At 69.7% G+C, this 57,671-nt stretch carries 36 protein-coding genes (1 of these 36 running past the window's edge); 2 read left to right on the forward strand and 34 right to left on the reverse strand.

Features of this window, described 5'->3' with window-relative positions:
* The 25 genes from KDM41_01720 to KDM41_01840 all read right to left on the reverse strand — a co-directional run.
* On the reverse strand, window positions 1-1,495 hold a 1,495-nt coding region (locus tag KDM41_01720; GenBank protein MCB1182120.1), incomplete at its 3' end, for a lamin tail domain-containing protein.
* A gap of 50 nt (window positions 1,496-1,545) precedes the next feature.
* A complete protein-coding gene (locus KDM41_01725) occupies window positions 1,546-3,882 on the reverse strand; it encodes a VWA domain-containing protein (protein MCB1182121.1) in 2,337 nt (778 codons plus the stop codon).
* Between the two features lie 6 nt (window positions 3,883-3,888).
* A complete protein-coding gene (locus tag KDM41_01730; protein ID MCB1182122.1) occupies window positions 3,889-6,582 on the reverse strand; it encodes a pyruvate, phosphate dikinase in 2,694 nt (897 codons plus the stop codon).
* Window positions 6,583-6,783: 201 nt separating this feature from the next.
* Complete coding sequence (locus KDM41_01735) at window positions 6,784-9,114, reverse strand: hypothetical protein (protein MCB1182123.1); 2,331 nt, start codon at window positions 9,112-9,114, stop codon at window positions 6,784-6,786.
* A 95-nt stretch (window positions 9,115-9,209) separates the two neighbouring features.
* Entirely contained in the window at window positions 9,210-11,690 is a 2,481-nt protein-coding gene (locus KDM41_01740) for a hypothetical protein (protein ID MCB1182124.1), read from the reverse strand.
* A gap of 41 nt (window positions 11,691-11,731) precedes the next feature.
* Window positions 11,732-14,059 (reverse strand): hypothetical protein, encoded by a 2,328-nt coding sequence (locus KDM41_01745; protein ID MCB1182125.1) that lies wholly within the window; start codon window positions 14,057-14,059, stop codon window positions 11,732-11,734.
* A gap of 352 nt (window positions 14,060-14,411) precedes the next feature.
* Window positions 14,412-17,522, reverse strand: coding sequence for a T9SS type A sorting domain-containing protein (locus tag KDM41_01750; protein ID MCB1182126.1), 3,111 nt, complete (start codon window positions 17,520-17,522; stop codon window positions 14,412-14,414).
* A 403-nt stretch (window positions 17,523-17,925) separates the two neighbouring features.
* Window positions 17,926-20,115 (reverse strand): glycine--tRNA ligase subunit beta, encoded by a 2,190-nt coding sequence (locus tag KDM41_01755; GenBank protein MCB1182127.1) that lies wholly within the window; start codon window positions 20,113-20,115, stop codon window positions 17,926-17,928.
* Entirely contained in the window at window positions 20,112-20,993 is an 882-nt protein-coding gene (gene glyQ, locus KDM41_01760) for a glycine--tRNA ligase subunit alpha (GenBank protein MCB1182128.1), read from the reverse strand. The genes KDM41_01755 and glyQ overlap by 4 nt, the downstream gene beginning before the upstream one ends.
* Window positions 20,993-21,820 carry a recombination protein O N-terminal domain-containing protein gene (locus KDM41_01765; protein ID MCB1182129.1) on the reverse strand — a complete coding sequence of 276 codons (828 nt, stop codon included), beginning with the start codon at window positions 21,818-21,820 and terminating at the stop codon, window positions 20,993-20,995. The genes glyQ and KDM41_01765 overlap by 1 nt, the downstream gene beginning before the upstream one ends.
* Window positions 21,821-21,827: 7 nt before the next feature.
* The gene (gene mgtE, locus KDM41_01770; GenBank protein MCB1182130.1) at window positions 21,828-23,276 is read right to left on the reverse strand and encodes a magnesium transporter; all 1,449 of its coding nucleotides are present in this window, start codon (window positions 23,274-23,276) and stop codon (window positions 21,828-21,830) included.
* Entirely contained in the window at window positions 23,273-23,980 is a 708-nt protein-coding gene (locus tag KDM41_01775; protein ID MCB1182131.1) for a DUF502 domain-containing protein, read from the reverse strand. The genes mgtE and KDM41_01775 overlap by 4 nt, the downstream gene beginning before the upstream one ends.
* A 4-nt stretch (window positions 23,981-23,984) precedes the next feature.
* Window positions 23,985-25,328: an HlyC/CorC family transporter gene (locus KDM41_01780; GenBank protein MCB1182132.1), complete on the reverse strand. Its 1,344-nt coding sequence runs from the start codon at window positions 25,326-25,328 to the stop codon at window positions 23,985-23,987.
* 7 nt (window positions 25,329-25,335) lie between these two features.
* Window positions 25,336-25,866, reverse strand: coding sequence for an rRNA maturation RNase YbeY (ybeY, locus tag KDM41_01785; protein MCB1182133.1), 531 nt, complete (start codon window positions 25,864-25,866; stop codon window positions 25,336-25,338).
* On the reverse strand, window positions 25,863-28,169 hold the full coding sequence (locus KDM41_01790) for an HDIG domain-containing protein (protein MCB1182134.1): 2,307 nt from the start codon (window positions 28,167-28,169) through the stop codon (window positions 25,863-25,865). Before KDM41_01790 ends, ybeY begins: the two co-directional genes overlap by 4 nt.
* Window positions 28,170-28,215: 46 nt before the next feature.
* Entirely contained in the window at window positions 28,216-29,187 is a 972-nt protein-coding gene (locus KDM41_01795; protein ID MCB1182135.1) for a PhoH family protein, read from the reverse strand.
* A gap of 53 nt (window positions 29,188-29,240) precedes the next feature.
* Window positions 29,241-31,013 carry an aspartate--tRNA ligase gene (gene aspS / locus KDM41_01800; protein ID MCB1182136.1) on the reverse strand — a complete coding sequence of 591 codons (1,773 nt, stop codon included), beginning with the start codon at window positions 31,011-31,013 and terminating at the stop codon, window positions 29,241-29,243.
* Between the two features lie 20 nt (window positions 31,014-31,033).
* Window positions 31,034-32,308 (reverse strand): histidine--tRNA ligase, encoded by a 1,275-nt coding sequence (locus KDM41_01805; protein ID MCB1182137.1) that lies wholly within the window; start codon window positions 32,306-32,308, stop codon window positions 31,034-31,036.
* A gap of 94 nt (window positions 32,309-32,402) precedes the next feature.
* Entirely contained in the window at window positions 32,403-33,338 is a 936-nt protein-coding gene (locus tag KDM41_01810) for a hypothetical protein (GenBank protein ID MCB1182138.1), read from the reverse strand.
* Entirely contained in the window at window positions 33,331-34,290 is a 960-nt protein-coding gene (locus tag KDM41_01815; GenBank protein ID MCB1182139.1) for a hypothetical protein, read from the reverse strand. Before KDM41_01815 ends, KDM41_01810 begins: the two co-directional genes overlap by 8 nt.
* Window positions 34,287-35,600, reverse strand: coding sequence for an N-acetylmuramoyl-L-alanine amidase (locus KDM41_01820; protein ID MCB1182140.1), 1,314 nt, complete (start codon window positions 35,598-35,600; stop codon window positions 34,287-34,289). Before KDM41_01820 ends, KDM41_01815 begins: the two co-directional genes overlap by 4 nt.
* A gap of 296 nt (window positions 35,601-35,896) precedes the next feature.
* Window positions 35,897-36,829, reverse strand: a complete 933-nt coding sequence (locus KDM41_01825) for a M23 family metallopeptidase (protein ID MCB1182141.1) — start codon at window positions 36,827-36,829, stop codon at window positions 35,897-35,899.
* Window positions 36,830-37,145: 316 nt separating this feature from the next.
* Window positions 37,146-38,000: an RNA polymerase sigma factor RpoD/SigA gene (locus KDM41_01830; GenBank protein MCB1182142.1), complete on the reverse strand. Its 855-nt coding sequence runs from the start codon at window positions 37,998-38,000 to the stop codon at window positions 37,146-37,148.
* A gap of 29 nt (window positions 38,001-38,029) precedes the next feature.
* Window positions 38,030-39,469 (reverse strand): trypsin-like peptidase domain-containing protein, encoded by a 1,440-nt coding sequence (locus KDM41_01835; GenBank protein ID MCB1182143.1) that lies wholly within the window; start codon window positions 39,467-39,469, stop codon window positions 38,030-38,032.
* Window positions 39,470-39,717: 248 nt separating this feature from the next.
* The gene (locus KDM41_01840; protein ID MCB1182144.1) at window positions 39,718-40,200 is read right to left on the reverse strand and encodes a hypothetical protein; all 483 of its coding nucleotides are present in this window, start codon (window positions 40,198-40,200) and stop codon (window positions 39,718-39,720) included.
* Window positions 40,201-40,301: 101 nt separating this feature from the next.
* Between KDM41_01840 and KDM41_01845 the strand changes: the two genes are divergently transcribed.
* Entirely contained in the window at window positions 40,302-41,102 is an 801-nt protein-coding gene (locus KDM41_01845; GenBank protein ID MCB1182145.1) for a UDP-2,3-diacylglucosamine diphosphatase, read from the forward strand.
* A gap of 69 nt (window positions 41,103-41,171) precedes the next feature.
* Here KDM41_01845 and KDM41_01850 read toward each other — a convergent pair whose 3' ends face one another.
* The 7 genes from KDM41_01850 to KDM41_01880 all read right to left on the reverse strand — a co-directional run bounded on the left by KDM41_01850 (window position 41,172) and on the right by KDM41_01880 (window position 55,115).
* A complete protein-coding gene (locus KDM41_01850; GenBank protein MCB1182146.1) occupies window positions 41,172-42,107 on the reverse strand; it encodes a PorV/PorQ family protein in 936 nt (311 codons plus the stop codon).
* A 68-nt stretch (window positions 42,108-42,175) separates the two neighbouring features.
* Entirely contained in the window at window positions 42,176-45,607 is a 3,432-nt protein-coding gene (locus KDM41_01855; GenBank protein ID MCB1182147.1) for a hypothetical protein, read from the reverse strand.
* Window positions 45,608-45,978: 371 nt separating this feature from the next.
* Window positions 45,979-47,865 (reverse strand): DUF4384 domain-containing protein, encoded by a 1,887-nt coding sequence (locus KDM41_01860; GenBank protein MCB1182148.1) that lies wholly within the window; start codon window positions 47,863-47,865, stop codon window positions 45,979-45,981.
* A 24-nt stretch (window positions 47,866-47,889) separates the two neighbouring features.
* Window positions 47,890-48,954: a hypothetical protein gene (locus KDM41_01865; GenBank protein ID MCB1182149.1), complete on the reverse strand. Its 1,065-nt coding sequence runs from the start codon at window positions 48,952-48,954 to the stop codon at window positions 47,890-47,892.
* Window positions 48,955-49,951: 997 nt separating this feature from the next.
* Entirely contained in the window at window positions 49,952-53,065 is a 3,114-nt protein-coding gene (locus KDM41_01870; GenBank protein ID MCB1182150.1) for a sigma 54-interacting transcriptional regulator, read from the reverse strand.
* An 85-nt stretch (window positions 53,066-53,150) separates the two neighbouring features.
* Window positions 53,151-53,456 carry a hypothetical protein gene (locus KDM41_01875; GenBank protein ID MCB1182151.1) on the reverse strand — a complete coding sequence of 102 codons (306 nt, stop codon included), beginning with the start codon at window positions 53,454-53,456 and terminating at the stop codon, window positions 53,151-53,153.
* A 198-nt stretch (window positions 53,457-53,654) separates the two neighbouring features.
* Window positions 53,655-55,115: a sigma-54-dependent Fis family transcriptional regulator gene (locus tag KDM41_01880; protein MCB1182152.1), complete on the reverse strand. Its 1,461-nt coding sequence runs from the start codon at window positions 55,113-55,115 to the stop codon at window positions 53,655-53,657.
* 79 nt (window positions 55,116-55,194) lie between these two features.
* On the opposite strand from KDM41_01880, the gene rlmN reads away from it, so the two are divergent.
* Window positions 55,195-56,259, forward strand: a complete 1,065-nt coding sequence (rlmN, locus tag KDM41_01885; protein MCB1182153.1) for a 23S rRNA (adenine(2503)-C(2))-methyltransferase RlmN — start codon at window positions 55,195-55,197, stop codon at window positions 56,257-56,259.
* A gap of 93 nt (window positions 56,260-56,352) precedes the next feature.
* On the opposite strand, the gene KDM41_01890 is transcribed toward rlmN, so the two are convergent.
* A complete protein-coding gene (locus KDM41_01890; protein ID MCB1182154.1) occupies window positions 56,353-56,751 on the reverse strand; it encodes an Rrf2 family transcriptional regulator in 399 nt (132 codons plus the stop codon).
* A gap of 92 nt (window positions 56,752-56,843) precedes the next feature.
* Window positions 56,844-57,671 carry the 3' portion of an A/G-specific adenine glycosylase gene (locus KDM41_01895; GenBank protein ID MCB1182155.1) on the reverse strand. 390 nt of this gene lie beyond the right edge of the window, so the window shows 828 of its 1,218 coding nt (coding positions 391-1,218); its start codon lies off the right edge, out of view; its stop codon occupies window positions 56,844-56,846.

A 57,671-nucleotide genomic window follows, 5' to 3' on the forward strand; every position in this document is an offset into this window, starting at 1 on the left:
CGGCGCGATCGAGCAGCGGCGGCTCCACCGCGAGGCCGCCGGCGTCGGGCCGCCCAGCGGCCGCACCGCTGTTGGGACAGCCGGGGGTGGCGCCCGCGGCGGCGGTGCAGGGCGCCCAGGCCTCCGCGCCGGGATTGACCGGCTCCGGCGAGGTCCGCTCGAGGCTGCGGCCGGTCTCCGTCTCCGGGAATCCGCCACCGCCCCAGGTCACGGCGTCCAGCACGACCCCCCGGGGATCGCACAGCAGCAGACGGTCGGCGTAGGGGCGGCCCGCCGGCGGCGTGTTGTTCAACGACGGCCAGCCGGACACGGCCACCACCACCGCCGCGGGCGCCCCGGCCGCGCACCCCGCCGCGCCGCTCGCGGCGTTTTCCCGCCACCAGCGCCGCAGACCGGTCGAATCCGCGGCCAGCACCGCCAGCCCGCCGGGTGCCAGGGGACGCGGCGGCAGCTCCGCCCGTCCCCCGTCGGCATCGGCCAGGACGTAGCCGGCCAGGTCGAGGGGGTCCGGCCCGTCCCAGAGCACCTCGACCCACTCGCCCTGCCCCGCCCCCGGCGCCGGCAGGACTTCGTTCAACCGCAGGGCGGCCGCCCCCACCTGCACGGTGCCCACGTCGACCCGCACGGTGTCGCCGCCCGCGGCCGGCACCGCCAGCACGAGAGGCAGCGCCCCCCGCAGACGGGGACGCAGGACGAAGGCCAGTTGCCGCTCGTCCCCGGGACGGGCCCCGTCCCACCAGGCGGTCGCCCGCCCCTCCGGCCAGGCCAGGACGCACGGTCCCGCGGGCCACATCTCCGTGCCGCCGTGGACCACGCGCACCGCCACGCGCAGCACGTCGCCGGGCCGGGCGAGGACCGGCGGCTCGTGCTCGGCCGCCGTCAGGGTGAGGGTGAAGGGATGGAAGTTCGGCCGCCCGGGCGTGGGCACGGCGAGGACCAGGTCGGCGGCGTTGTCGTCGGTGTCGCGCCCGTCCGGACGGCGGGCCAGGGCCAGGCCGGCCCCGGTGCCCGCGGGATGCCCCTCGAAGAGCGCAGGATCGTCCAGGGGCCCGTAGCCGAGCAGATCCAGGGTGAGGTCGCCCCGCACGAGACGGACCGCGTCCGGGCCGTTCTGGAGCCCCAGATCGACCTCCGCGTCGACCGGTTCGGACCCCGCCCAGGGGCGGTCGCCCAGCAGGAAGCGCCCCCCGGCCGGCACCACCAGGCCGTCCGGGGCGGTCCAGCGCACCAGCCACACCGGCCCGTCGGCGCCGTTGGCGAACTCGAGCCGCACGCCGTCGAGGGCGAGGGGATCGGGCCCCGGGTTGAGCAGTTCGACGAACTCCCGGCCGTCGTCGGCACCGGACGGATCCGGCAGGACCTCGTTGAGGACGAAGTCCCGGGCCGTCGCCCGCGGGGACGCGGACGCGGTCAGCACGCCGACGACGAACGGCAGCAGCAGGCGGGTGAGAAGGCGCGTCTCCGCGCGCCCGGGGCATCCCGGCACAGGGCCCATGGCGGGCCTGCCTTTCCGGGAGGAATCAGCGGGTCGGTCGCGAACGAGAGCTAGAGCAGGCCGTGGCGGCGGCGCAGGAACCACTCGCAGCCGAGCAGCACCGTGACGAGGACGAGCAGGGGCCAGCCGAGCCGGATGTCCAGCCGCCGTCGCTGGACGACCTCGTCTCCGGTCCAGGCCACCGCGGCGAGGTCGTCGATCAGGCGCCGCACCTCGGCCGGATCGCCGGCGTCGTAGAAGGCGCCGTCGCCCCGGGCCGCCAGCTGCACGAGCCGCCGCCGGTCCATGCGCACCTGCGTCTCCTCGACGCTGTGGGCGGCCACGATCAGGTCTTCCTCCGGGCCCAGCACGGGCGGGTCGCCGGCGCCCTGCAGCTGCACCGCGTAGCGGCCCGGCGCCAGGGGCGGCAGCTCCACCTCGGACAGCCCGGGCCGCTCGGCCGACGGCCGCATGGCGAAGCTCTGCTCGCCGGTCGTGTCGGCCCCGGCACCGGACGGCCCGCCCGCAGCGCCGTCGGATGCATCCCCACGCGTCCTGAGGATGACGTTCAGGGCGCGGTCCCGCACGGGCTGCCCCCGCATGTCCCGCCACTGGGCGCCGAGCCGGATCGGCTCGCCCGCCTGGAAGAAGCTCTGGCGCCCGGTGAACACCAGGCCGGACTCGTCGAGGCCGGACGCGCTCCACACGAGCAGGTTGCGCAGCAGGCGGCGGCCCGCGTGCCGGGCGTCGTCGCCGTCGGTCCGGCGGGCGCTCTCCCAGAAGGCCAGCTCCCACAGGTGCCGGCCACCGAACCACCCCACGCGGCCCTGGCCGCGCGCGGCCACCACCAGGACCGGCTGCCGCCGCTGCTCGCCGCCGACCGCCCCGCGCGGACCGCTGCTCAGCAGCACCTCCGCCCCCGCCCGCGGCGCGACCAGCCCCACCTCGGCCAGGGGCGGCAGCTCGCGCAGCCCGACGCCCCCTTCGGCGTCGCTGCGCAGTTCGACCCCGGCCAGCAGCGGATGCCCCGCCCCGCCGGCGGCCACGTCCAGGAACTGCGGCCCCGGTGCCCAGCGCCAGGTGGCCACGTCCACCGGCAGGATCTCGGCGAGGGTCGCCGGCGGCGGGAAACCCTGGGGCGCACCGCCGGGACCGGACTCGCCGCCGGCCAGGACCAGCAGCCCGAGTCCCGCCTCCACCGCCTCGCCCAGCTCGGTCCAGTCGACGGCCGCCACCAGGCCGGTCCAGCCCATGAGCACCACCGCGTCCCAGTCCCGCCAGCCGGCCGCGTCCACGGGGGGCACCCAGGCCGTCAGGCTGTCGGCAAGAACCAGGCCGCGCGGCGAAGGACGCACCACCGTCAGGGCCAGGCGCTGCTCGGCGGCGGCAGCCTGGGCCAGGAAGCGCACGTCCCACGAGGGTCGCCCCGTCAGCAGCAGCACCCGCGCCCGCTCCTGCCGCACGTTGATGGCGAGCGACGCCCGGTTGTTGGCGGGGAAACGCTCGTTGTCCAGGACGTCGACTTCCAGATCGTAGGCCTGCAGTCCCGGTCGGTCCGGCCGGAAGGCCAGCTCGAGATTCACCAGTTTCTGGTCGATGGTCAGCGTCGTGTCGGCCACGACCCCGTCCGGGCCCACCAGCCGCGCGCTCAGGCGCCGGGCCGCCTTGGCGGCGTTCCCGTCCAGATAGCGGTGGTCGACCACGAACTCCACCACCACCTCGTCCCCGGCGTAGGCGGTGTCGGGATAGCGCAGTTCCTTGAGGATGCGGTCCGGCGGACCCGCCGCATCGCCGACGCCGACGACGAACAGCGCGCCCGGCGCCGCCCGCCCCGCCGCCTTGCCCTGGGCCGCGGCCACCGTCTCCTGCCCGTCGCTGATGACGACTGTCGCCCGCACCGGCCGGCCGGCCAGGCGGTCGGCGGCCTGGCTGCGCAGCCCGGCCAGATCGGTGCCATGGGACGTGGGCGGGGCCACGACCGGATCCTGCAGCCCGAAGGAGACGAGCGGTCCGAGCCCGTTGCCCCGCAGCACCACCGGCGCGACCCGCCGCCCGTCCGCGTCGAGGGCCGCCGTGACCGCCTCGGCCACCGCCAGGGCCCGCTCCCAGCGGCCGCCCGCCGAATCGGGCCCGGCATCGGCGATGGCCATGCTGCCCGAGTCCTCCAGCAGCAGCGCCACCTCGGCCGGACGCGCCCGCACCAGCAGGCGCGAGAGGACCGGTCCGGCCAGGGCGATGATCAGGAGCACGAACACCGCCGCCCGCAGCTGGGTCAGCGTGCGCCGCAGCCCCGCCGCCGGCGCCGGCCGCGTCTGGCGGTAGGCGCGGACGGTCCAAAGGACGGCCCCTGCCGCTCCGACGAGCAGCAGGGGCCACATCCAGACCGGTGTCGACCAGTGGACGTTCACCGGCACCTACTTTCCGGCGTCCATCTTCTCCTGGACCACGACCTGGGCCGCCGCCAGCCGGGCGATGGGCACCCGGAACGGCGAGCAGCTGACGTAGTCGAGGCCCACCTTGTGGCAGAAGGCGACCGAACTGGGGTCGCCCCCGTGCTCGCCGCAGATGCCCAGGTGGATGTCCTTGTTGGTGGCGCGACCCTTCTGCGCCGCCATCTCGACCAGCTGGCCCACGCCGGTCTGGTCGAGCTGCTGGAACGGGTCGCTGGGCAGGATGCCCTTGCGCACGTAGTCCGGCAGGAACACCCCGGCGTCGTCGCGGCTGTAGCCGAACGTCATCTGGGTCAGGTCGTTGGTGCCGAAGCTGAAGAAGTCGGCGACCTCGGCCATCTGGTCGGCCAGCAGGGCCGCCCGCGGGATCTCGATCATGGTGCCGACCAGGTAGTCGACCTTCATGTCCTGGGCGACCATGACCTTCTCCGCCACCTCGATCGTCAGCTCGCGCAGGTCAGACAGCTCGCGCCGCGTGCCCGTCAGCGGGATCATGATCTCCGGCCGGACGTCGACGCCGTCCCGCTTCACGTCGCACGCCGCGCCGATGATCGCGGCGACCTGCATCTCGCAGATCTCCGGGTAGGTCAGGCTCAGGCGGCAGCCGCGGTGACCGAGCATGGGGTTCAGCTCGTGCAGCGAGTCGATCTTGCGCTCGAGCATCTCCAGCGAGACGCCCATCTCCTTCGCGAGGGCCTCGACGTCGGCCTTCTCCTGCGGCAGGAACTCGTGCAGCGGCGGATCGAGCAGGCGGATCGTGACCGGCAGGCCCTCCATCGCCCGGAAGATGCCGTCGAAGTCCTCCTGCTGCATGGGCAGCAGCTTGTCCAGGGCCTTGCGGCGCGCGGGCTCGCCCTCGGCCAGGATCATCTCGCGCATCTTCATGATGCGCTCCTCGCCGAAGAACATGTGCTCGGTGCGGCACAGGCCGATGCCCTGGGCGCCGAACTCGCGGGCCTGGCGGGCGTCGTGCGGGGTGTCGGCGTTGGTGCGGACCTTCAGGCGCCGCGTCGCGTCGGCCCAGCCCATGACCTTGGCCAGGTTCGGGTCGTCCAGATGGGGCGGCACGAGCGCCGGCGCGCCCGCGATCACGGCGCCGGTGGTGCCGTTGATGGTGACCAGGTCGCCCGCCTTGAAGGTCTGGCCGCCGATGGTCATGACGCCCTTGGCGCTGTCCACGAAGAGCTCGCCGCAGCCGGCGACGCAGGGCTTGCCCATGCCGCGGGCCACCACGGCCGCGTGGCTGGTCATGCCGCCGCGGCTGGTCAGGATGCCCTGGGCCACGTTCATGCCGGCGATGTCCTCGGGGCTAGTCTCGCGCCGCACCAGCAGCACCTTCTTGCCCGTGGCCGCCACCTCGACGGCGGCCTCGGCGCTGAAGACGACCTCGCCCTGGGCCGCGCCCGGGCTCGCGGGCAGGCCCGTGCCCAGCACGGTCAGCTCGGCGTCGGGGTCGATCTGGTCGTGCAGGAGCTGGTCCAGATGGTCCGGCTCGACCAGCAGCAGCGCCTCGTCGCTGGTGACCAGGCCCTCGGCCTCCAGTTCGGCGGCGATGCGGATGGCGGCGACGCCGGTCCGCTTGCCGTTCCGGGTCTGGAGCATCCACAGCCGGCCGTCCTGGATCGTGAATTCGATGTCCTGCATGTTCTTGTAGTGGCCCTCGAGGCGGGCCCGGATCTCGCGCAGGGCCTGGTACGACTCGGGCATGACCTCTTCGAGGGTCGGCAGGTCCTTGGCCTCGTTGCCGGCCGGCAGCATCTCGCGACCGGCCTTGTTCAGCTGCTGGGGCGTGCGGATGCCGGCCACCACGTCCTCGCCCTGGGCGTTGACCAGGAACTCGCCGTAGAAGTGGTTCTCCCCGGTCGACGGGTCGCGCGTGAAGGCGACGCCGGTGGCCGAACTGTCGCCCAGGTTGCCGAAGACCATGGCCTGGACGTTGACCGCCGTGCCCCAGTCGTGGGGAATGCGGTTGATGGTGCGGTAGTCGATGGCGCGCTGCACGTTCCACGAGCGGAACACGGCGGCGATGCCGCCCCACAGCTGCTCGAAGGGATCGTCGGGGAAGTCCTGGCCGGTGGCGGTCTTGACGATGCCCTTGAAGGTGGCGATGAGCTCCTTCAGGTCGTCGACGCTCAGTTCGGTGTCCAGCTTGACGCCGCGGGCGGCCTTGATCTCGTCGATGGCGTGCTCGAACTTCTCGCCCTCGACGCCCATCACCACGTCGCCGTACATCTGGACCAGGCGGCGGTAGCTGTCGTAGGCGAAGCGGGGGTTGCCGCTCTTCTCGGCCAGGCCGGCGACGGCCTCGTCGTTCAGGCCGAGGTTCAGCACGGTGTCCATCATGCCGGGCATGGACACCCGGGCGCCGGAGCGGACGGAGAACAGCAGCGGGTCGCTCGCGTCGGCGAAGGTCTTGCCCATGACCTTCTCCACCTTGGCGAGGGCCTCCTTGACGTCGGCCTTCAGGGCGTCGGACAGGGCGCGGGTCTTCTGGTACTCGATGCACTGCTCGGTCGTGACCGTGAATCCGGGCGGCACCGGCACCCCGAGGCTCACCATCTCGGCGAGGTTCGCACCCTTGCCGCCCAGCAGGTTCTTCATGCCGGCATGGCCGTCGGCCTGCCCGTCACCAAAGAAAAAGACCCTCTTGCCGCTCATGACGTCTCCATCGGTCGAAGTCCAGGAATGCCCCGTGAGCCGGGGGCGTGGCGAAATTTCCACAGAGTGGAAGTAATGACAACCCGAGTTGTCCGTCAAACAAAAAACAAGCTAAAAAAACGGGCCCGATTCGGCGAATCGGACCCGATTTTCATTCTCTGTGCGCAGCCGCGGCTCCGGCCGCCGGCAGGCTCCCGCAACCTACCGGATGACGACGATGCGCCCCCAGTGGTCGTCGCGCGCCGGCATCTCGACCTTGTAGAGGTACACGCCCGCCGAGATCTCCGCCCCGTCGCGGTTGACCGTGTTCCAGTAGATCTGCCCGCCGGTCTGGTTGTCCGGACCGAGGTTGATCACGTCGTCGCCCGCCGTGGTGAAGACGCGCACCCGCGAGCCCTCGGGCAGGTTGGTGAAGACCACCAGGCTGCCCTCGCCCCGCGGCACGCCGGCGCCGAGACGCACCGGGTTCGGATACGCGTACACCTCTTCGCCCCACACGTCCGGCGTCACCGGCTCGTTCACGTCGAAGCGCGTCGAGTTGCCTTCGCCGACGAAGGGCGAGAGTTCGTCCCCGGCCCAGCGCGGCGAGAAGAACATCTCGTTGGTGTTGCTCTGGGGCGTCGACAGGGCGGTGTTCCCGTAGTCGAAGGCCGTCACGGCGTAGTAGTACGAGAAGCCGTTGTACACCTCGTCGTCGAAGAAGCGCAGGGTGTCCGGATCGCTCAGGTCGAAGCAGGCCGCGCGCTTGGCGGCGAAGCACTGGGGAATGATCTCCAGGCTGTTGTCGCCGCAATAGCCCTCGTAGCAGTCCTCGGGATTGACCCGGTCGAACAGCCCGACGAGGGTCATGTTCCGTCGGTCGTGGGACGACGAGCGCCACACCGCCCAGCCCTGGAAGGTCTGGGCCACCAGCCGGAAGGTGTCGTTGCGGTTGACCTCGCCCCCGCCGGCGAAGGAGATGCGCAGGCCCAGGTCGAGCCCCCGCAGCTCCGTCGAGGTCGCGGTGCTGTAGGTGTCCTTGAGTTCGAGGACCGTGCCGCCCTCGTAGATGCCTCCGCCGTAGGAGGCCTGCGTGAAGGTGCGGTCGGCCGCGCGCGAGGGCGCCAGCGCGACGCTCGCCGCCAGCAGGGGCTGCTCGGCGTACAGCTGCCAGCTCGCACCCGAGTCGGTCGACTGCAGAAGGCCCCACTTGTCTTCCATCACCAGCATCTCGCCCGGCGCGCCCGGACGCCGGATCATGCTGAAATTGCCCAGGGACGCCAGGTTGGTCGGCTGCAGACCCGGCTCCGTGGCGACCAGGCTCCAGGTGGCGCCGCTGTCGGTGGTGCGGAAGAGGCCCTTCTGGGACACCGCCATCACCAGCACCTGCGGATTCACGTCGTCGACGAGGACCTCACGCGCCGAGTACACCCAGGCGCCCGGGTTTTCCGGGTCCGAGACGAGCAGGTCGCCGTAGAGGTCGGTCCAGTCCTGGCCGCCGTTGGTGGTCAGGTAGACGCCGTGGAAGGCCAGCGCCGCCGCGATGCGGTCCGGGTCGGCCGGATCGACCGAGAAATCGTTCACCACGCCCATGCCGTAGGTCCGGTTGACCTCGGGCACGTCGAGGTTGTCGGGCACCTCGAGCACCGACCGGGTGAAGGACGCGCCGCCGTCGTCGGAGAGGAACACGCCCCAGTTGGGCATGGCCACCAGCAGACGCGACGATTCCCAGTTCAGGGCCGAGACGCGGTAGGTCGTGACGGGCGTGGCGGCGGGATCGAGTTCCGACGTCCACTGGGTGAAGGTCTGGCCGCCGTCGGTGGTGACGAAGAGGCCGCCGGTCGCCGTGCCCACCGCGAAGGAGTCGTTGTCGCCCGGGGCGACGGCGATCTTGGTCACGACGCGCCGGGTCCCCAGCACGTCGCTGCCCACCTGGCTCCAGTTGGTGCCGTTGTACACGTAGACGCCGCTCGGATTGCCGTCGAGGGTGGTGCCGCGGGTGAAGGCCGCGACCATGAACTCGCCCGTCCCCCGGTCGAGGGCCACGGTGTTCGTGCGCAGCCAGGTCATCGGCAGGCCGTTGTTGACCTGCGCCCAGCCGCCGAGCGGATCGTTGCGCCAGATGCCGCCGTTGTTGGAGATGTTGATCTGGCCGCCGATGGTGCCGTTGGTCGCCGGCCCCTCGTTCTGCCACTGGATGGTGATGCTGGTCGCGTTCGGGGCGCCGACGAGGCCCGAATCGGCCGTCGTGAACTTGAACACGCGGTCGACGCGGTCGCCGAAGCCGCCGTCGACGGACACGTCGAAGTCGAGGGTGTCGTTGCCGGAGAGGCTGTAGCAGGTGGCCTGGTCGAGGTTCAGGTTCGGCCAGCTGATCGTCAGGCCCTGCTTGCCGGTCGTCTCGAGGCGCAGGTCGACCGACGCGGGAGAGATCAGGTAAAGCGAGTCCGCGGCGCAGACCTCCGGCGGGGTCTGGGCCTCCGCCGACCCCGCCCCCAGCATGGTCAGGGCCACGGCCGCGACCGCTCCCGTCCGGAAAGCTGCGGATTTCACGCTTCCGAGGTTCATTCAAGCCTGCCTTTCGCGAGTCTTGTCGCCGTCCCGGCCGATCGGAGCGGCCGGGACGCGGTGCCGTCGTCGTGCGCGGCCTACTGGTTGATCTGCAGACCGAAGTACTGCAACACCCACCGGATCGCCTTGCGGCTCTCCTCGTGGTCGAATCGGTACGGGTCGAAGCCCCAGAAGACGTCGGCCTTCTGGTTCGGCTTGTCCTGGATCATCTTGTAGGACATGTAGCCGAACACGCGGCCGTTGGTCTTGGCCGTGCCGTAGATCTGGCCGCCGTACGGATCGAGCGCCAGCGGACCGCAGTCGTCGGCGATCTCCGCGTCGGTCCAGCGGCTCGAGGGCCAGTCGGTCTCGCCCCGCGACCAGCGGTACTCCCGGATGTAGTCGAACCGGGCGATGCCACGGAACATGGGCTGCACGCACAGGCCGTTCGGGCTGAAGTCCGGATCGCATTCCTGCGGCACGATCGGCGTGCTCCGCGAGGTGATGTTGGCGTCGATGAACTCGTCGCGGTTGAACGGGAACGCCGTGCCGAAGAGCTTCATGGTGTCGGCCGCCGCATCGACGTAGTCGTGCCAGTCGATCTGCGGCTCGGTCCAGATGGTGTCGGCCACCACGCCGGGGCCGATCAGGTGGTACTCCTGGAAGGCCGGATCGAGCACGAGCCCCTTCAGGCCGACGCACTCGGGCGTGCGGTCGAAGCGGGTCACGTTCTGGCGGTTGTAGATGTACTTGGTCGCCGGCGCCGTCCAGTCGAGGGCGGCGATGCCCGCGGTGGAGTACGGGTACTGCAGGGGCCCGCGCAGGACCCGCGTGCCGTCGGGCCGCTCGTTGGTGCCGAAGCCCACCACGAAGGACTGGCCGTTGAGCTGGAACGTCTCCTCGCGCGTGTTGAACACGATGGGCGTCATGTAGTTGGGCAGGCCCTCGAGGTACGACTCCATGGACGACTGGCCCACGTAGAAGAGGTTGCCGCCGCGCTGCTGGTACGGCGTCATCCAGACGTACCGGTCCCGTCCGCTGATCGGCCGCATGCCGGAGTCCGGGTCGATGAACATGCGCTGGGCCGTGTCGTTGAACTCGGCGTAGCAGAGGACGGTCTTGTAGCCCACGAGGTCGGAGAACTTGACCTCGTCGGTGTGGTCGCGCCAGTCGCGCTCCCAGTTCAGGCCCTCCACGCCGCCGGTGCCGGCCTCCAGGAAGCGCCACCAGGGGTTCCGGTACGACTCGTCGTTGCGCGGGGCGCCGTTCTGGTCGGGCCAGTTCTGCACCAGGCGGTCGACGGTCGCGTCGATGACCATCAGGTTCTGCTGGAACGCCGGGTCGACGAAGGGCACCACGCGCAGGGTCCGCGTCGAGACCGTCACCTGGCCCGAGTCGTCGACGACCCGCACCGTGAAGGTGTGCAGACCTTCCTGGAACGAGCGCTCCTCGGCGAAGCGGTTCTGCTCGGACGTGCCCGGCGGCACCGCCCAGCCCGGATCGTTGGGATCGTTCACCGAGATGAGGTCCCAGCCGTGCCGGTAGGAGGCGATGCGCCCGTTGTAGGCCTCTGCCGAGGCCGACCACGAGAAGTTCAGCGGCTGCCCGCCGGCGATCTCCTTGGGCAAAGTCTCGGTCGACTGGCTGGTGCCGAGGAAGGGCTCGGACAGGGTCACGATCGGCCGGTAGAAGTTGGCGAAGATCTTGACGTGGGCGACTTCCTGCTGGTACCCCAGCCCCACGCTGCGGGCGCCGGCGGTGTCCTGCACCTGCACGGCGAAGAGGAAGTACTCGCCGTTGGGCTGGTTGTCGAAGGCCACGCGCCGGTCCTCGTCCAGCGGCGCGTAGGGAATCCAGTCCGACCACTCCGGATCGTCGAAGCTCAGGACCTCGTCGTAGTAGAGGTTGTACTCGTTCCGCGTGCGGATGGCGTTGCCGGCGTCGTTGATGGCCGGCTTCCAGACGAAGCGGGCCTGGGTCGGCACGCGCAGGTCGAAGTCCGGATCGCGGCCCGACCAGCTCATGTTCACCGTCGGCGGCACGTTCATGAAGCCCTGGCTGTTGAGGTTCGGGTACACGGCCCGGGCCACCGGCACGAGGGTCGTCGCGGTGAACGACATCATGGCCGGCGTCGGATCGACGGCCCCGCGGTCGTCCATGGCCCGCACGAAGATCGTGTGGGAGCGGAAGCTCCGCGGCGAGGTCGTGTCGCCGGGGAAGCCCGACTGGTCGGCCAGCACGAGGAACGTGGAGTCGTTGGCCGTGGTGAAGTTCCACGGATGCAGCACGGCCCCCGTCAGGGGGTCGACCGTCAGCGTGTCGCGGGGGCTGATCCCGTCGACGCCGTTGTCGCTGATCTTCCACTGGTAACCGACGATCCGGCCGTCCGGGTCCGAGCCCGTCCAGTTGAACTGGACCGCGAAACTCGCCTCCAGCAGCGTCGGCGGCTGACCGGTGATCCGGGTGTCCGGCCGCGCGTTGGGGATCTTCGATCCACCGAGCTCGGTGTCCACCGAGCACCCCGCGGCGACGACCACCAGGGCCAGCGCCAGCACCATCGCAATGTTCCGCCTGATCATTGAGTCACTCCTCGGTCCTCAGGTCACCATGAAGTGGAAGCCTAGGGCATCTCGCACGTGTACGTGCCGGTTCCGTAGTCGATCACGAGCCGGAAGTCCATGGAAATGGGCTCCGCCAGCGGATGACTCGACATCGCCCCCCGCGAAAGGGGCAGACTGCCCTGCAGGCCCGGCATCCCGGAATCGCAATCGCGCCAGGAAGCCGTCCCGGCCAGCGAGACGGTCGGCCGCACCTGCTTGAAGTAGTTGTAGGAGCCCGGACGCCGCGGCGTCGTGTTGCACTGGGTCTGGTCGATGGCCACGACCCGGATCTGCCCGTTGCCGAACTGCTTGACGGTGGCGTCGAAGATGTCCTGGGCGATCGCGGGATCGCCCCCCGCCTGGATGAACGTCAGCAGGGTCAGGTAGGTCGCCGGACCGCTGGTGACCAGCGTCGTGGGCACCACCACGTCGACCTCGAGCCGCCACAGGCCGCTGGCCGGGTCGATCCGCAGCCCCACGCCGTCGCCGGCCGCACCCCAGGTGGGCGAGAGGATGTCGTCGTTGCCGCCGCCGTCCTTGATCTGGTTGAACGGGTCGCACTCGTAGTCGATCTGGTAGGCGAACGCCCCGGAGCGCCGCAGGGCCAGCGACCACGCCTCGCGGGCGTCGTCCTTGCTGTGCAGCAGGATCGTCATGCGGTACAGCTTGGCCTGGACCACGTACTTGGTGCCGGCCTGGTCGTCGTTGGTGTCCGAGACGTTCACGAAGTACGTCTGCTTGTCGACGAGCATGAAGAGGTCCTGGATGTACTGCAGGGCGTCGGCCTGGGCGCCGGTCGCGGTGACGCGCATCTCCGGCGTGTCCTGGAAGCAGGGGTGCGTGGCCGGATCGTCGATGCACTCGAGGCTCAGGTTGTAGGCCGAGGTCATCGAGGTCTTGGGCTGGAACTCGATGCACTGCAGGCAGGGCGGGTAGCCCACGTCGAACGTCAGCTTCGCCGGCGAACCGTCGCGGCGGTCATGCTCGTCGACCGACTGCATGTTGAAGGTGTAGGACGAGGACGGCCCCACCATGAAGCCGAGGGTGTCCGCGGCCCAGCAGGTGTCGCAGGTCGCGGGCCAGGTCGGGTCGCGGTCGAGCACCGACGACTCGGTCGAGAACGAGAAGGTGCCGCCGAAGAAGTTGCTCCGCACGCCCTGCACGTAGCCGGCCAGGCCGACCGGCTTGGTGGGGTCCTGGATGGCGTCGCGCGGGTCGTCGCGCGCGAGGGCCTTGACGACCACGTAGCTGCGGTCGGGGATCCGGTCGCCCGATTGGAACGGGTAGCGGGTGGGCTCCGCCTGGGTGTCGTTCAGCAGGGTGTAGTACGGGTACTGCTGCGGGTCCTCCGGGTGGGCGAAGTCGGTCTCGCCGTCGAGGACCAGCGTCTGCGGGTCGTAGTTCACCACGAAGGAGAAGCCGCGCGCGAACTCCGCCACCTCGACCCCGGCGATGTCGATGGAGTTGACCTCGAGGGACACGCTGCCGCTCGGCAGCAGCTTGCGGAAGGGGCTCGAGCCCGAGTCGTTGTTCTCGAAGCGCAGGGCCGTGGCCGGGCCGAAGTAGCTGAAGCTGTCGCCGGTCGCCTCGTTGAAGCGGCGCGGATGCCAGCAGTCCTGCAGGCTCGGGAGGCAGCCGCCGCCGAGGTCGCCCAGGAGCTGCCACTTGTAGCCGAAGAGGCCGTCGTCGACCGGCGGCACGGTGTCGAGCAGGGCCAGCGCCTCGGGGGCGTAGCCGCGGATGTTGGGCGACGTCCCCTCCCAGTGCACCTCGTAGGGGAAGCCGTAGCCGACGGTGTCGCGCTCGCCGGCGGCGAAGTCCTTGCGGGTGCCGTTCTCGAGCACGCGGTAGAAGTTGATCGACGGGTTCCCGAGGGTGTTGCTGAAGAAGTGCAGCCGCGCCGGCGTGCGGTCGTAGGCGCCGAAGTCGTCGATGGCCACCATGTGCAGCGTCATGTCCGCGGCCTGATTGGTGCCCTGGTCGATGGTGAAGTTGAAGACCGAGTCGGTGCGCGTGGTCCAGTTGGCGATCTCCAGGGTGGACGCATCGAGGGCCGGATTGAAGTTCTGGTCCTCCTCGTCGTCGGTGGTGTCGTCGTCCTGGATCGTGGTGTCGGTCAGGGCCCACACGAAGCGCTCGACCCGGCCGTCGGCATCGGAGCCGTACCAGAAGACGTGGAAGTGATAGTACCCCCCACCGTCCTCGATGGGCGCGCCGATGATGAAGGTCTCGGGCGGCTTGTTCACGATGACCGCTTCGGGCTCGAACGCCCGGCAACCGGTCAGGAGCAACGCACCCAGAACCGCCGCAAACAGCAGTCCCGCATAGGAATTTCGCCTGTTGATCATACTGGCAAACGCCCCCTCGGAAGCATTTTAGGGACTTCAGGTTTGTTTGCCGCCGCTACGGTGGGACAAGCGGCGGAAAAATCGGGCTCGCCGACCCCCCGGGCCCCGGATCCGGCTCCGGGCGCGGCACGGGCGGGCTACGTGGGATAGGGCAGCGTCCTGCCTCGGCAATGACTTCTGAAATATAGGGATTGGGTCCAGCCGGTGTCAACCTCAAGGTTCCGCGAATTCCCTGCGGCCAAAGGCGTTCGGCGGCCGGAACGGAGCCGCTCCCCCGCCCCGCACAAAAGCGGGGCGGCTCCCGCAGGAGCCGCCCCAGACAGTCCGGCTGTCGAAGGAATTCCCGCAGGAACTACTTCACCAGAGCCATCTTGTTGACCTGGACATTGTTGCCCGAACGCGCCTCGTAGAAGTACACGCCGGAGGCAACGTTGCTGCCCTGGTTGTTGGTGCCGTCCCACATGACGAAGTCGGTGCCAGCGGCAACCTGACCGTCGATGAGGGTCTTAACCAGCTGACCACGCACGTTGTAGACCTTCAGGGTCATATGACCGGCCTTCGGCATGGTGTAGCTGATCTTGGTGGCAGGGTTGAACGGGTTCGGGTAGTTCGACACGGCGAACTTCTCGGCACCCGGCACCGGCGTCGGGGTCGAGCCAGGCACGATCCCGATCGCGTCGAAGATATCCGACAGCACCCGGGCACGAGCCGACAGACCGGTGGTGTTGGCCGGCGACTCATCGGGGTTGTCGTAGATGAACATGAAGTCGTACGGGAACGAAATCACGTTGTTGGTGGTGTTGTACACGTTCAGGGTCGCAGCCGAGAACGAGTAGGCACCAGCGCCGCCGTTCGGGTCGGTGAACTCAGCCAGGCGCTCCGCACCCGCACGCGTGGTGACCGCGTCGAAGGTGTTGATGCCGAAGCAGCCGCCGTACGCGATCCAGGACGAGATGTTCGAGAACACCGAGTTGCCCGCGATCGTGACGACCAGCGGAGTCGTCTGGTTGTTGATGAAGCTGCGGGCGTCCTGCGCGAACGCGTTCACGCCCATGACGTCCTCGGAGAAGGCCAGACCAGCGGCGCCGGCGTTGATCGCCAGATCGCTGACCAGGTCGTCGCCCGTCATCACCAGGTTCTTGTTGCCCGTACCCAGCCAGGCCAGGACGGCGCCGATGTCGTTGCCGGCATCAGCGGCGTAGTCGCCGTTGGACAGGGTCGTGGTGCCAAGGTCACCGGCGGTGTACAGCATGTTGTTGTAACCCTCGAGGGACAGACCACTGGTCCGGCCGCCGATACCGTTACCGACACTCGAGCTGGGGCCGTTGGTGTAGTAGATGTCGTAGTCCGAGCCCAGGCCCATGCCCAGCTGGCCCAGCGCCGCGTACCACTCGGCCTCGCCGCCGCGGTTCGCGAAGTCGTTCCAGAACAGGGTCTGCGGAGCCTTCTTGGCGCCACCATCGTCGGAGATCGTCGGCAGGGCGTGGATGGTCATGGTGCTGTTGTAGCTCAGAGGACCACTGAAGTCGCCGAAGCCGCTGATGTCGGCCGGGAAGGTCGCGTACTGGATGTCCGCACCGACCTGGTCGCCCGCACGCACGTACCAGTGCAGCACGTCGCCGGGGAACAGGGCGCCGGTGTCCGGAATATCGAACGCCCAGGCGTCCGGATCGGCGATACCCGAGGCACCGACGGCAGGGCCGAGGGCCGGGATCATGCCGGAGGTCGGGAACGTCCGGTAGGCGTTGAACTCGGGGTTGGCGTTGATCGAGTAGTGGAACTCGGGCGTGCCCGCGAGGGTCGCACCCGAACGCACGGGCACGATGTCGATGACCATGGAGTCACCGGGATCGTTCCGCAGGTGGGCCGCCAGCGAGATGTTCCGGGCCATGTCGAAGCGGACATGCAGACCGCCGAACGTGGCCGGGTTCACTTCCTGGTTGATGTCGAAGGACACTTCGTTCTCGGGGAAGTTGTCGTTGGCCAGGTCGATCTCACGGGTGGAGACGCCAGGACCGACGTACGGGAAGACCTTCACCGCGAAGTTGTCGAAGTAGGGCGCAGGGTAGCCGTCGTTGCCGGTGTAGCCGAAGGCCCAGCCCAGCTCGTAGCAGCCCGTCTGCACCTGGATGACGTCGCGACCGGCGTTCATCAGGTCGGTGACGTCGTTGGTGACACGGAGGTAGTCCGGGCCGCCGAAGTAGACGAAGTTCCGGTCCAGCCAGGGCTGCTCGGAGAGAACCTGAGCACCGTTGCCGGCGGAGTCGTCGGTGTCGGCGGAGCGGACGCTCCACGTGTAGAAGATACCGGGCGCGTCGACCGAGAGGTCTTCGTGGCGGTACGCGTCGAAGGAGTACAGCATGCCGTCGTAGCTGGCGTTCGGCCAGGTCATGACGGGGGAGTTCAGCCACACGTAGATGTGGCTGGCCGGGCCAGCGAGACCACCGGTGGTGTTCACGATGTAGCCGGCGGGGCCGTAGCACCAGTTGATGCACGTGGTGCCGCCGGTGCCGGGCACGACCAGACCGTCGTCGATGAAGGCGACCTGGTTGCTGTAGTTGGTGTTGCAGGGATCCGCGTCTTCCAGGTTGTCCCAGATCTTCGCGAAGTCGCCGACACCGTCGGGGAAGTCGATGAACCAGTCGAAGGTCGACAGGCCCTCGACGTCCAGCACGCCACCGACGTCCTGGAAGTCCGTGAAGCTGACGATGTCAGTCTGACCGGCCTGGGTCACGGTGACCGTGATGTCGTCGACCTGGCAGGCGCCAGCCGTCGGCCACGAGCAGTCCGCATCCGACCAGCCGCCGTCCGACTGCACACGGAAGACCATGTACACGTCGGTGCCGCCGACCAGCTCGGCGGGCAGGTAGGTCAGGCCGTTGTTCACGGCGACCGTACCAGCGCCGTCCCAGCTCTGGATGTCGGTGTAGCCCAGGTTGCCCTGGATCTTGGCGCTCAGGCGGGTGTAGTCGTAGCCGGGCTCGGTGTCGTGCTGCAACGTGGCAGTCACGTTCACCGAAGCGCTCGAACCGGGATCCGCGACGGTGATGCGGCAGCTGATCAGGTCGTGCCAGCTGTTGCCGTAGCCACCAGCGGGATCCAGCGAGTCGTCGCAGCTCGGGAAGCTGATGTCGCCACACCAGGCGGCCAGGTTGCTGGCCACGGTCTGGTTGTAGTTGCTCAGCTGGAAGTGCGTGACGGTCGGCTGGGTCACGTCCTCGGTGGTCCAGCCGGAGGCGCCACCGTTCAGGGCGCCGCCGGACTCGAAGTCGCCGATGTAGGCCGCACCGGAACCGGTGGGACCCATGACGTCGATCGTGTCACCGGCAGCCTTGGCGAAATTGGCGCTCCCGCCGTGGAGAGTGGAGTTGCCCTTGGTGACATACGGCATCTCGCCGGCGAACGCACTCAGGGCAAACACCATCGCCAGCGCGAGAGCAGCGAACATGGTGAATTTCTTCATTATTTTCCCCCCATCGTCGGCACGGGGCCGACACATGGTTAGGCGAACGATTGATGTGCCGTGGTGAAGGAATTCAGGCTCCACCGGGCACATGACGGGCGACAAAGGGTTCCCAACTGTCACACACAGGCAAAGCTGTGCGCAAGTAGCGAGACCTCCTTCAAAGATGCAGACCCAAGATGACGAGTGAACAAGGTGTCAAGTGATCGAAACTGAACTGAGAGTGGAAAGCAAAGAGACAGCGCACCTCAAGGCATGGGAACTTTGTCTGTGAGTCGCGGAATTACTCTACCTGAATCGAAAACCACCGTCAATAGGTATTGTCAAAAAAAAGTGAGGATCGTACGCAGCGGCCCCCGATTCGCACCGGGGGCCGTCGCCTCGGGAAGCCAGGTTGCCTCCCCTAGAGGTCAGCCGCGGCCACCGCCGCGAAATCGGCGTACTGGGCGAAAAGCCCGTCCAATTCGCGCAGGAAGGCGTGCCGGCTCGCCGTCAGCCCGGGGTCGTCGGTGTTGACCCGCACCTGGTCGAAGTAGCGGTCGATGGCGGGCCCCAGGCCCGAAAAGAAGGCGAACACCTGGTGGTAATCCCGGGACGCTTCGGCCGCCGCCAGGGCCGGCATGGCCGCGGCGGTCGCCTGCCACAGATCCCGCTCCGGGGCCTCGGGCAGGTCCGCGAAGTCCTCGCCGTCGGCCCCCCGTCCCCCGGCCAGCCAGCGGGCGCGGCAGGCGTCGAGCTCGGCCACCGGCAGCAGGCCCTCCTTGAGGATGTTCCGGCAGCGCTTGAAGCCCGTGGCCAGGAGCTGGAAGTCGTCCTGCTCCCGGTAGCCGTCCAGGGCCTGCACCCAGGCCCAGGCGTCGACCGGGTCGCGCCAACGCACCGGCAGCACCGCGCGCACCACCGCCGGTTCGGCGCCCTTGGCGTCGACCAGGAATCCCTCGAGCCGGGTGCGGACGAACTCGCCCAGCTCGGCCCGCACCGCCGGCAGATCGGCGCCGGGCCGGAAGCCGGCCACCCCGGACAGGGCCCGGTCCAGGGCGGCGTCCAGGTCGAGCCGCAGGTCGTTCTCCAGCAGGATGCGCAGGATGGCCAGCACGTGCCGCCGCAGGGCGTAGGGATCCTTGGCCCCCGTGGGCGCGAAGCCGGCCAGCCAGCAGCCGGCCACCGTGTCCAGGCGATCGGCGATGGACAGCACCTCGGCCTGGCGGTCGCGGGGCAGGACGCCGGCGGCGCTGCGGGGCAGGTAGTGGCGTTCGATGGAGCGGCAGACCTGCGCGTTCTCCCCCGCCAGGGCGGCATAGCGGGCCCCGATGAAGCCTTCGAGCTTGGTGAACTCCTTGCCGTCCTTGATCATCTCGCTGACCAGGTCGCTCTTGCAGATCCGGGCCGCCCGCCGCAGGTCCTCCGGCACCGCACCCTCCCCCGGTCCGTTCTCCCACAGCCACGCCGCCAGGTCCCCGAGCCGGTCCGTCTTGTCGAGCACCGACCCGAAGCCCTCGAGCCAGGTGACGGTGCCGAGCATGGCGGTGCGTTCGTCCGGCGACTTCTTCTGGTCGAAGGTCCAGTAGAAGTGGGCGTCGGCGAGCCGCGCGTGGAGCACCCGCTCGTTGCCGCGGATCACGTTGTCCAGGTGGTCGCGGCCGCCGTCGCGCACGGCCGCGAAGAGGGGCCGCAGGCCCGCGCCGTCGCTCCGCCCCACCGAGAAGTAGCGCTGGTGGGCCTTGAGGGCCGTGGTGATGACCTCGGCGGGCAGGTCCAGGTACTCCTCGCTGAAGGTGCCCAGGAACGGGGTCGGATGCTCGCAGAGGAACACGACCTCGGTCAGCAGCTCGTCGTCCGCGAGCAGCACCGCCGTGGCGTCGCGCGAGGCCAGTTCGGCCGCCAGTCCCGCGGTGATCAGCCGCCGGCGCTCGTCCTGGTCGACGATGACCCCCAACTCCCGCAGCACATGCTCGTAGTCGCCCGGATGGGCCACCGCCGCCGCGCGGTCGGCGGCCAGGGTGCGGTGCCCCCGCGTCGTGCGCCCGGCCTCGAGATAGTCAACCCGAAGCGGGACAACATCATCACCGAGCAGGCTCAGGATCCACTGCAATGGGCGCGGGTACTCCAGATCGTGGTCGCCCCAACGCATGGTCTTGCGGTAGGCCACCCCGAGCACGGCCCGCGGCACGATCTCGGCCAGCACCTCGGCGGCCGGTCGCCCGGGCTCGCTCACGTGGGCCACCAGGAACTCGCCGCGTTGGTCCGTGTCGCGCCCGCAGTCCGCCAGGGCGATGCCGACCTTGCGGGCGAATCCCTCGGCCGCCGGGGTCGGGCGGCCGTCGGCGCCGAACGCCACCGACACCGGCGGCCCCTTGACCGTCAGCTCCCGATCGGGCTGGCGCGTGTCCAGGGCGTCGATCAGGACGGCCAGGCGCCGCGGGGTGGCCAGCACCCGCAGGCCCTCCCAGCCCAGGTGGGCCTTCTCCAGCTCCTCGCCGAGCAGGCGCGCGAGGTCGGCCATGGCCGCCGGGATGAAGCGGGCGGGGATCTCCTCGCTGCCGATCTCCAGCAGGAAGGGCAGACGGACGGGGCGGTTGGTCTCCGGACTCATTCGGCGGCCTTCTCCTTGAGCAGGGGGAACCCCAGGTCTTCGCGGCTCTTGACGTAGCTGGTCGCGGCCAGGCGGGCCAGGTTGCGCACGCGGGCGATGTAGCCGGTGCGCTCGGTCACCGAGATGGCCCCGCGCGCCTCCAGCACGTTGAAGATGTGGCTGCACTTGATCACCGCGTCGTAGCCCGGGTGCACGAGGCCGGCCTCCAGCAGCGCCCTGGCCTCGGCCTCCTTCTCGTCGAAGTGCCGCCGGTACATGTCGATGTCGGCGTGCTCGAAGTTGAAGGCGCTGTACTCGCGCTCGAACTGGCCCATGACCTCGCCCCAGGTGAGCCCCCCGCCCCAGACGATGTCCTTCACGTGGTCGACTTCCTGGATGAACATGCACAGCCGCAGCAGGCCGTAGGTCAGCTCCACCGAGACCGGCTTGCAGCGCACGCCCCCCACCTGCTGGAAGTAGGTGAACTGCGACACCTCCATGCCGTCCAGCCACACCTCCCAGCCGAGGCCGGCGGCGCCGAGGGTGGGCGACTCCCAGTCGTCCTCGACGAAGCGGATGTCGTGCTCCTCGGCCTTGATGCCCAGGGCCCGCAGCGATTCGAGGTAGAGCTCCTGGCTGTTGGCCGGATTCGGCTTCAGGATGACCTGGTACTGCAGGAACTGGTGCACGCGGTTCGGATTCTCGAGGTAGCGGCCGTCCTTGGGCCGCTTGCTCGGCTCGACGTAGGCCACACGCCACGGCTCCGGCCCCAGCGAGCGCAGGAAGGTGTTCGGGTTGAAGGTGCCCGCCCCCACCTCGCTGTTGTAGGGCTGGACGACCACGCAGCCGTAGTCGCTCCAGAACTTCTGGAGGTTGGCGATCATCTGCTGGTATTCCATCATCGCGCGCTGTCCTTTTCCTTGCGGGCCCGCAGCAGTTCCAGGGCGGCGGGCAGCCGGTAGCCGGGCAGGTGGTAGCCCAGGAAGTTGTGCAGATGGGCGCCGACCTCGCGGCGCAGGGCCCGGTCGAAATCCGCCTCCGCGCCCACGTCGATGCCGCCGCCGGCCATGGCCCGGAAGACCGCCAGGGCCCGCGCGCCGAGGGGCTTGCCGGCGCCCCCGCCGTCGCGGCGGGCGCAGTCGCCGCACAGGACCCCACCCTCGGCCGGGCTGAACCAGAGGGCGCCCGGCCCCCCGTCGGTGGCGGCCCCGCAGGCGGCGCAGCCGTCGACCTCGGGGGCCATGCCGTGCCGCGCCAGCAGCTGCCACTCGAAGGCGAAGAAAGCCAGATCGGGCCGGGCACAGGACGGCGACGATAACATCCGGATGAAACCGTCGCAAATCTCGAATAACTCGACCGCCGACCCGTGGTCGGGCCGGCCGTCGCCCGCTTCGGCCCGGGGCCGGCAGCGGTCGATGAGCTCGAGGGCGCCCTGCATGAAGATCGACTGCTCGAGGCTGGCGCCGGGGCCGAGGGGATCGCGTTCGACCGCGCCGCCCCGCAGGTACTGCAGCTCCCGCGCCGGATCGAGGCTGAATTCGACGCTCACGACGCGGCCCGGCTCGACAAGCGCCCGCAGGCGCGAACTCGGCCGCCGCGCCGCCTTGGCGATCACCTTCACGTAGCCGTGGTCGCGGGTCAGCAGCGAGGCGATGACGCTGGTCTCGCCGCAGGGCCAGGTGCGCAGCACGACGCCCTCGCAGCTGGCGGCCGGACGCGGCAGCACCCCCATCTCAGCCCGCCCGCCCGAGGCCCAGGACCCAGGTCGCCAGCCTCACGTAGATGAGCATGCTCACCACGTCGTTGGCCGTCGTGATGAAGGGTCCGGTCGCCACGGCCGGATCGACCCCCGCCCGGTGCAGCACCATGGGGATGCCCGTGCCGGCCATGGCCGCGAACAGCACCACCACGACCATCGTCATGGCCAGCACCAGCGAGATCGAGGGATCGCCGCTGAAGAGCATCGAGACCCCGGCGATGGCCACCGCCACCGACAGGCCGATCAGCATGGCGGTGCCCAGCTCGCGCAGGAAGTGCCGGCCGAGGTGGAAGAAGTCGACCTCGCCCGTGGCCAGGCCGCGCACCACCACCGACGAGGTCTGGATGCCGATGTTGCCCGCCATGGCCATGATCATGGGGATGTAGATGACCAGGGTGACCCGCGCCTCGAGGCTGGCCTCGAAGTGGGCCAGCACCGAGACCGCGCCGAGCTGCCCGAGCAGGGCACCGAAGAGCCACGGCAGCCGCGAGCGCGCGACGCGGAACGAGCTCTGCTCGCCGAATTCCTCGACGCTGACGCCGGCGAGGCGGGAGAAGTCCTCCCTGGCCTCCTCCTCCATGACGTCCAGCACGTCGTCGGCGGTGATGCGGCCCACGAGCCGCATCTGGTGGTCGACCACGGGCACGGAGATCAGGTCGTGCAGCCGGGCGAAGGCGGCCACCTCCTCCTGGTCGAGATCGACCTCGACGTAGAGCGGATCGGGCTCCATGAGCTCGGCGACCCTCCGCTCCGGGCGCGCGATCACCAGGCGGTACATGGGCACCTGGCCCGTGAGCCGGCCGCGCGCGTCGACCACGTACACGAAGTGGGTCTCCTCGAGGTCGCTCTCCTCGACGCCGCGCAGGGCGGCCACCGCCTCGGCGGCGGTCTGGTCCTCGGTGACGGTCGTGTACTCCTTGCCCATGAGGCCGCCGGCCGACTCGGGGCCGTACTGGAGCAGTTCCTCCACCTCGGAGCGTTCCTCGGCCTCCATGGCGGCCAGGATCTCGGCGGCCTGCTCGCTGGGCATGTCCTCGAGCACGTCCGCGGCGTCGTCCGACGGCATCTCCTCGAGCAGGTCGGCGATCTCGTCGTTGTCCAGCAGGGTGAACAGGGCCTCGACCGAACGGTTGTCGATCTCGCTGAGCACCTCGGCCAGCTCGTCGCCCGGCAGCTGCTTCAGGATGAGCGCCGTGTCCTCCACGCTCAGCGGCCGCAGGATCTCCGAGAGGTCGCCCGGCGAGAGTTCCTGGGCGAGGTCGCGGATGGCCCCGTGGTCGCCCGCGGAGAGGTGCTCGCGGAAGGACTTCTCGAGGGCGTGGTGCTCGGCGTCGAGATTCGCCGGGTCGAGCACGCGCTCGTCCTGGCGCTCGTCCTCGCCCGGGGTCGCCTGACCGGGGTCCCGCCTGGTCTCGTCGTTCACGCTGCACCGTCCGGGTTCGGGGTGTCGTCGGTCGCGGCCGCGGGCCTGGTTTCGTGGGCCGGAGCGCCCCGGCCCGCCGGGAGCGCCATGTCGATCCGCGTGCGGATGGCGTCGGCCTGGGCCGCCGACATGATCGACCCGCCCGACACGATCAGCTTGATGGCGTCCTCCACCGGGATGTCCACCGAGCGGATCTCGGCCCGCGGCATCAGGAGCATGAAGCCCGAGGTCGGGTTGGGCGCCGTCGGCAGGAAGACGTTCACCAGGTCGTCGCCCTCCTCGTCACGCGTGACGAAGCCCAGGGAGTACAGGCCCGGCCGCGGATAGGCGAAGACCACCACGTCCTGGAAGGCCCGCCGCTGGTCGCGCAGGAAGACCGCCGACATCTGCTGCACCACCGAGAAGACGCTCTTGACCACCGGGATCTGCTGGAAGAAGCGCTCGAGCAGCCGGAAGAAGGCGACGCCGATCAGGTTCCGCGTGAACAGGCCCACCAGCGTGATCAGCAGGATGAAGACCAACACGCCGATCAGGGTCAGGAAGAACTCCGGATAGGCCTCGCTCAGGGCCGGGATGCGCGCCAGCCAGGGCCGCATGGTGGCGCTGATGATCGCGTACAGGCGCCAGAGGATCCACGTGGTGATCACCAGCGGGGCGATCGCCAGCAGTCCCGTCAGGAAATGGCGCTGCACGAAGCGGAGCACGGTCTCAGGCCTCCTCGGCGGCTTCGGATTCCGGACGCCGGCCGAAGCCCGGCAGGTCCTGCCCGCTGCTCATGAGCACCCGCACCAGCCGCTGGTCGGCCACTTCCTCGACGGTGATGCGGAACCCCGCCACCTCGACCACGTCGCCGTCGGCCGGCACGTTGCCCGCCGCCTCGTAGATCAGGCCGCCCAGGGTCTCGCTCGTCGCCAGCCCCTCGGCCCCGGCGAAGTCGACGCCCAGGTCCTCGGCCAGGTCCTCCAGGTTGATCTTCGGGTCGAGGCGCACGGTCCGCGCGTCGACCCAGGTGACGAGGTTCTCCTCCTCGTCGAACTCGTCCTCGATCTCGCCGACGATCTCCTCGATGACGTCCTCGAGGGTGACCAGGCCCGCCGTGCCGCCGTACTCGTCGATGACGACGGCCATGTGGATGCGCTTGGCGCGGAACTCGTCGAGCACCTCGTCGATCTTCTTGCTCTCGGGGATGAAGTAGGCCTCGCGGACCAGGCTCGCCAGGGTGACGCCGGGCGTCGTCAGGCCGCCCTCGCCGTGGAGCTTGAGCAGGTCCTTGGCGTAGAGGATGCCGACGATCTTGTCGACGCCTCCCTCGTAGATCGGGATGCGCGAGTGGCCTTCCTCGATGATGCTGCCCAGGGCCTCGGACACCTCGAGGGCCCCGTCGAGCGCCACCATGTCGATGCGCGGGATCATGATCTCGCGCACGGCGGTGTCGTGGAACTCGAAGATGCTCTGGATCATCTCCCGCTCGTCCTGGTCGAGGTTGTCGGCCGGATTGTCGGTCTTGATCAGGCTGCGGATCTCGCCGGCCGACAGGTGGGACTGCGCGTCGGCGATCCACAGGGTGTCGTCGAGGCGGTTCATGACCGCCAGCATGAGGGCCGACCACGGCCGCAGCAGCCAGTAGAGCGGATACACCAGGCCCCCCACCACCCGCGCGTAGCCCAGGGCGGCCCCCGCCGCGAGCATCTTGAAGACGAGACCGCCGAGGCTCCAGGCCAGCACCGTGGTGACGGCGAACATCAGATGGAAGTTGAAGTCCAGAGCGCCGGTCCACAGGCGCGACAGCAGGTGCCCCCAGCCGAAGGCGCCGAGCACCGTGAGCAGCAGGTAGAGCGTGCCGGTGGTCACCTGGAAGCGTCGGTCCTCCGTCACGTACTCGCGCAGCACGGCGCCGAGCCGCTGGTCGTCCACGAGACCGTTCCGGCTCAGTCCGCTGACCCGGTAGTGGGCCGACATGAGCCCGGCCAGGAGCAGCGCGCCCAGCCAGCAGACGACGGTCATCACGATCGTGCCGGTGGCCAGGGTCATTCCCGCAGCAGATCCGTCCATCGGATTCTCAACTCCTCCGTCGCAGGGGATGGGCCAGGCCCTCCCCCGCCAGCAGGCTTTCCTCGAGGTCGCGCATGGCTTCGGTCTCGACCTCGTCGCGGTGGTCCCAGCCCAGCAGGTGCAGGCAGCCGTGCACCACGAGCAGGGGGATCTCGTCAGCCAGGGGCCAGCCGTTCTGCGCGCAGCGGGCCGCGATGAACGCCGGTGCCAGCACCAGTTCGCCGACCGCGCCGGCCCCGGGCAACTCCGACGGCCACAGGTCGCAGGCCGCCCCGCGCGCACCGGCGGCCAGCACCGGCTCCCCGTCGCCGGCCTCCTCCAGGTACGAGAACGAGAGCACGTCGGTCACGCCGTCGCCGTCCCGGTACTCGCGGTTCAGGTCGGCCATGGCCGCGTCGTCCACCAGCACCACGTCCACGTCCCAGGCCGGATCGCCGAGGGCCCCGGCCAGACGCCCCAGCCGGGCCCAGCCCTCCCCGTGGAAGACCGCCGAGGTCCCGTCCGGGCCCGACCGCCGCTCGACCAGCGTCAGCCTCACGTCCGCGCCTTCCGTTCGCCCTTGCGCTCGGGCACCTTGTCCTGGCCCTTGTCCCCCTGGCCGGGGTACACGATCCGCGAATGGTGGATGCCCGTCAGCAGCGGCACGAAGGCGTCGCGGATCCGCGCCAGATCGCTCAGCGAGAGATTCGACTCGTCCAGCTCGCCGCTCAGCATGCGCTTGTCCAGGATCTGCTTCGTGATCTCCTTGATGCGGCTCGGCGTCGGCTTGGCCAGCGAGCGCGTCGCCGCCTCCATGGCGTCGGCCAGCATCAGGATCGCCGTCTCCCGCGACTGGGGCTTGGGCCCCGGATAGCGGAAGTCGTCCACCTTGACGGTCTCGTTGCCGTCGGCCTCGAGGGCCTTGTGGTAGAAGTACTCCATCACCATGGTGCCGTGGTGCTCCGGGATGAAGTCGATGATCATCTGCGGCAGCCGCCACTTGCGCGCCAGCTCGATGCCGTCCTTCACGTGGGCGGCGATGACGAGCGCGCTCATGCTCGGGCTGAGCTCGTCGTGCTTGTTCGATTCGGGCCGCTGGTTCTCCACGTAGTAGGCCGGTTTCTGCATCTTGCCGATGTCGTGGAAGAGCGCCCCGACCCGCGTCAGCAGGGCGTTGGCGTCGATGGCCCGCGCCGCGTGCTCGGCCAGCTGGCCCACCACCTGGCTGTGGTGGTAGGTGCCCTGGGCCTCGAGGGCCATGCGCTGCAGGAGCGGATGGTTCAGGTCCGAGAGCTCGAGCAGCGTCAGGTCCGAGCACACGCCCACCAGCGGTTCGACCACCGGCAGCAGGAAGAGCCCGAAGGCCACCGAGAGGATCGGCGTGAAGACGCCCACGAGATAGATGTGGTCGCCCTCGTGCCCGAGCCCCTCGGCCCCGAGCAGGAAGATCAGCGCCACCGCCAGGCCCGACTGCAGCAGGATCGTGCGGTAGAACTGGCTGCGTTTCTGCACGCGGCGCACCGAGAGCACCGTCACCATGCCCATGACGAACCAGGCGAAGAGCGCCGGCGCGGTCACCCCCGGCACCACCGCCAGGAGCACCACGGCCATCATCGTGGTCGTGTAGCCGACGCGGCCCTTGAAGAGCACCGTCGTCAGCAGCGAGAGCAGCACGATGGGCACGCCCATGGGCCCGAGGCTCGGCCGGGACAGGGCCAGCGAGGCGCCGAAGAGGTACAGGGCCACGATCACCGTCAGCGCCAGCAGGCGGCGCCAGTGCCGGACGTCCGGCCGGAAGTGGATCACGGCCAGCCAGCCGTAGAGCCCGAGCCCCAGCAGCACCAGCAGCAGCCGCGTGAAGTAGCGGGTCGCCCGACCGCCGGCGTCCTCGCCGCCCCCCCGCGCGATCAGCAGGTCGGCCAGCGCGGCCAGGTAGACGGCCTGCTGCTGGGTCACGCGCACGCCGCGGTCGACGATCCGCTCGCCGCTGATGAACTCGCGGCGGGTCGGGACGCCCTGCCGGGCCAGCTCCTGGCGCTCCCCCGTCTGGTCCGGGTCGTAGACCAGGTTCGGCCGCACGAAATGCCGCAGCAGGGCGGCCGTCTCCACCGATTCGAGGGGGCCCATGCCCGCCGAGCGCAGGGCCGCCGTGAGCCGCTCCTGCAGGTTGGCCTGGGCCACGACCCGGTCGCGGTCCCGCAGCTGCTCGGCCTGGTCGCCGAGCACGACGACCTTGTCGTAGCGTCCGGCGGGCAGCATGTCCACCACGCCGCCCCGCTTGATGGCGAGCCACGCCGCCTCGATGCGCGGCACCAGGGAATCGGGTTCGTCGGCGCGCAGCAGACGCCCCAGCTCGCCGGCGCCGGCGGTCGGGAACTGGAGCTGCAGCAGCCCCACCTTGTCGGCGTCCGGCGTGACCTCGTCGGCCAGCGAGCGGCCGAGAGCCGCGATGAAGAGCTCCATGCGCGCGTCGGACTGCTCGTCGGCCAGGCTGCGCAGCACCGGCGGCTCCACCACCACGCGTTCCAGACGGGTCATCTCCACGTCGCGGTCGAGCAGGGGCGCATCGAAGGCGAAGGGCGCCCGGATCTCCTCGGCCGCGATCTCGCCCGCCTCCGGGAAGTCGAGCGACAGCCGCGGCACGGGCGGGAACAGCACCAGGTGCAGCAGCAGCAGGGCCCCGCCCGCGGCCAGCAGCCACGCCGGCGTGCGATCGGTGCGCTTCGCCTCGGCCGCGGCCGCCTTGGCCCCGCCGGCCTTGGCGGTGGCGCCCTTGGCGGCCCCGCGCCCGATCACCTTCCCCTCGCGGGCGGCGGCATCGCGCCGGAACACCCCGAGGATCGTCTGCAGCCAGTCGGCCATCTTGGCACCTTCCTTCCGGCGGACGCACGCGACGTCCCGACCGGGTTCAGTCCCGGTCCCGCTCCACCCCGGCGGCCTCGAACGCATCGACGATGCGCCGCACCAGCGGGTGCCGCACCACGTCGCGCCCGTCCAGGTCGACGAAGGCCACGCCCTCGGTGGCCGCCAGGATGCTGCGCACGTGCACCAGTCCCGACTCGCGGTTCTGGGGCAGGTCGATCTGGGTGATGTCCCCGGTGACCACGGCCTTCGACTGGAAGCCGAGCCGGGTCAGGAACATCTTCATCTGGCCCACGGTCGTGTTCTGGGCCTCGTCCAGGATCACGAAGGAGTTGTTCAGCGTGCGCCCCCGCATGTAGGCCAGCGGCGACGCCTCGATGACCCCGCTGGCCATGTAGCGCGCGATCCGGGCGGCCCCCGTGATGTCCGACAACGCGTCGTAGAGCGGGCGCAGGTAGGGGTTGATCTTCTCCTGCAGGTCGCCCGGCAGGAAGCCCAGCTGCTCGCCCGCCTCCACCGCCGGCCGCACCAGCACGATGCGGTCGACCAGGTTCCGCTTCAGGTAGTCCATGGCCATGACCACGGCCAGGAAGGTCTTGCCCGTCCCGGCCGGACCGGTGGCGAACACGACGTCGTGGTCCCGCACCGCGTCCACGTAGGCCTGCTGGCCCGCCGTCTTGACCTTCACCGCGAGACGGCTCCCGGCGGCGAAGAGCAGCGGCTCGTCGCCCGGCGGAGGGCCGGCGTCGTCCGCCTCGTCGCCCCCCACGTGCCGCCGCCACAGGTACTCCAGGGTCACCTGGTCCACGAGCTGACCGTGCCGGACCCGTTCGATGAGGTCGCGGCACACCTCCTGCATGGCGCCGACGTCGGCCGCCGGCCCTTTCAGGAAGAGCCGGTCTCCGCGCACGCTCACCGTGCCGCCGAAGCGGGCGGCCAGGAAGCGCAGGTTGGCGTCGCCGGCGCCGACCAGGGCCAGCTGATCGACGCCGTCCAGATCGAGATGGGCCTCCGCCACGTGGTCGGTCGTGCGGGGGCGCCGGCCCGTGGCCGTCCTGCCGCGGCCCCTGCTCACTTCTGCTCCGCCCTGTCGCCGCCCGGCGGCGGCGTGATCGCCAGGTTCAGCTCCTTGAGCTGGGCGGCGCTGATGGGGCCCGGGCTGCCGTCGAGGGGCGAGGCGGCCAGGGTCGTCTTCGGGAACGCGATGACCTCGCGCAGCGACGGGCTGCCGGTCAGGAGCATGACGATGCGGTCCAGGCCCAGGGCGATGCCGCCGTGGGGCGGCGCGCCGTAGCCCAGCGCGTCCAGGAAGAACCCGAACTTCATCATGTACTCCTCCTCGGGCATCCCCACGATCCTGAACACCCGCTCCTGCAGTTCGCGCTGGTGGATCCGGATGCTGCCCGAACCGAGCTCGACGCCGTTGCAGACCAGGTCGTAGAGCTGGGCGCGGCCGCGGCCGGGGTCCTCCTCCAGGCCGGCCACGTCCTCGGGGCGCGGCTGGGTGAACATGTGGTGGCAGGCGGTCCAGCTGCCGTCGGCGTTCTGCTCGAAGAGGGGGAAGTTGCGCACCCAGGCCAGGGCCCACTCGCCCGCCGGGATCCAGTCGGCCCGCTTCGCCATTTCCAGCCGCACCGCGCCGAGGGACTCCACCACCATCGACCACTTGCCGGCCACGAACACGACCAGGTCGCCGTCCTTGGCGCCGGTGCTCTCCAGCAGCGCGGCCTGGAATTCGTCCGACAGGAACTTGGCGATGCCCGTGTCCAGCCTGCCGCCGGTCACCTTGGCCCGCGCGAGGCCGAACGCCCCCTTGGCCTTGGCGATCTCCTCGAGCTCGTCCACCTGCTTGCGGCTCCACTCGGCCAGGCCCTCGCCCACGAGACAACGCACGGTGCCGCCCTCGGCCAGCGCGCTCTCGAACACGCTGAAGCCGCAGCCGGGCACCAGGGCGTCCACGTCGTGGATCCGGCAGCCGAAGCGCAGGTCGGGCTTGTCCGAACCGTAGAGGTTCATGGCCTCGTCGTACGAGATGCGCGGGAACGGGATGGGCAGATCGATGCCCGACGCCTCGGCGAAGATGCGCGCCATCATCTCCTCGATCACCGTGAAGATGTCGTTCTCGCCGACGAAGCTCATCTCCAGATCGATCTGGGTGTGCTCCGGCTGGCGGTCGGCCCGCAGGTCCTCGTCGCGCAGGCAGCGCGCGAGCTGGAAGTAGCGGTCGACGCCGCTGGCCATGAGGATCTGCTTGTAGAGCTGCGGCGACTGGGGCAGGGCGTAGAACTGCCCGTGATGGATGCGGCTGGGCACCACGTAGTCGCGGGCGCCCTCGGGCGTGGTCTTGATCAGCAGCGGCGTCTCGACCTCCAGGAAATCCTGGCTCGAGAGGTAGTTCCGCGCCGCCATGGCCACGCGGTGCCGGACCTTCATGTTCTCGGCCATGACCGGATGCCGCAGGTGGATGTAGCGGTGCTTCAGGCGCAGCTCCTCGCTGGCTTCCCAGGCCTGGTCGACCTGGAACGGCAGCGGCCGGCAGCCGTTGAGGATCGTCACCTCGCGGGCCACGATCTCGACCGCCCCGGTGTCCATGTCCGGATTCACCATGTCGTCGGGCCGGCGGCGCACGGTGCCCGTCACGCCGAGCACCGACTCGAGCTTGAAGCCCTTGCTCAGCTCGAGGGGCTGACCGTCCTCGCAGACCACCTGGACCATGCCGTACCGGTCCCGCAGGCCGACGAAGACCACGCCGCCCAGATCGCGGATGCGGGCGGCCCAGCCGGCCACCTTCACCTCTTCGCCGACCAGTCCCTCATTGATCACGCCGCAGCGGTGCGTGCGCAGTGCGCTCGTGTTGTTCCCGTTCACCCTTCGAGTACCTCCCGAACCGCGGCCGGGATCGCGTCCCGCGCCACCGGTTCCTGTTCACCGGTTGCCAGGTTCCGCAGCACCATGGTGCCGCCCGCCAATTCCTCGTCGCCCACCACGAGCATCACCCGCGCCCGGCGCAGGTTCGCTCCCTTGGCCTGGGCCTTGACCGCACGGCCGGTGGTGTCGACCTCGACGCGCCAGTCGCGCCGCAGGACGTCCGCCACCACGAAGCCCGCCTGCTGGGCCGCCAGACCCGCGCAGGCCACGTACACGTCCACGGCCGTCTGCGGGCTGCGCTGCGGATCGAACGGCGTGTCGTCCAGGTGCAGCAGCGTCCGCTCGACGCCGATGGAGAAGCCGACCGCCGGCGTGGGCGGCCCACCGCACTCCTCGACCAGGTGGTCGTAGCGCCCCCCGCCGCACAGGCTGCTCTGCTTGCGGCCGCTGGTCGCCGTGATCTCGAAGGTCGTGCGGCAGTAGTAGTCCAGCCCCCGCACCAGGGCCGGATCCGCCTCGATCGGCACGTCCAGCTCGGTCAGGCACGCCGTCACCACGGCGTGGTGCTCGCGGCAGGCGGGGCACAGGGCGTCGGTGATGGGCTTGAAATCCCGCAGCAGCTCCTGCACCCCCGCGTCCTTGGCGTCGTACAGCCGCAGGGGGTTGATGTCGATCCGCCCCTGCATCTCGGGCGGGATCCGGTCCAGGTTCGCCTTCAGGAACACCTTCAGATCATCGAGATAAGCCGGCCGACAAGAAGGACATCCGATGCTGTTCAACTTCACCGTCAAGCCCTCGGCGCCCACGGCCTCGAACAGCGCCATGGCCGTGCGGATGACCTCGGCATCGAGCACCGGGCTGTCCGAACCGAGGGCCTCGACCCCCACCTGGTGGAACTGCCGGTAGCGACCGGCCTGCGGCTGGTCGTGGCGGAACATGGGCGCCAGGTAGCAGAACTTCATGGTGCCCGGCTGCCGCGTCAGGCCGTTCTCCAGGTAGGCGCGGACCACCGAAGCCGTCATCTCCGGCCGCAGGGTGAGGCTGTCGCCACCCTTCGTCTCGAAGGTGTACATCTCCTTGTCGACGATGTCGGTGCCCTCGCCCACCGAGCGCAGGAACAGCCCGGTCGGCTCCATGATCGGGGTGCGGATCTCGCCGTACCCGAAGCGATCGAGCACCGCGGACCAGCGGGCCTCGGCCCACTTCCAGCGCTCCATCTCCCCGAGCATCAGGTCGCGGGTGCCCCGCAGACGCTGGTACTTGATCTTCATGGGGTCCTTTCCCCGGTTGTCCTGGTCATGCCCTGACCGGATCGCTGCGCAAGGACGGCCGGCCGTCCGGCCCGCCGCGTCGCGACAATATGGCTCATTCGGCCCCGTCGAGCCAACTTCCCGCGAACCGCCGGCGCACGAGCTCGAAGTCGGGCTCGAGCAGCAGGTTGAATCCGGACAGGTGCACCGCCGCCAGGGCCAGCCGCAGTTCGCGGTCGGCCGGGGACTCGTCCTCGCTCTGGCGCCCCACCGCGGCCAGGGTCTCGCCGCAGCGCAGGCGCACGTGGCGGGGCAACTGGCGCGACGCGAGCACGACCAGGTCGGGCACCGGCGGCACCACCTCGCGCACGCCGAAGTCCGCGGCCGCAAGCAGCCCCGCGGCGACGAAGCGGTCCAGATCCCACTGGCGCACCAGGGCGTAGTCGAAAGCGCCCAGGCGCAGCGCGTGCAGCACCGGCGCATGGTCGAGGGGGTCGGGCCCGCAGGCCAGCCCCGCCGGCCACCGGCGCAGACCGGCCTCCCGCAGGGCTCCGCTCGCCACCAGGGTCAGCGAGTCGCCGCAGACGGTGCGCGCCCGCCGGCTGCGCCACGGCGCCGCCTCTTCGCCGGCCGCCAGGCGCCACACCAGGACGCCGCTCGGCCGCAGGTTCCGCGGCGCGGGCCGGCGCACCGAGGCCACCGGGAGGTACTCCCCCGGTCCGGCCGCCAGGGCCAGGCCGTCGGGCGCCAGCACGAAGGCGGGTGTCCGCGCGAGTTCCCGACCGTAGGCCGCCAGGTCGCGGACCACGATCAGTCCCAGCTCCCGACCGCTGGCCGCCGCCAGATGTTCCTGCAGATGGCCGTACACGCCGGCGACCCGCGTGTCGTCGCCGCTGGGGTCGAACACCAGCAGCGAGGGAGCCTCGAGGTGCGTCTCGGCCCGGGGCCACAGCACGGCCCCCAACGCCAGCACCACGACCAGCCCCGCGGCCGCGGCCGTGACGCGCCCCGGCCCGCGTCGCGTCGCGCCGCTGCCACCCGCTTCAGTCACCGGGATTCTCCGACACGCGCAGGGTGTCCGGCCGGCCGGGCACCACGTTCCCCACGACGACCTGCAACTCGGCGGGGACCACGCCCAGCAGGGTCAGCCCCTCGGGCAGGGAGACCTGCCCGGCCACCATGTGCAGCCCCAGATCCAGGTTGCCCACCGCCACCGTCACCAGGACGCGGTCCGAGCCCAGGGCCCGCACCGAATCGGCCACGCCGCGCACCATGACGTCCACCACGGGCGGCGACACCCCGACCTCGGGCTGGCCCGCGTCGACCAGGGGAATCACCGGCACGTTGGCCAGGGTCCGCTCGATCAGCGGCGCCACCTGCAGGGCGACCTGCACATCCTTGGAAGCCATGGTCAGATGTTCGTGGGGCACCACCAGGGCCGCCGCCACCGTGCCCGAGTCGCCGATCCGGCCGAGGTCCACGGGCGCCGTGGCGACGAAGCCCTCGGCGGGGAAGAACCGCTCAGGGCCGGTGACGACCACCGAGTCGGGCGCCACCACGGGCGGCACCAGGAAGCCGGTGCCGTTCGGCAGGGTCCCCTTCGTCGTCAGGCGCACGGGCAGCTTGCGGGTCAGTTCGCGGTCCAGCTTGATGCGCAGCCGCACGGGCGGCTGCACCCCCACCACCGTCAGGTCGGTGAAGACGTCGTTCTGATCCAGCTCGTAGGAGAAGGTCGGGCCGGCGGTCCGATCCGAGACGTTCACCCGCACCTCGCCCAGGTACCGGTTGAAGTAGTTGTGCGACAGGAGCCGCAGCTTGCTGCCCTGGACCCGCACCTTCACCGTCTTCGGCAGATCGCTCCCCGCCGCGGTCAGGCCCTCGGCCACGCCGGCCAGCCGCAGGGGCAGCCGCGTCGCCTGCTCCACCGACGAGGTCGAGGCCACCTGCACCCAGATGACCACCGACACCACGAAGCAGCTGATCTTCAGGCCGAGTCGGTTCATGGCTCCCGTTCCGTTTCGGGCAGCCGCAGGACCTGCCCCACGGCCAGCGCGCCCGACGCCAGGTTGTTCCGGCGCGAGATCTCGTTCACGGTCGTGCCGTGCTGCCGGGCCAGCCCCCACAGGCTGTCGCCCCGGCGGACCCGGTAGTCGCGGGTCCAGCCGCCATGGTCGCGGGCCCAGTCGTGCCCGCCGGCCGCGAGGCGGGCCAGCCCCTCGTCGTCGCGGCGCCAGGCCAGCACCCCGGCCACGACCGTGGCCGCCAGGTCGCGTCGCCCCTGCCGGTCGGCGAGGACCGCCATGTCGTGCGGGTTGGACATGTAGGCCAACTCGACCAGCGCCGACGGCATGGCCAGGCTCTTCAGCACATGGAAACCCGCCTGCTTGACGCGTCGGCCCTCCACGATGCCGCTCGCGTCCCCGGCGTCGAGCAGGTGGTGGGCCAGCCGTCCCGACTCCTTCAGCACCTGCGTCATGCGCAGGTCCATCAGGATGTCCATCACCAGTTCGCCGTGCTCCTGTCCCGGCGCCAGGCCCACCAGGTGGGCCGCATTCTCCGCGTCGGCCAGCTCCTTGGCCTCGCGGTCGGTGGCGCCCTGCAGGGAGAGGAAGTAGACCTCCATGCCGTCCACCGCTTCCCGGGCGTGGGTGTTGCAGTGGATGGAGAGGAAGAGGTCACCCTCCTCGCGGCGGGCGAAGTCGACCCGCTGGTTCAGCTCGCGGCCGTAGTCGCCCGTACGCGTCAGCAGCGCCTCGTAGCCCGGCACCGCGTTGAGCAACCGCACCATCTCCCGGGCGACGTCGAGGGTGATGTCCTTCTCGACGAACTCGCCCCGCATAGCGCCCGGATCGAGTCCGCCGTGACCGGGATCGACGATCACCCGGAACGGCCGCGGGGCCGCCGCGACGGGCCCGGCCACGGCCGATGCCACCTGCGCATCCGGCGCATCCAGCGCGGCCTCGCGCAGCACGTCCACCACGATGCGGTCGGCCCGGCCCCCGGTCGCCGGCAGGCTGAAGCTGCGGAACTCGGCCCGGGCCGGCAGGTCGATGACGACCTGCGCCCGGCGCGCTCCGGGGTTGGGCCGGATGCGCTCGACCACGCCGTCCCCCACGACGAGTGGCTCGCTCACGGCGAGCTCCGCCCCGGCGATGTTGATGGCGATCCGGTCGGGATCCGCCACGCGCCGGACCTCGAACGAGCCCGGGGCGCTCATGTCCAGCACGACGCGCGTGTACTCCGGGCCCGAGAAGTGGCGGATCGCCTGGACCTCCCGGCCCGCGGCCGGCACCGCGGCGCCGAGCGCCAGCACCCACAAAAAAACCGCGGTGGAACGACGCGTTCCTCCCCGGGACATGAGGCCGAAACCTGGGCGGATTCGCCGGACAACCTCCGGGAGAACCGGACTGCGGCGCAGTGTCATGGATCGGGCTCCTTCGCCGATGACGGGACCGTCCGCCACCGTCCGACTCCGTTCGGACTCGCGAACACGCCCTTCCAGCGTCAAAGTATCATACCCACGGCCGGTGCGCCAAGGAATTTGGCCGCCCGAATCCCGCCAAATCGGCGGCAATCCAGCGTTTAGGCCAACCCGGCGAACCGGTGCGATCAGTGCCGCGCCGCGTAGGAGTCGAGGATGTAGGTCAGGGGATTGACGGGGCGTCCGCCGACGCGGATCTCGTAGTGCAGATGGGGCGCCGAACTGCGGCCGCTGTTGCCCGAACGGGCGATCACGTCCCCGCGCACGACGCGTTCGCCCTTCTTGACGAGGACCTCGTTCAGGTGGGCGTAGACCGTGACGACCCCGTTGCCGTGATCGATCTTCACCACGCGTCCGAAGCCCCGCTGCTGCTGCACGGCGAGCACGGTGCCGTCGCCCGAGACCCGCACGTCGGTCCCGATGGGCACCGAGAAGTCGAGGCCGCGGTGGAAGGTCTGCTTGGCCGTGAAGGGGTCCTTGCGGAAGCCGAAGCGCGAACTCATCCAGCCGGTGTCCACCGGCCGGATCGAGGGGATGTGGCCGCGCACGACCTCGCGCGCGGCGAGCGTGTCGATCATGGCCAGGTAGCCCGCCCGCTGGATCTTGGCCTGGCGCAGCATCTGGTCGAGGCGTTCGCCCAGATCGCCGCCGCCGGACCGGCCGTCCAGCCCCGGCACCTCGACGGGCGACAGGTCCGTCGGCCCGCGTCCGCCCACACCGGCGGCGAAGGTCTCGTCGTCGACTCCCGGCAGGTTGATGGCCGCGGCCACCACGTTCTGGACCTCGTGCACCCGGTCGATCTCGCCGCGCAGACCGTCGACCCGCCCCTCGAGGCCGTCGATGGTCGCCATGAGCGCGCGGTTCTCCTTCTGGAACCTGGAGCCCCCGGGCAGCCAGCTGTTGCCGGTGCCGACCCCCACGCCGTACAGCACCGACACGCCGACCAGCACGAGCAGCGTGCCGCCGACGCCCACGATCAGGCCGCGCGGCAGACGGAACTGCCGACTCGCGCCGTGATCCTCGGGCATGTACAGGAAGGTGTAGGATTTCTTGAGCTTCATCGTTCCGTCGTCAGGGCCGCAACATCCATGGGTACGGGAGTCGGCGGGAAAAAAAGCCCCCGTCGACCCATCCGGGTCCCGGGGCCGGCAGGCGCTCCGCACCAGCGGTGCGCGGAAACATGCCTCTTCGCCCCGTCTTTGTCAATCCCCCGGCCCGCCCCCTCGATCCGGCCCCTCACCCGGGACCGCTCCGGGGCGCGCCGCGGAACCACAAGCAAGGACCGGGCCATTCAGGACGCCACCGTCCCGTTTCCTCCCCCATGCGCAACGGGGAGGACCCCAGGCCCTCCCCGTCCGCTCCGGCTTCGACCGGAATCTAGTAGTAATCGTACAGAACGCTGCGGTTCTTGGAGTTGCGCAGCTTGGCCAACGCCTTCTCCTTGATCTGGCGAATGCGTTCCCGCGTCAGCCCCAACCGCTCGCCGATCACCTGCAGGGTCTGGGCTTCCTCGAAGCTCAACCCGAAGTACATGATGATGATCTGGGCTTCCCGATTGCTGAGCACCTCGAGGCACTTGCGCACGTCCTCGCGCAACCCTCTCTGCAGCACAGACATGTCGGGCGTCTCGGCCTCGTCGTCGCACAGGACCTCGGCCAGGGGCCGGTCGCTCCCCATGATGCCGGCGTCCTCCAGGCCCAGCTCGGTCCGGTCGCTGCGCAGGGCGTGGATCACGTCGCTGCGGTCCAGGTCGAGCCGCTCGGCGATCTGCCCCGGACTGGGGTTCGGATTGCCCTCGTTCTGCAGGATCGAGCGGGTGCGGTTGATCTTGATCAGCAGCGCCGTCTGGTTCTGGGGCAGACGGATGGTGCGCGACTTGTCCAGCAGCGCCTGCATGATCGACTGGCGGATCCACCACACGGCGTAGGAGATGAAACGGTACCCGCGCTCCTCGTCGAAGCGGTGGGCCGCCTTGAGCAGGCCCAGGTTGCCCTCGTTGATCAGATCCGAGAGCATCAGGCCCTGGTTGATGTAGCGCTTGGCCACCGAGACCACGAAACGCAGGTTGGCCCGCACGAGGATCTGGAGCGCCTCCTCGTCGCCGTCCTTGATGCGCCGCGCGAGGGCGACTTCCTCTTCCCGCTCGAGCAGGTCGTAGCGGTTGATGTCACGGAAGTAGACCTCGAGGCCCTTCTCGTGCATCGCCGGGAGTATATTCCTCTTGCCAGCCATGGGAGCCCTCCCTGCCAGCGTGGGGGTACCTAGTTCTCGATCCCGCGTGAGCGGGGCTGGACCATGACGGTGTTCTCCTGGCCTCCGGTCCGCACGCGGACCAGCAGGGGATCCAGGCGGGACGCCCATTGCGCCTTGGCCTGTTCGTAGGACGCGAGGTCCATGATCTCCTGATCGGCGATGGAGAGCAGCACGTCGCCCGGGCGGATACCGGCTTCCGCCGCGGGCTGGCCCTCCTGCACCGCCACGACCATGACGCCGGTCGTCGCGGTGACACCCAGTGCTTCGGTCAGGCGGGCGACCCGTGGGTCGTCGCTGTCGACCGAAGCGACCTCCATACCGAGCCAGCCTGCCGCCGGGGAAGCGGCCTGCGGCCCCTGATCCTTCCATTCCACGGGACGCACGGTCAGGACCAGGTCCTGGCCGCCCCGCACGATCGTCATCTTGACGTCCCGACCGGGCGTCGCCGCCCCGATCAGGAAAAGCAGATCCCGGCGCGACTCCACCGGCCGGCCGTCGAAGCCCGTCACCACGTCGCCCGCCGCGAGGCCCGCCGCCGCCGCCGGCGACTCGGCCACCACGCTCACGACCCGCGCGCCGCTGGGCGGCTCGCCGGCGATCTCCTCGCCGACGATCTGGACGACGTCCTCGGTCAGGGCGCCGAGGTAGCCGCGGATGACCCGGCCGTTGGCCCCGAGCTGCGCGTACACCGACTGCACCAGCCGACTCGGCACCGCGAAGCCGATGCCCTGTCCCCGGGCGCTGATGGCCGTGTTGACCCCGACGACCCGCCCCCGGATGTCCACCAGGGGCCCGCCGCTGTTGCCGTGGTTGATGGCGGCATCGGTCTGGATGAAGTCCTGGTAGCGCGGAGTCAGTCCCCCGATCTCCAGATCGCCCCGGCCCTTCGCGCTGACGACGCCCACGGTCAGCGAGCTCTCCAGGTTGCCGAACGGGTTGCCCACGGCGACGACCCAGGCACCCACCTCGAGCGCCTCCGAATCGCCGAACTCCAGCACGGGCAGGCGGCGGTCGCCCGGCGCGATGCGCAGCAGCGCGAGATCGGTGTTCGGGTCGCTCCCCACGAGCTCGGCGCGGTACTCGCGCTTCTCGCCGCTGAAGCGCACGAAGATGGCGTCGGCATCGGCGATCACGTGGTGGTTGGTGAGGATGTCACCGTCGGCGGTGACGACGAATCCCGACCCGGTGGACGGCGACTCGAAGCGCCCCCCCTTGCCCTCCCCGTCGGGGAAGAACTGGCGGTACATCTCCTGCAGCGGGGAGGTGCCCACACCCTCGGCGTTCACCGAACGGATGATGCGGATGTTGACCACGGCGGGCCGCACGGTGCGGCCGACCGCCACGAAGGGCGACACCCCGGGCTCTTCGCCGCGCGCCGGCAGGGGCCGCAGCAGCCCCGTCGCGAGCAGGACCACCACCAGGAACACGAAGGCGCAGACCGCCCCCATGCCAGGTGTGCCGTCCTGGACGGCAGACCGGGCCTGGGCAGACCTGCGCCTGAATGCACCGCCCCGCTCCGGGGAGAGCGGCCGGCGGGCCGGGTTCATGATGTCTCGATCCTGCGGCATTCCGCTCACCGTCCACGTGGGGTCGAGTCCGGTGAAGGGGCGAGCCGCCCGTCCGGGCCCCCGCGAGCGGGGCATCCCGGACGTTTACAGGGAACAAATGGGATTCTATCCGAAAATGAATCCTGCTGTCAATCGGCTTTTTCGGCCCCCTCGCCGGCGTCGGCATCGACGTCGTCACCGGCCGCGGCCTCCTCGTGGGGCTCGATCAGGATGGCGCTCTCGGCCCGGCCGGGATTCAGCGCCGGATCGGTCATGACCCGGGCCGCCGCCCCGGTCGTCGCCGTCGCCGCGCCGTCGGCGGTGGTCTTGCGGTCGGCGTATTCCCGCCGGATCCGGTCGATCTCGTCGTCCTTGGCCCGCAGCTCCCGCTCGAGCTGGCTGATCCGCTCGACCAGGGCCCGCACCCCGTCCTCCTCGAGGATCCCGTCGCGCTCTTCCCGCAGGCCGTTGTACACGAGGCTGCCGAGCTCGCTGAACTGCCGCTCGATGTCCCGGCTGATGCCGAACTTGTCGTACTTGCGCGTCGTGACCCGGGCGACCTCCGTGGTCTTCTCCGAAGTCACCGTGTACCACTCCATCAGGTTCTTCTTCACGTCGTCGAACAGCGACATGACGCCTCCTTTCGTCCCGCCCGCCGGGTCGCATCCGACCGCCCGGCCCGCCGGCGAGATCTCCGGTTGTCAGGGGCCCGTTCATCCTTCAGATTAGTCACATGAACGAGATCCGCCAACACCCTGCCCCCGCTGCGGGTTCCCCGCCCGAGCCCACCGTCGTCTTCGTGTCCGACTCCCACTTCCACCTGGAGCCGGATGCCGACGAGCGGGCGCGCCTCGACCGCTTCTGCGAACTGCTCGCGTGGTCCCGCGGCGCCGACCGCCTCGTCCTCCTGGGCGACATCTTCGACTTCTGGTTCGACTACCCGCATTTCCGCCTCCGGGGCTACGACCGTCTCCTCACCGCCCTCGACGAGGTGCGTGCGGCCGGCACCGAGATCACCTTCATCGGCGGCAACCACGACATCTGGGCGGCCCGCTACTTCCACGACCGCTACGGCTGCCACGCCGACGGCGAGCCCCTCACCCTCCAGCTGGGCCGGCGCCGCGTGCTGCTGACCCACGGCGACGGCCTGCTCAAGTTCGACTGGGCCTACAACAGCTTCCGGGCCGTGGTGCGCACCCGCCTCGGGGTCCTGCTCGCCAAGAGCCTCCATCCGGAGATCCTCTTCGCCCTCAGCACGTGGCTCAGCGGCCACAGCCGCGGCGCCACGCGGGACGAGGCCTCGGCCATCGAGCGCATGGCCGACCGCTGGTTCGACCGCGCCGGGGCACCCGACTGGGACCTGATGATCATGGGCCACGTCCACCACGGCCTGCACCTGCATCGGTCCGGGCGGGAGATGGTCGCCCTCGCCGGCTGGTTCTCCCCCCTCAGCTACGGCCTGCTGCGGGACGGCGAGTTCCGGCTCCTGGAGATGGGAGCCGCTCCCCTGCCCGAGCTCCGCACCCGCGCCTGATCGCCGGCCCGGCAAGCGAAAGGCCCCGCACCGGCAGTGCGGGGCCCCGAATCCGTGCCGCGCCGGGCCCTACCAGGTGAGGAGCAGGGTGAACTTGTGGCCGTCGTCGACACCTTCCAGCTTCGACTCGCCGTAGGCGTAGTCCACGCCGAGGCGGCCGGTGCGGAAGCCCACCCCCGCGGTCAGACCCTGATTGTCGTAGTTGATCCGCGTCCCCGCCCGCAGGGCCAGTTCGGGCAGCAGGCGGTACTCCGCGCCCACGTGGGCCTTCTCGGTGGTGTCGTTGGGCATGACCACGTCGCCGGCCAGGGAGAGCTTGCCGCCCAGCACGTCCGCCGGGCTCCAGTCGGCGCCGAGGCGCACGGCCGTGGGCAGGTCGAACGGGTCCTCGTTCAGGTTGATCTGGCCGCCCAGGTTCGTCACGCTCGCGGCCAACGTCAGGCCCTCGATCATGGCCTTGTGGGTCACGAAGAAGTCGAAGGCGAAGCCGGTGTCCGAGTACAGGTCGATCTTCTCGTAGACCAGCTTGGCGTTCACGCCGAAGCCGAAGCGGTCGCCGAACGGCAGGGCGTACGACGCCCCGAGGGCCACGTCGTAGGGCTTGTAGGTCCCCTCGACCAGACCCGTGTTGTCCTCGCCGCGCCGTTCGATCTCGTCGGAGTAGAGCCCCATGAAGCTGACCCCGAGCACACCGCTCCCGACCCGGTGGGCGACGAAGGCCGCCTCCTGGTTGAACAGACCGAGGTAGCGGTTGTGCTGCAGCAGCAGTTCGGTCTCGAAATCCGCGAAGACGTTGTTGGCCGGATTCCAGTACAGGGCCGCCGCGCCGCGACTGCTCGCCACGCCCGCCTCCCCCATGCCCGCTTCGCGGGCGCCCACGCCGATGCGCAGGGACAGCAACCCGGACTCGCCGGGATTCGCCGCCCGGGCCGCCGGGGCGGCCAGGCTCGCCAGCAGGCCGACCACGACCAGCGCCCCCCTCAAAGTGTTGCTCTTGCGCGCCATGGAATCCCTTTCCTCGACCGGACGCGGCCCGCGGCCCCGACCGGCGTTTGCTTGATCCGTTCCCACCGTCAGCGGACGATGGCGAACTGGATCACCTCGTGCTCGGTTCCCGCCCCCGGCGTCTCGACCGTCAGGCGACACAGGTAGAGCCCGGTCGTCGTCCCGGGCAGGTCCATTTGCAGTTCGAACGGATCGGAGGCCGGCACGTCCCGCCACGCCGACGCGCGGACGAACTCGCCCTCCAGGTTGTACACCTCGGCCCGGACCCGCCCTGCGCCCCGCAGGCGACCGCCGACCTTCAGCGGGCCGCGGCGCAGAGGGCTCGGGTAGCACATCAGGCTCCCGTCGACGAGGCCGCTGCCGGTGGCGACGCCGGGATCGCCGGCCCAGTCGGTCCGGTCGTACCAGCCGCCGCGCCAGATCGAGCCGCCGTGCATGGGCCAGACGGCCCCGAGGGCCGCCACGTCGGCCCACACCGAGACGACCGAGACCGGCTCGGTCTGCAGGCCGCGCTCGCCGTCGGTGCCCACGATACGATCGAACGTGCCGACGGCCACCAGATCGAGGTCGGCCAGGCCGCCGAGACGTCCCAGGGCCGGCGTGCCCGCGGGCGCCGGGCCCGCCAGGGGCCAGTCCGGCTCCCACTCGCCCCGGGTGCCGGTCGCGAAGAGGCGCCCGTCGCGCGTGGGGAAGATGTACTGCTCGCGGCTGTTCGCCGTGGTGACCAGTCGGGCGGCCAGAGGCTGCCCCTGCACCGTCGGTCCACCGGCGAGGTCGCCTGCCAGCGGACGCCGCGGCCAGCCGGTCTGCCAGTCGCCACCGTGCCCGACCCGGCCCAGGACATCCGGGCCGACGAACGAGCCCCCCAGGCCGAGCGGTCCGGCCACCACGCGGTCGGCCGACCACTGCCAGCCGCCGTCCGACGCACGGGGCTCGGCGCCGAAGAGGATCGTCTCGCCCCGGCCCGCCGTGTCGATCACGGCCGCGAAGAAGCGGCGATCGCCGGCACGGCTGTCCGGGGTCTCGCCCAGGGCCGGCGCCCAGGGCCCCGGCTGCCCGGCCAGTTCCCGCTCCACCAGGTTCTCGAAGAGGAGCCCATTCCAGCGGAGCAGCACCAGCCGGCGGCTCCCGCTCGCGGTGTCGGCCACCGCCACCGCCACGATGTCGTCCAGGACCGCCGGCGGCGCGGCGACGCGACCGTCCCCGAGCGACACCGACGTCAGCCGCGCCCCGTCGGGGCCGCCGAAGGCCTCGAGCCAGGCCTGCCCGCCCTCGTGGCGCACCACCGCCGCCACGACCGAGGTGCTGCCGGACGGCGGATAGACCGCCGGATCGGTGGGCAGCAGCACGGGCGGCAGCGTGCAGCCCGGCACGTCGGCGTACAGGCCGAAGGCGCCGGCTTCGACGGTGCGCACTTCGCCGCCGTCGGCGTCGAAGGCATAGATGCCGTCGGCCGCCGTGAGCACGATCTCGGGCCCCGGATCGCCGTCGATGTTGCCGAGGGCCGGCGGCAGGTTCCACGCCACCGGCTGGCCCCCGCGCAGGCCCACCGCCAGCGGCGCGAGGGTCGCCGGATCGCCGTCCGCATCCAGGTACTCGTTCAGGTCGCCATCGAGCACCCACACGTCGCCGTCGGCCCCGCCGAGGATGATCTCGTCGTCCAGCCCGGACGTGTCGAGGTTGCCCACCAGGACGTGGCTGCCGCGCAGATCCGTACCCGCCGGCAATTCCCGGCGCGCCACCAGCACCGGCGCCGCGGGGCTGGCCGGCTCGACGGTGAGCCGGAAGCTCATGGTGTCGGCGTAGTCGAAGGCCCAGTACTCGGTCAGCGTCACCGGATCGGTGTAGAGCAGGGTCATGAACGAGTCGGCGACCACGTTGCTGAATTCCCGGAAGGCCACGCCGGTGTAGGCCCCGCTGGCGGTGTCCGTGCGGGGCAGGTCGTGCGGCGTGAAGGCGTCGGTGAACTCCCCGCGAAAACTGTCGCGGTCGCTGCCGAGCAGGAAGTCCGGATCGGCGCCCGAATCGAGGTCCTGGATGCCGTCCGCCTCCTCCACATCGACCGACTTGTGGCCGGCGTCGGCGTTGAACAGGTTCGCCGGCGCATCGAAGACGTCCTGGATCAGCCCCTCGTCGATGTGCCACACGTAGACGCCGCTGCCCCAACCCAACTCGCCGAACTGGCGGGCGTTGTTCTCGCTCATGGCGAAGTCCCATTCGGCGCCGATCACCCGCTCGACCTCATCCGTCGCGGGGTCGAACTTGCCGGTGGGCGTCCCGTCGCCGTTGCCCGAGTCGGCATCGTAGAAGTCGGGCAGTCCGTTGCCGTTCTTGTCGTCACCGAAGGTCCAGGTGCGGCTGCCGTCCGGATCCTGCAGGCGGTACTCCAGCAGCCAGTACTCGCTGCCACTGATGTCGACCCGGGCGCACGCCAGCGGGCCCTGCGGATCATTCGCCGGCGTCAGCAGGTGCCGGGCGCCGTCCAGCGGTTCGGCCGTGTACGGATCGATCCAACCCATCAGGAGCTTGTTGAACGCGCACGGATGCGGCGGGATGTAGCCCAGGCCGACGAAAAGCCCGTAGCCCATCAGGCCGTACTGGCCGATCCCCTGGCTGTCGGGCCGTCCGGACGGCGTGAAGTCGCTCAGGGAGAGCATGCCCAGGTGCAGACCCACCTCGAAGCAGTACACGCCGAGGCTCCCGAAGCCGCCGCCGATGCCGCCGATGGGATCCTGCTGTTCGGTCTCGGGCAGGATGAGCACGCGGTCGATGCCCGTTCCCGCGGGGAAGCCCGGCGCCGCCAGGTAGGGCTGGGCGAGCTGACTGTCCTCGTGGGCGGCGGCGAAATCGTCCGGATCGAGATAGGTGCTGAAGATCTGCTCGGGGCTGTCGCCGAGGATGTCGGTCTCCTCGCCCGCACCGGCGTGCACGAGGATGACCGTGTCGTAGGCCGGGAAGTCGATCTCCGCCCCGAGCGAGTCGACGACCTGCTGCGCCATGAGGATGGACTGCTCACCCTCGGTCGGGTGGTCGCCGTAGTAGGCCATGGGCTGCGGGAGGTTGATCGTGCGCGGATGCACCGTGGTGCTGAGCGCCAGGCGGCCGCCGCTGACGGCGTCGAAGTAGTCGGCGACCTTGCCGAGCAGATGGTCGAAGTAGACCGAATCGTGGGCTGCGTAGTGCCGGTCGCTCTGCCGCGGCGGGGGGAAGTCGCCCGGCTCCAGCCCGTGCCGACCGAGCATCAGGCTGTCCGCGAAGTCGCACATCAGGACGATGGCGTTGAGGGTCGCCGGCGCCTTCTCGCCGGCCAGGCGCCGCCGCTGCACGCTCCGGGAACCATCTTCCCGCAGGGGGGCGCTCTGGCGCCAAAGCCGCTCCCTGACCTCGGCCGACGGGGTCGCGAAGGGACCGTCAACGGGCGGCGGGGTCGCGGCGGAACCGTTCGCGAAGGCCGGAATCAGCAGGGTCAGGGCGACCAGGGCGGCGGCTGGGATTCGCATCGACTTCGGGCCTTTCGGACTCGTCGGAACGCGGGCGGAACGGTCGCACCGCATCCGGGACTGATCCCGCGCAAGTGGGGCAAATGCAAGGGGGGCAATCGCCGCGGATTATAGGCAGCGTCCCCGACGCGGTCAATGCCGGGGACGCCTGCCCTGGAAAAGTACGGAGAGCCCAACGCGGTACCTGTCACCCCTGATCGACATTCCCTCGCCGGGCTCTCCATTCCTGTGCCGGTGTCCCCGTCCGGTCGGTTCGTGTCCCTTCCCGCATGGCTGCCAACCTTCTCGAGAACCAGGTCCCTCTCCGGCCGACGGGTGATGGGGGAGAACCACCGACACAAGCTCGAATTTCCTCTTCGCCGACGCCCTCCCTAGCGACGTCCGGTGTCGCGTCCACCGCGGGATCCGCCCGAGCGCGAACCGCCCGAGCGCGAACCGCTGCTCGAATTGCTGCTGCCGCCGGAGCGTTCCCGCGAGCCGGAGTTGCTGCGGACGCCCGCGTCCGAGGACTTGCGCGACGAACCGCCATCCGACCGCGGCTTCACCGTCTCGCGGCTCCCCGCGCGCGAACGGCTGTCATTGTCGCCCGTGGCCTCGCCGCGCCCGCGCGAGTTGTCGGTGCGCGAACGCGTGCTCTCGTCCCGGCCACGATTCGTATTCCAGACCCGCGTGCTGCGGGTGCGGGGCTGGACCGACTTGGAGTCGCCGCCTCCCCGGCTGCCGCTCGCACTGCGGGTGTTGACCGTGCCGGACGACGCGGCGCCCGACCGCCCGTTGCCGACCACGGACGAGCCTGCGTCGATCCCGCCGCCGGCGGCGCTCCGTCCGCCCACGCGGGTCGTGCCGCGCCAGGTGTCGTCGCGCGAAACGGGCACGAGCCCCGCGCGGCGGCCCTCGCCGGCCGCCGTGTGCCGGCGATCATCGCCGACGACCCGGGTCCCGGCACCGGTCCGCACGTTCTCACGGATGCGCAGGCCGCCGCGACCGTCCGCCGCCGTGCGATCGAAGTCGCGTCGGGTCCGCGTGCTGGGGGCCTCGCCGCGGTAGCGCGTGTCCGCCACGGTCCGGCCGGAGACGTCGCCGCGGGCCACGTCGACCCGGGTGCGGCTCCGCATGGCGTCCCGCTTGCTGTCAGGAACCTCGCGGGACCGCACCATGGCCGAACCGCGCTGGTACTCGCGCGTCTTGGTCGCCACGCCGTCGCGCATCTCGAGCCGCGTCCGGTCCAGGGGGCGATAGCGTCGGTGCCCGGAGTTGTACACGGTCACGCAGTCGCCATAGTAGTAGGGAGAGTAGGACCAGTCGTAGCACGCGCTCCACCCCCAGCCCCAGCCGTACCAGGGAGCGCAGCGGTAGTAGGGCCGGTACCAGTAGTTCACCCAGGGGCTCCAGGTCCAGGGGTCCAGGTACACGTACACCGGGTTGCCGTAGACCGGATAGTAGCCGTAGCGATCGTACCAGCCGTTGTACCAGGAGTAGTCGTACTCGATGGTCAGGGTGCACTCGTCCCGGTAGGGATCGTAGGCCACGTCGTCGTTGACGTGACACTGGTTGCACAGGTAGCGCGGATGCTCCACCGCCTGGTGCACGTAGTAGCTGGCGTAGTTGGTCACCACGAATTCGCCGGAGTCCTCGAGCCCGGTCACCGCGAAGTTCACCTCGTTCATGGCCAGGAACGGATCGCCCGCCACGCGGAAGTCGTAGCGCTCGGCCGCCTGCTCGTGGTGGAAGTCGATCTCCAGGGCCCGCAGGTCGAAAGGATAGCGGGACACGACGGCCTCGACCAATCCCTGCCCTTCGTTGGCCGAAACCTTCAGCTCCCGCGCGCCGGTGACCGGCAGGGCGTATTCGTGGCCCCCGAAAACGAAGCCGTCGTCGAACCGGCTGCGGGGCCAGAGCACCTCGACCACCCCGTCGGCATCGATGCGGTAGACGACGGCATAGGCGTCGCGGTTCACCTCGAAGGACACGCCGAGCTTCTCGCCCTTGCGGTAGATCTCGTCGCTGGCGCGGTCGGTCCAGACCTCCACCCGCAGCGTGTTGGTGGCGTAGTCGAAGTCGTCGGCGCCGTCCGCCTGGCTCCGCGTGTAGTCGTCGATGGTCTTGGCCGGCTGATAGGCCGCCGCGCCCCCCACTTCGCCAGCGGGCGACTGGGCGCCGGCAGCCGTCGCCAGGAGTCCAGCCAGGAGGAACAGGGCCAGGGCGAAGAAGCCCTTCGGTCGGGAGTGTTCGTGGAGTTGCGTTCGCAAGCAGGTCATGGCTTCACTCTCCTTTCCTTCGCTCTAGAGCTTCATCAGCACGGGCTTCTCGTCGCGGGCGCCCTCGTCGGGCTCCTGCAGCTCCGGCAGGTTCGCGATCAGCTGGTAGGCCCAGATCAGGTCGACCGAACTCGCATTCACCCGCTCGATTCCGAACTTGGCGTAGTGCAGTTCCTGGGTGCCCGGCTCCACGATCTCGACCACGTAGACGTGCCCCGTGACGAGTTCGAGCCTGCCGGTGCGGGAATAGCCGTTCTCCGGGGCCCAGGACACGCCTTCGAAGATCACATGGCCGCTGGCATCGAGGAAGACCCCGAAATCCTGGATCTGGGTCGTCGCCGGGTCGGCCAGGGCATAGGCGATGCCGTTGTCGAACTCGATGCGGATGTTGTGGTAGCTCGCCGGCGCGACCACGCCCGCATCCAGGATTCCGGTCGCGGCCGCGGCCGCCCCGAAGTTGAAACACGAGCGGTCGCTGTTGACCCCGGCGCTGTCGTGGACCCGGACGGGCGTGAACCACCCGTTGACGTCGAGCGGACTCATGGGCAGCGGGGCGTCGGCCACGAACTCGAAGCTGAGCGCGCTCTCCCGCCCGGCCGCATTCACCGCCGCCACGGCGTACTCGTACTGGCGGCCGTTCTCCACGTCCGCGTCGATGAACCAGTGCAGGCCGCTGCTGGGGTCGTAATTCTCGTTCCAGGCCACTTCGCCGATGAAATAGAACTCGCGGTTCGGATCGAACTCGTCGCCGAAATCGTAGAAGCGGCTGTAGATCGCGTAGGAGGTCACGTTCTCGTTGTAGGAGTCGTCGTACGGCGCGTACGCGATGTCGTACCACTGGACGATGACCTCGTTGTTGCCGCTGATGCTGTGGACACCGGTGGGAACGACAGGGGGCGGCAACTCCACGCAGTTGAGGCAGTCTTCGTCGGATTCGCAGCCCGCCAGCGCAGCCAGCAGGCCGAACAATCCGACGACCAGCAGGCGGCGGAAATCCGCCCTGGGCCCCCGCGTCGAAACGGCGTCCCATCCCTGGGAAGCCGCAGGCCGCGTCGAATTCGCCTTGAAAACCGTCAGCTGCTTGTCCATTGCACGCCTCCTGTCGTCACCATGTTCGCCACGCCCGTATCGCAGGCTTCGTGCCACAGCGGCCGCCGCCGCCCAAAGCCGCGTTCGGCCGGGATCGTCCGGCATTCCGGTCGGGGCCGCCCGGGCGTCCGGTGATGAGCTTAGTTGTTATTTCAAAAAGAGATAGACATCCCCACGCGAGCAACCGGCGGCATGGCAAGATCTCCACCGCGCTCCGCGAGATGCAGTAACCGCCCCTCGTGCAGCCGCTTCCGACCGCCGGACGATGTGCGCATTGTGGGACAGATTCCCCAAAATGAGACGAAGAAGACGGGCGGCTGGCGACCGGGGACGCCGCAGCCGAAGGGAGGGGCCGGGACCGGCGCCCGGGGACAAATGAGGACATGGAGACAAAAAGAAAAAGAGCCCCGCCTTGCGGCCCCGGTCTTGGATCTCGCCTTTCCAACACCGGTTAAGGGCTCTTTTATAGAATCTCCGGTGAGAGATCCTGAAATCGTGTGCGACCCGACTGTCCTTTGATATTCGTGTTTCGGGAGAAGAGGTTCCGTTCTCTCTCGCGACCAGGAAATGATTGATCAGACCCCACCTCTTCACAATCCTTCTGGCCGCACTTCTTGTTGAAAACGCCCTCGATGCCGGTAAGCGTTGAGGGGACGAACCTTCTTTCTCCCGAAAACACGAATGTCAAAGATCGATCAAAGTCTCGAAGAGGTTCCCTGTAACTCGCCCCTTCTTGAAGAGACCTTTTGCACGGGCCGTACCAACCTCCCACACATTGTTTACATTTTTTTAACTCCCTATCCTGCAACGCCTTAATGAGCCACGAGCAACCCCGGCAGGCCCCTCTGACGACCGCGATCAGGGTCGATCTATAAATTCCATTTACAGTTCGTGGCGGGCAAAAATTAACCCGCTGCCTGGCAACGGGTTAATCTATCAATTCTGGTTCGCGGCGGGATCGGGCCCCTGTCCCATCCTTTACAGTACGGGAGCCATCCTACCCCGCAGCGATCCCGTAGTGCCGGATCTTCTTGAGCAGATTCGGATAGCTGATCTTCAGGCGCCGAGCGGCCTCGGACTTGTTGCCTTCGGCGGCGCGCAAGGCCCGGGTGATCTCGCGGCACTCGATCACGGCCAGGGTCTCCCTGAGCGGCACGATGGCGGCCTCGCTCGCGGCGGCCGCCCCCAGGTCGCCCACGATCTCCGCGGGCAGATGCTCGGGCCGCAGGACACCTTCGCCGTGGGCCAGGACGATGGCCCGCCGCAGGGTCTTCTCGAGCTCGCGCACGTTGCCCGGCCACGCGTGGGCCAGCAGCGCATCGAGGAAGGCCCGATCGAGGGCCGGCACCGAGCCGGTGATCTCCTGCCCGAACCGCTCGACGAAATGGCGGGTCAGCAGTTCGACGTCGTCCGGCCGCTCCCGCAGGGAAGGCATGACGAGGGGGAAGTCCAGCAGTCGATAGTAGAGGTCCTCGAGGAACTCGCCCCGCTGGGCCATGTCGTGCAGGTCGGACTTCGAGGCGCAGATGATCCGCACATTGACCTCGAACTCGGTGTTCGCGCCGACGGGACGGACGACCCGGGTGTCGAGGAAGTGCAGCAGCTTGCCCTGCATGCTGAAGGGCATCTTGCCGATCTCGTCGAGGAAGACGGTCCCTCCCTCGGCCTCGGCCAGCAGCCCCTTCTTGTCGCTGTGGGCCCCGGTGAAGCTGCCGCGCTTGTGACCGAAGAGCTCCGATTCCAGCAGGGTCTCCGGAATGGCCGCGCAGTTGATCGACAGGAAGCGGCGGTCGGCCCGTTTGCTCAGGGCGTGGATCGAGTAGGCCAGCAGCCCCTTGCCCGTGCCCGTCTCGCCGTTCAGGAGCACGGTCAGATCGCTCGGCGCGACCTTCCGCGCCAGGCCGAGCACCTCGAGCATCTTGCTGTTCTGCGTGATGATGTTCTCGAAGCTCTCGACGCGGTCGAACGGCGTCACCGTTTCCGCATCGGCGGCGCCGCGCCCCTTCTCGTAGAGGAAGAGGGCCAGGAAGCCCATGTAGGTGGCCAGGAAGTCGAGGCTCGAACGATCGAAAGCGACTCCCGTGGCTCCCAGTCCCGACTTGCCCAGGTAGAGCAGACCGAACTGGCGGTCGTGCAGGGCGATCGGCATGAAGACACAGCTGTCGGCGACCGTGATCAACGCCGGGACGGCGGCGACCACGTCATCGGCCCCGTCCAGACGGGAGAAGAAGCAGGTCCCGGACCGGCGGCCGGCGGCCAGTTCCGCGTCGAACCAGCGGGTGAGCTGCTCGGCCAGATTCTCGGTCATTCCCTGGCGGGCGGCGATCTTCAGGCGAGTCGCGCCCTGCTCGTGTTCGACCATGGCGATGAATCCGGTGTCGGCCCCGACGCGCTCCATGCCGGCACCCAGAACCACACCCAGGTTCCGCGGCACGGCCGGACCGCCCTTGGCGAACAGGCCCGGCAGGCCGGAAATGGCCTGCAGGTGGGACTTGGCCGCCCCCACGCCGCCCAGCAGTCCGGACTCGATCCGGTTGCGCAGCGACACCACCGAAGCGTCCAGTTCCGCATCCTCGCAACCGGCCGCGTGGCGCTCCAGTTCGAAAACCGTCAGCAGGGCGTCGTCATACTGGTCGAGGCGGATCTGCACCTGGGCCAGTTTCTCCAGCACACGGCAGAGCACCAGGTCGCTGACCGCGGCGGCCCCGGTGTCCTGGGCGTCCATGAGGAACCGGCGGAACAGGAGCAGTTCGGCCTCTCCCGCCCCGTCGAGGCGATGGTCGGCGAACTCGAGGATCGCCTGGCACCAGAGGTGCGGCAGGTTCTGCTCCTGGAAGGTGGCGATGGCCTGCCGGAAGTGATGGTCGGTCTGCTGCCAGTCGCTGCGGGCCGCGTACGCCTTGCCCAGGGTCAGGTGGCAGAATCCGATCTCGTAGTGCTCTCCGCATTTCTCGCAGATGGCGATGGCGACCTGGCTGACGGCGATGGCCTCGTCGGCCTGCCCCGCCGCGAGATGGGCCTCGCCCATGCGGCGCTGCAACTCGCCTTCCAGATCGTTGCCCGAGGCGATGGCGCGGGACTTCTCCAACCCGACCTGATAGTTGAACCGGGCCTTGTCCGGGTCGCCACGCTGCAGGAAGATGTCACCGAGGTACTCGTCGGCGATGACGGCCTCGCGCATGAAGCGGTGCTTCTCGGCCAGGCTCTTGCCGTTCAGCAGGAGCGTCTCCGCCCGGGCGTATCGTCCGGCCAGGGTTTCCAGGCGGCCCATGGCCAGGTTGAGGCGGGCTTCCTGGATACGGTCGCCCAGGCTGACGGCCAGGCGCAGCCCCTTCTCGAGCAGGGTGCGGGCCTCGCCCAGGCGGTCGATCTTCTGGAGGGTGATGCCCTGGTTCAGGTAGAACAGGGGCATCAGGTGGCTGGCGCCGATCCGATGAGCCAGTTCGACGGCTTTTTCCATCTGGGCCAGGGCCTTGTCCCAGCGGCAGTCGTTCTTCTCCATGAGGGCGAGGTTGTTCAGGAGGTTGGCCACGCCGAGATCCTCGCCGATGCGGCGGTAGGTCGACAGGCCGTCGGCGAAGAACTCGCGCGCCTTCTCCTGACGTCCGAGCCGCACATGGCAGATGCCCATGATGGTCTGCAGACGGGCGACGGCAGCATGCTCGTCGGTGAGGGCCAGGACCGCGAATGCGCGCTTCGCCAGGTTCAGCGCGTCGTGGAGGCGTCCTCGCTCCCGGTAGACGTCGGCCCGGCGCAACTCGAAGGTCGCCATGAGCACGGCGTTCTCGGCCGGGTCGGCCAGGCCCGACGTGCGGCCGACCAGGGAGACCGCCCGATCGAGCAGGGCCTCGCAGTCGTCCAGCTGGCCGAGCCGAAGCAGCGAGTCGATGGCCTTGCGCAGGACATCGACGGCCTTCTCGCGCGAGACGGCGGCGAGGGCTTCTTCCTCGAGGAGTTGGCGGTAGTAGTCGAGGGCAGACGAAAAAGCGGACGAGTGGTAGTGCAGATCGCCCACTTCCTCCAGACGGCTCCAGGCCGCGGCGTCGACGATCCGCCCCGAAGACTGCCGTCCGGCGGGGTAGCGATCCTGATTGTTGAAATTGTCTCGCATCAACCGTTCCCTCGGCGAGGAAGTGGACCGGTGACTTGACCAGTTGTACTCCCGGCTGGCGGGCCGTCCGAATCCTACGGACAGCCTAGATCGCCAGCAACTTGATCAGCGACAGCACGTAGAGCAGGGTTTCCGTCTCAGCCACCCCATCGAGCCCATTCGACGCCCGGATCAGCAGATCGTCGTCGTCGGTCAGACCATTGCCGGTTCCCATCCCGTCCGGATCACCATCCGGCCCGTTGAGAGTCCCGTCCAGATCGCCGGATTTCACATCGGAATCCGGCACCGAGATCGAGTCGGCAACGTCCGCCTTGGCCATGGGCGCGGACACCGCGCCTCCCACCACGAACACTGTCACCAGAAGAACCAGAACCAGATTGATTCTCTTCATGTTCTTCTTACTCCTTGGCAAAACTGCACCCCGTCGAACAATTCGAACAGATTCTGAGGCCGCCCGGACCGACATGCCTTCGGTTCCGGATGGCGGATGATTCTCTTTATTTACGGATCGGGACACGGCTTGTCAACACCTGTCTCCATCCGTTGACGGTCGGAATCGGGACCGCCGGGCGGATACCCCCACCCCGGGTCAGTCGACCGAAGGCTGCGTGCGCAGGTCGTACTTCGTGATCTTCTTGTACAGGTTGCTGCGCTGCATGCCGAGCACCTCGGCCGTCTTGCTCACATTATAGAGGTTTTCCTTCAGCTTGTGTTGCAGATATGCGCCCTCGCTGAGGGACTTGAACTCCTGGAAGTCGTTGCAGGCGAAGAAGGACTCCCCCGGATCAGCCGTCTGGCCGGCCCCCGGCAATGGGGGCAGATCCGAGGGTTGGACGATGTCGCCCGAAGCCAGGATCAGCATACGTTCCACAAGGTTACGCAACTCGCGCACGTTGCCGGGCCAGGAATAGGAGCGCAGGATCGCCAAGGTTTCCGGCGCGTAGGTGCGCGGTCTGGTCTTGAGCCGCTTGGCCAGGTCGGCCATGAACCAGTTCAGGAGCAGTTCGACGTCGCCTTCCCTTTCCCGCAGGGGAGGCANATGGATCGACAGGACATTGAGGCGGAAGAAGAGGTCGTCGCGGAAGTCACCGTCGCGGACCTGTGACGCCAGGTCGCGGTTGGTGGCGGCGACGATGCGCACGTCGACGCTGCGGGTGGTGGTGTCGCCGACCCGCTGGAAGCGGCTCTCCTCGACCGCCTTGAGGACCTTCGCCTGGGCTTCCTCGCTCATGTCGCCGATCTCATCGAGGAAGAGCGTGCCGCCGTCGGCCTGCTCGAACTTGCCGGTCCGGTTGCGGTCGGCACCGGTGAAGCTCCCTTTCTGGTGCCCGAAGAGCTCGGACTCGACGAGTTCACGCGGGATCGCCGCGCAGTTCACCTCGACGAGGGGACGATCGCGGCGCGCGCTCGCCTGATGGATGGCCCGGACGACGAGTTCCTTGCCGGTGCCGTTCTCGCCGGTGATCAGCACCGTGCCCTCGCTGGCGCCGACCTTCTCGATGAACGACCGGACCTCGCGGATGCCCCGGCTCTCGCCGATGAGCGGATGGGCGTGCGAGGTCTGTTCCACCATGGTCGCCACGCTCTGGCGCGCCTGATGGTGATCGAGGCAGTTGTTGAGGGTCACCAGCAGCCGGGAACGGTCGAGGGGCTTCTCGAGGAAGTCGTAGGCCCCCTGCTTCACCGCCTCGACGGCCGTCTCGATGTTGCCGTGACCGGAGATGACGATGACCGGCAGGCCCGGCGCCGCGGTCCGCAGCTTCTCGAGGACCTCGAAGCCGTCCATGCCCGGCATCTTCACGTCGAGCAGGACCACGTCCGGGACCGCCTTGTCGACCATGGCCAGGGCCTCGGCGCCCGATCCGGCTTTCTGCACCTGGTATTCCTCGTAGGTGAGGATCATCTCGAGGGTCTCTCGGATGGCGATCTCGTCGTCGACGATCAGGACGGTCTTCACGTTCACCTCGCTGCCGGGCGGTCGATCTCCCTTGCGCCCGGGCCGGAAAGGCGGGTTATTGTCGGCTGCGGCACGCGGCCGATTCCCCCCCATTGTCCGCAGAGGAATCGCCCCAGGCAACCCCCAACTTCACCGCCCCCGCCGCGGGACGGCGGTCGCGGTGCGATCTGCGATGCAAAACCTCACCTGCCAACCCCTCCTGCGGGACCTGGTTCCGGATCAGTTCGCGGCGCTCGCCGCGGAATTCGACGTGCCGGCCTATCGCTCGCACCAGCTGCGGGAGTGGGCGCTGAAGCACGGCGCCCTGGCCTGGGACGACATGGCCAACGTCCCCCGGGCGCTGCGGGAGGCCGCGGCCAGGCGCTTCGACCTGCGGGGACTCGAGGTGCGGGAACGTCAGGTGTCCCGGGACGGCACGCGCAAGTTCCTCTTCGCCACCCGCGACGGCAACACCATCGAGAGCGTGATCATCCCCATGGCCGAGCACGTGACGTTCTGCCTGTCGACCCAGGTGGGCTGCGCCATGGCGTGCACCTTCTGCGCCACGGCGCGCGGCGGCCTGGTGCGCAACCTGAGTCCGGGCGAGATCATCGAGCAGATCCTGCACCTGCGGCGGGACCTCGCCGCCGAACCCGTCCCCGGTCGGGGCGACCGGCAGCACAACGTGGTCTTCATGGGCATGGGCGAACCGCTGGACAACTGGGAAGGGCTGGCGCCGGCCCTGGAGAGCATGCTGCATCCGGACGGCCTGGGCATGTCGCGACGGCGGGTCCAGGTCTCGACCAGCGGTCCGGCCGCAGGGCTGCGGCAGCTGATCGCGGCGAATCCCGGCGTGGGGCTGACCCTGAGCCTGGGCGGCTCGACCGACGAGGAGCGGCGCCGGATCATGCCGGTGCCCGGGCGCACGACGCTGGCCGAAGCGATCGATCTGGCCGCCGAGTACGGCCGGGTGGCGGCCCGGCGGGTGACGGTGGCGTGGGTCGTCATCCGGGAGCGCACCGATCGGCCGGAGCAGGCCGAGCGGCTGGCCCGCCTGTTGAAGGGCCGGCACATCAAGGTGAACCTGATCCCGTGGAATCCCCTCGACGATTCGCGGCTCGAGGCCGCGGACGAGGGCGCCGTGCTCGCCTTCCAGGCGGTGCTGACCGGCGCCGGCGTCCCGACGTTCATCCGCGCCAGCGGCGGCCGCGACATCGATGCGGCCTGCGGCCAGCTGCGGCGCAAGCGCGCCTCCTGATCATCGCGGCGACCTGGACGGCAAACGGCTCCCGCCACCGGCGGGAGCCGTTCGCATGCCGAGGTCCGGACGCGTCGTCGCGCCGGTTCCGCGTCAGATGACGTCGGCGAGGTTGGTGCGGTCGAGGGCGCCGGTGAGCGCATCCTGCGCTTCGCGCCAGACACCGGCCACCGCGCACGTGTCGGCGTCCTTGCAGGGATTGACCTTCCGCAGGCAGTGGTTCAGGACGATGCCGCCCTCGCACACCTCGACCACATCGCGCAGGGTGATCTCCTCGGCCGGACGCCCCAGACTGAAGCCCCCCTTGACGCCCCGGTGGGACTTGACGATGCCCGCCTGCCCCAGCATCTGGAAGATCTTCGCGAGGAACGCTTCGGACACCTCGCAGGAACCGGCGATGACCTTCAGCTGCACCGGCGCGTCGTCGTTGCGCCGCGCCAACTCCTGCAGGCCCCTGATTGCGTACTCCGTCTGGCGTGTGATCTGCAGCATCGCTTTCGTCCTCCCACCCGGGTCCGGGACCCGTTGGTCCGTGGCGTGTGATGAGTCTGTGGGTTCAAAAAAGGTCTGCTCTTATCCGAAAGTCAAACGTCAGAATGTTGTTGAAAATGAAGGGCCTTTTCAGCGAGACGCGACAGCGGCGGCAACCCGTCGGCGGGAGCGGCGAAGCAGCCCGGGGCGCCCGGCCGCGACGCCCGCCAGCGGCTGCTGTCGCCGCGGAGGCGGGCCGGCAGCTCGGCCCGCGCGGGCAATTCGCAGCCGAGGACGGTGGCCTGCAGACGGTACCGTGTGATGCCGTGGCGGACGGTGCCGAGGGTCTCCCACCCGCCCCCGGCGGGGCCCATCGCGTCCGGCAGATCGAGCCGGTCGGCGACGGACCCCCAGGGGACCGCGGGGACGTCCGGACCGGACCACCAGGCCGTCGTGGGCAGACCCCAGAGGCCCCGGTGCAATCCGGAGAAATCGTCGCGGACGGAGCGCCGCCCGGGCGCGCTGCTCGGCCAGGCCCCGGCGGACGGCGGCTCGAGAAAGACGCGGTCGCGCCACCGCACCACGAGCAGCGCGAGCCCCACCTCCTCGGGACGACGGGGCGGGCGCGGGGGCGGCACCCGGTCGGCCCAGCCGCCACGGCCGGCCCGGCACGATCCGGCCACGGGGCACTCGCGGCAGCGGGCGTCGCGGGCCCGGCAGACGAGGGCGCCGAGTTCCATGAGGGCTTCGTTCCAGGGTCCGGGCGCGGCGGCCGGCACGAGAGCCGTCCCCAGATCGTCGACGGCGCGCCGACGTTCCGCCTCGCCACACGCCGCCCAGGCGTCCGGGTCGGTCACCGCCCAGCGGGCCAGGACGCGTCGCGCGTTGGCGTCGAGGGCCGGCACGCGCTCGCCGAGGCCGAGGCTCGCGATGGCGCCGCT

Source organism: bacterium (genome assembly GCA_020440705.1).
Lineage (GTDB): Bacteria > Krumholzibacteriota > Krumholzibacteriia > LZORAL124-64-63 > LZORAL124-64-63 > JAGRNP01.

What these genes read in the sequence shown, in the direction of transcription:
- KDM41_01730 (MCB1182122.1), bottom strand. Translation starts at nt 6,582, where the DNA reads ATGAGCGGCAAGAGGGTCTTTTTCTTTGGTGACGGGCAGGCCGACGGC.
- KDM41_01740 (MCB1182124.1), bottom strand. Translation starts at nt 11,690, where the DNA reads ATGATCAGGCGGAACATTGCGATGGTGCTGGCGCTGGCCCTGGTGGTC.
- KDM41_01745 (MCB1182125.1), bottom strand. Translation starts at nt 14,059, where the DNA reads ATGATCAACAGGCGAAATTCCTATGCGGGACTGCTGTTTGCGGCGGTT.
- KDM41_01750 (MCB1182126.1), bottom strand. Translation starts at nt 17,522, where the DNA reads ATGAAGAAATTCACCATGTTCGCTGCTCTCGCGCTGGCGATGGTGTTT.
- KDM41_01755 (MCB1182127.1), bottom strand. Translation starts at nt 20,115, where the DNA reads ATGAGTCCGGAGACCAACCGCCCCGTCCGTCTGCCCTTCCTGCTGGAG.
- glyQ (MCB1182128.1), bottom strand. Translation starts at nt 20,993, where the DNA reads ATGGAATACCAGCAGATGATCGCCAACCTCCAGAAGTTCTGGAGCGAC.
- KDM41_01780 (MCB1182132.1), bottom strand. Translation starts at nt 25,328, where the DNA reads ATGGACGGATCTGCTGCGGGAATGACCCTGGCCACCGGCACGATCGTG.
- KDM41_01790 (MCB1182134.1), bottom strand. Translation starts at nt 28,169, where the DNA reads ATGGCCGACTGGCTGCAGACGATCCTCGGGGTGTTCCGGCGCGATGCC.
- KDM41_01805 (MCB1182137.1), bottom strand. Translation starts at nt 32,308, where the DNA reads ATGAAGATCAAGTACCAGCGTCTGCGGGGCACCCGCGACCTGATGCTC.
- KDM41_01815 (MCB1182139.1), bottom strand. Translation starts at nt 34,290, where the DNA reads ATGAACCGACTCGGCCTGAAGATCAGCTGCTTCGTGGTGTCGGTGGTC.
- KDM41_01825 (MCB1182141.1), bottom strand. Translation starts at nt 36,829, where the DNA reads ATGAAGCTCAAGAAATCCTACACCTTCCTGTACATGCCCGAGGATCAC.
- KDM41_01830 (MCB1182142.1), bottom strand. Translation starts at nt 38,000, where the DNA reads ATGGCTGGCAAGAGGAATATACTCCCGGCGATGCACGAGAAGGGCCTC.
- KDM41_01835 (MCB1182143.1), bottom strand. Translation starts at nt 39,469, where the DNA reads ATGGGGGCGGTCTGCGCCTTCGTGTTCCTGGTGGTGGTCCTGCTCGCG.
- KDM41_01840 (MCB1182144.1), bottom strand. Translation starts at nt 40,200, where the DNA reads ATGTCGCTGTTCGACGACGTGAAGAAGAACCTGATGGAGTGGTACACG.
- KDM41_01845 (MCB1182145.1), top strand. Translation starts at nt 40,302, where the DNA reads ATGAACGAGATCCGCCAACACCCTGCCCCCGCTGCGGGTTCCCCGCCC.
- KDM41_01850 (MCB1182146.1), bottom strand. Translation starts at nt 42,107, where the DNA reads ATGGCGCGCAAGAGCAACACTTTGAGGGGGGCGCTGGTCGTGGTCGGC.
- KDM41_01855 (MCB1182147.1), bottom strand. Translation starts at nt 45,607, where the DNA reads ATGCGAATCCCAGCCGCCGCCCTGGTCGCCCTGACCCTGCTGATTCCG.
- KDM41_01860 (MCB1182148.1), bottom strand. Translation starts at nt 47,865, where the DNA reads ATGACCTGCTTGCGAACGCAACTCCACGAACACTCCCGACCGAAGGGC.
- KDM41_01865 (MCB1182149.1), bottom strand. Translation starts at nt 48,954, where the DNA reads ATGGACAAGCAGCTGACGGTTTTCAAGGCGAATTCGACGCGGCCTGCG.
- KDM41_01870 (MCB1182150.1), bottom strand. Translation starts at nt 53,065, where the DNA reads ATGCGAGACAATTTCAACAATCAGGATCGCTACCCCGCCGGACGGCAG.
- KDM41_01875 (MCB1182151.1), bottom strand. Translation starts at nt 53,456, where the DNA reads ATGAAGAGAATCAATCTGGTTCTGGTTCTTCTGGTGACAGTGTTCGTG.
- rlmN (MCB1182153.1), top strand. Translation starts at nt 55,195, where the DNA reads ATGCAAAACCTCACCTGCCAACCCCTCCTGCGGGACCTGGTTCCGGAT.
- KDM41_01890 (MCB1182154.1), bottom strand. Translation starts at nt 56,751, where the DNA reads ATGCTGCAGATCACACGCCAGACGGAGTACGCAATCAGGGGCCTGCAG.